The organism is Pseudotenacibaculum sp. MALMAid0570, from assembly GCF_040151415.1.
Lineage (GTDB): Bacteria > Bacteroidota > Bacteroidia > Flavobacteriales > Flavobacteriaceae > Polaribacter.
The window spans coordinates 230,685-288,355 of record NZ_JBDKWF010000046.1; the positions used below are offsets into that span (position 1 = coordinate 230,685).

A 57,671-nucleotide genomic window follows, 5' to 3' on the forward strand; every position below is an offset into this window, starting at 1 on the left:
TATGATACAAGAGCAAATTTCTATCGAGAACTTCTTATTTTCGCTATTGTGAATATCTACCAAGAGATTTTAGTTGCAAAAGAATCTGGTCAAAAATTACTAGCCGTTTTGATTGACCCAGAAAAAATTCAAATAGATCAGATTTATTCTTTTGTAAAATTGGTAAACGAATCTATAGCCACTCACATATTTGTTGGAGGAAGCACAGATAGAGATCATAAAATAGAATCTGTTGTTAGAGAAATTAAAAATTATACAACACTTCCAATCATTCTTTTTCCTGGAAATGCGGATCAAATTACATCTGAGGCTGATGGAATTTTATTCTTAAGCTTAATCTCAGGAAGAAACCCTGAGTATTTAATAGACCAGCAAATTGATGCAGCTTTAGAAATACAAAAATCAGGTTTAGAAGTAATTCCTACGGGATATATCTTAATTGATGGTGGAAAAGAAACCTCTGTTCAACGAGTTAGTAAGACCAATCCTATTCCTCAAACAGAGTATGAATTGATTTTAAAAACTGCCTTAGCCGGAGAATTTTCTGGGAAGCAATTGATTTATTTAGAAGCAGGATCTGGAGCTAAAAATCCTGTAGGGGCTGTAGTTGTTAATTGTGTGAAAAGTAAATTAAAAATTCCTTTAGTTGTAGGAGGAGGAATTCACTCTATCAATCAGTTAAATAATGCCTATAATTCTGGAGCAGATATGGTGGTAATTGGAACTGCTTTTGAAAATGATTTAACCTTTTTTAATCAAATTAAGAAGGGTGAAAATCAACCCATTATAAAATCAGAATCCAATCGTTATGAATGATATCATTGATTTCTTCATTGACCCATATAGAGATGCAACATTATTTAATATCTTATTAGAAATTGTAGCAGTTATTTCAGGAGTTTTAAGTGTTTGGTATGCCAAAAAAGAAAGTATTTGGGTCTATCCAACCGGAATTATAAGCACTACTATTTATGTTTACATTTGCTATCAATTTACCTTATATGGGGATTTAATTATTAACATATATTACACTTTGATGAGCATTTATGGCTGGTATATGTGGGCAAAACTAATTGATGATCATCATATAGAAATTACTAGAACGAATAAATCAGATAAGTTAAAAGCTATCGGAATTTTTGTGTTTACAGCTGCATTTGTTGTTGCTGTTTATTTATACTTTAATCGATTTGATAGAATTACAGATTATTTCGACACATTGACTACCGGAGTCTTTTTTGCTGCAATGTGGTTGATGGCAAACAAAAAAATTGAACATTGGACATTATGGATTATTGGAAATATTATTTCTGTTCCTTTATACTTTATAAAAGGGTTAGGTTTTTCAGGAATTCAATTTACTATTTTCCTTGTTTTGGCTTATTTAGGATATAAATCATGGAGAAAAACCTTAGACAAGAAGACATCAACATTGTAAAAATAGTTTTGTTTGGTCCAGAAAGCACAGGAAAAACAACACTCTCTATTCAATTAGCCAAACATTATAATACAGTTTGGGCTGAAGAATATGCGCGTCCTTATTTGCAAAAAGTATGGAATCAAGAGCGAAGAACTTGTGAACCTCAAGATATTCTTCCCATTGCTTATGGACAAATAGCTTTAGAGAACAGGTTAGCCAAAAGAGCTGATAAAATATTGATTTGCGATACCGATCTTTTAGAAACTAAAGTCTATTCTGAAGAATATTATGGTGGCTTTGTAGATCCTTTGTTAGAAAAAGCCGCAACAGAAAATACTTATGACTTGTATTTCCTTACCTATATTGACACTCCTTGGGTTGAAGATGATTTAAGAGATAGACCCGAACAGCGATTGGAGATGTTTAATGCTTTTAAAAATGCATTAGACACATACAATAGACCTTACATTTTATTAAAAGGAGATAAGGATACTCGTTTTAAAACTGCTGTTGAAGCTATTGACGCTATTATGAAAAATAGAAGTAACCTTTACTCCTATTCAGATTCTTTAAAAGATGAATAAAGAATCTATTTATAATGAATTACAATTCAAAGCTGTTCGTAGCTCTGGAGCTGGAGGTCAGCATGTAAATAAAGTATCTTCTAAAGTAGAGCTCTCTTTTGACCTTATCAATTCTATTTCCTTTTCTGATGGAGAAAAAGAAATTTTACAAAAAAACTTATCTTCTCGTTTAACCAAAAGTGGGGTATTACAATTGGCTTCTGGAGAAAGCAGGAGTCAACATTCAAATAAAGAAAAGGTCATCAAACGTTTTTTTGAAATTATTGAGAAAGGTTTGATTGTTCCGAAGAAAAGAAAAACCACAAAGATTAGTAAAGTTCAAAAGCAAAAACGATTAGAAAGTAAACAGAAACAGTCAGCAAAAAAGAGCCTAAGGAAAAAGCCAGATGTTGAATAAAAAGGAAAGAGAGTTGCTTAACACAACTCTCCTTTATAATTACTCCCCCAGTAAAAGGAATCAAAATTTTGATTCTCCCCCACAGTAATTATCTCTTACTCTGAAATGTTCAGAGATTTCCTTTTTACAGTCCTTTATTCGCATAAAGAACTTGACATCAAACCTACAAATACTTAACAATCAATAAAATAGCTATTCGCTATAAATAATAGCAAAAGCAACTAACCTAAAATGGTTAGTCGAAAAAGCTATAAATATCCCAGAAAACCATGAAACTACTTGCTTTGGCTTTTTGCTAATTTTGTGCCGTATCCCCCATAGTAAAATCTAAGAATTGCATTTAAAACCTCGAGTCGATGAGCACTACACAGCAGATAGTAGAAGAAATCCGAGAAAGAATAAAAAGAATTAGATTAGAAAAGGGATATTCACAAGACTATATGGCGGATATGCTTAATATTAGTCAAAATGCATATCATAAACTTGAAAGAGGTCATAGTAGAATTAATCTTCAAAAATTTATAGACATCGCTAGAATTTTAGAGATTGAAACTGCTGAATTAATTAATGGCCCTGAATATGTCTATATCTTTTCTAAATATTATCAAAAAAGACTTTTAAGGAATTTAGAATAATTGACTTTACTTTAATTTTTTCTCATCATATACATACTTTCTTCACTTAGTTTCTTACTTTCTTTTTGAAACTCTAAGTGTGTAAGCTTTTTTCCCTTGGTAGGCTTTACTATTTTGATTTTATCATCAACATTAAAGTCAATTGAAACAAATTCGTATTTTACATTTTTATTGTAGCTCTCTATAATGAATCCAGGCAAGCTTCCTCCGTAAACCGAGGGTCCATAAGCATGAGGTATTTCTTTAGTATACCAAACCACAATTTCTTTTTCAAACCAACCTTTTCTCCCATGAAATTTTCTTTTCCCAACAGCTTTATAGCAAGTATATCCTTTTATTTTTTTTGTTTCCTTAGTAATTTCCCAATCTATAGCATCAGATTTTATCAAAAACAACATCGAAAAAGCTTCCTTTTCATTTAAAATGGTTTTGTTTTTTAAACTGGTGTAATATTTTCCTTTATCGCCCATGATAGAAAGCATTCCTTTAGCATCTATAGAGTTTTTTGATCGATAAAAAAGAGAAACCGTATCATTAAAAAGCAATGTGTAAGAAAGCTCTCTGGTCTTATACATTCTTTCCATATTTCTCATAAATTTTTCGTCCATAAATTCTGCTTTCATTTTCTCCTTCATCAAACTCAGTCGAGCTTCTATATCTACAAAAGTTAATTTATAAACAGCTTTTCCTTTTACAGGGTTTTGTGCATAAAATGTAAAACTTAAAAATAAAATGAAGGGAACTATAAAGAGAGTTTTCGTTTTCATAGGAACATTTTGTACTCTATAAATATATACAAATATTGTTTTATAATTTAAAAATCAATAATACCTTTGCCGCGTTCTCATAAAGGGGTGCCTTTATTGAATGATGAATAATCAAATATGAATTTTAAAGTTTCATAACTCATAATTAACAATTCGTGATTCACAATTAAAATCAGGCTGAGATCATACCCATAGAACCTAGAACAGGTAATGCTGTTTAGGAACTTATGACAGAGTTATTACAAGTAAGTTTTTGTAATAACATTAATTATTCAATTATTAATTACAAGAATAATTACCTCTTTTTATTCGTTTTAAATTTTCTTTAAAATGAAAAAAATTACATTTTTTTTATTCTTGTTTGTAAGCATTCTTACAAACGCCCAGAATTATACACTCTCAGGAAAAGTGTATGATGAAAACAAAAAGCCTTTAGAAGGAGCAACAGTTTATGTTGTTGAATTAAAAAAAGGAACTACTACAAATGTTAAGGGAAGTTACACGTTAAAACTACCTAAAGGAAGCTATGGCATAGAAGTAAAATACTTAGGATATCAGAGTGCTCTTCAAGTAGTGGAAGTTTTTGAAAACTCTGAAGGACTCGACTTTTATATATATCCAAACACTGATGTTTTAGATGAAGTTTTGGTAAAAGCCGTAAGAGCAACTTCTAATATTCCGGTTACCTATTCTAATTTGAATAAGAAGGAAATTGCCAAGAGAAACTTAGGGCAAGACATTCCTATTCTTTTGAACTATCTTCCTTCGGTAATTTCTTCTTCAGATGCTGGAGCTGGTGTAGGATACACCTATTTAAATGTAAGAGGATCTAACAGTGAGCGAATCAATGTAACGATTAACGGAATTCCATATAATGATGCTGAAAGTCACGGTACTTTTTGGGTAAACTTAGGGGATTTTGCTTCTTCTACTCAAAACTTACAATTGCAACGCGGTGTAGGAACTTCAACCAATGGTTCGGGAGCATTTGGTGCTAGTTTGAATATCTTAACGGATGCTATTTCCGAAAAAGCCTATGGTGAAATCTCTAATTCTTTTGGTTCATTTGGAACTAGAAAACACACTGTAAAGTTTAGCACAGGAAAAATCAATGACCACTTTGAAGTTTCTGGACGTTTGTCAAATGTTTATTCTGATGGTTATGTAGACAGAGCTTTTACACGGTTGAAATCCTATTTTTTACAAGGAGCTTACTCTGATGACAACACCTTAATCAAAGCCATTGCTTTTGGAGGAACTGAAGTTACTTATCAAGCTTGGTTTGGATTAACAGCCGCTCAATTGGAGCAAGACAGAAGGCAAAATCCATATACCTATGATAATGAAGTAGATGATTATGGACAAAACCATTATCAGTTTCATTGGAATGAGCAATTGAATGAGAACTGGTCTACAAACGTAGGTTTGAATTATACTCAAGGTGCTGGTTTCTTTGAACAGTTTAAAGACAATGAAGATGCTGCTGATTTTAACAACTTAATTGTTGACGGTAGTGATGTAATCGTTCGTAGATGGTTGGATAATAATTTTTATGTGGTAAACTTCAATACCAACTATCAAAAAGAAGATGTGAATATCATCTCTGGAATTTCGTATAGCAACTATACCAATGATCATTTTGGAGAAGTGATTTGGGGAAGCGATTTAGCTCCGAACACCAATATTAGAGATCGCTATTACTTTAGTGATTCTAAGAAAACAGATTTTAGTGTTTTCTCAAAAGCAACTTTTGACTTGAGTGAAAAGGTTTCTGCATATATCGATTTACAAGGTCGTTTTGTGAACTATCAAACAGCCGGATTAACATCAGATAGAGATCCTATTGATGTAGATGCTAGTTTTAGTTTCTTCAATCCGAAAGCTGGATTTATCTACAGAATTGCAGATGAAAACAGTTTGTATCTCTCTTATGCTAGAGCCAATAGAGAACCGAATAGAAATGATTTTGAAGGTGGAGTGACTACACACGAAACTTTGGATGATATTGAGTTTGGATGGCGTTATAAAACCGATAAAGTTCGCCTAAATACCAACTTGTATTTTATGAACTATAAAAATCAATTGGTGTTAACAGGAGCTATTGACGGAGTTGGAGCTCCTATTCGCGCCACTAGCGGAAAGAGTTACCGTTTCGGGTTAGAGATTGATGCTGATATTCAACTGAATGAACAATTTGCCATTCGTTCTAATGCTGCATTGAGTTCTAATAAGAATAGAGACTTTTATGCTTCTATTGATGGAACTTTGCAGAACTTAGGAAACACTCCTTTATCATTCTCTCCGAATGTGATTGTTGGAAATGCGTTTGTCTACCAACCTTCTAGCAATTTCCAAATTTCGTTCTTATCCAAATTTGTAGGTGAGCAGTTTATGAGCAATTTAAACAGCAACGTTTCTCGCTTGGATGTTTTGGATAGCTATTTTACCAACGACCTAAACTTTGTGTATGAAATTGACACCGAGAAAATCTTTGATTCGATTGTGATTACAGGTTTGATTAATAATATATTTAATGCTGAGTATGTAGACAGAGGTTACTATTACACTTTTGATGATACTTGGACCAATCCTGGCACAACCACAACAGTTGACGGAGCAGGATACTACCCACAGGCTACCGCTAATTTCTTACTAGGATTGACTTTGAAGTTTTAATCAAAAATTCTATTAAATAAAAAAACCGAGGCACTAGCTTCGGTTTTTTTATGTTAAAGCCCTACCTTTAAGACAATTATCAACCTAAATCATTGTCATGAAGAAATTTCCACTCATTATTTTTCTATTCTTTGTATTGTCTAATTGTAGTCCTCAAAAGGATAAAAAAGTGCTTCAAGAAATCAGCACTATAGAAAATAGTTTGACCAAGAACATCCAAATCAAAGGAGATTCTGTTGAAAAGATGAACATCTATAAAAGAATGGAACATTATAAAGTTCCTGGTGTTAGTATAGCTGTTGTTGAAAATGGAAAAATTAAATGGGCAAAAGGATACGGATACGCGAACACAAAAGACAGTACAAAGGTAAATACCGAAACCTTATTTCAAGCTGGCTCTATTAGTAAACCTGTAGCTGCTTTATCGGTTTTAAAACTAGTTGAAGAGGGAAGTGTAGATCTTGACAAGGATGTGAATCAATATTTAAAAGGCTGGCAAATTCCCGAAAACGAATTTACTCAGAATGAAAAAGTTACCCTTAAAAGATTGCTGACGCATACAGCTGGAATGACGGTTCATGGTTTTCCTGGATATCAACAAAAAGATAGTTTTCCTACAATCATTGATGTTTTAGATGGAAAAGGAAATACTCCAAAAATCTTCGTAAATACTACTCCTGGCAGTATTTGGAGATATTCTGGCGGCGGGTATACAGTGATGGAAAAAGTGGTTGAAGATGTAAGTGGCATGCCTCTAGAAGAGTATATGGCGAAGAATATTTTATCACCTATTGGGATGAAAAACAGCACTTACCAACAACCAATTTCTCAAAGTTTTCAAAATAATATTAGTGCTGCTTATTATGGAAATGGTTCGTTGATTAAAGGTTTGTGGCACAATTATCCTGAGCAAGCTGCCGCTGGGTTATGGACAACACCTTCTGATTTGGCTTTGTATTGTATGGAAATTCAAGAGATATTAAAAGGGAAATCTGACGGAATTTTATCTAAAGAAACTGTTGAAAAAATGCTTACTAAGCATAAAAACAACTGGGGTTTAGGCCCTTCTCTTTATCATGAAAAAGATTCTCTTGTTTTTGGACATGGGGGCAAAAATGCAGGTTTTACCAATAATATGGTTGCCTATGCACATCTTGGTAATGCAGTTATTGTGATGACTAATGCTGACAATGGCGGGCAATTGGCTAGAGAAATAGAAAATTCCATTTTTGCTTATTACAATTGGCCTATTAGAAAACCAAGAGTGATAGAAGTGATTTATCTAACTGATGAAGAGCTAAAGAAATACACTGGGAAATACGAGTTAAAAGAACAGGGATTGATTGTTGAAATGAAATTGGTAGATGGGAAACTGGTTAGTCAAACTCCTTTAGGGAATTTGTCTTTACAACCTATGAGTTCAACTAAATTTATTGATATTGAAACTGTTACTATGATTGATTTTCTAGGTGAAGAAAAAGTAACAGGCTTTCTAGTGAATAACCGATTTAAACTACTGAAGATAGAGTAATACTTGTTTTTTATGAGAATAATAACCCAAACACAATGTGTTTGGGTTATTTTAGAATCTATTCTCGATATTTACGCGGACTACAAGCCTGTCAGATGCAGGCTGGCAAGCGCTATTGGGATGTTCGCACGGAAAACAATCCTGTCTAACGACAGGTAGATCCGCGCTATCGAGGCTCTAACAAACTTTTTAATATTTCAGTGAACATAAGATACCGTCCTTTTCAGAACGGTATCTTTATTTAACTTATTGATTTTCAACTATAATCATCACTCTTTTTTAATAAGTGCTAATTTGAGACATTACCTAATTTGGGACATTACCCTTTAATGAGTCTTTTACAAATATTTCCTTTTCAAAATACGTTTTATTCTCTTTTCTCATTTGCCCGCCTTCACTAGACTCGTCGTTTTGAAAATAGTATTCTACAATTATTCCCCGAACAACTTTTTTCCCTGGAGTAAGATAATATTTCCCGAAAATTACTACATGTTTAGGATTGAAGCCTTCAAGCAATTTCTGATTTTCAACAACATCCTTTGATAAATTATGGAATGTATCTAGTCTAACATTTTTTTCATTCGAAAAATCTTTATTAAAGTTTTCTTCATCTCTAATTGGTAAATAAACTAAAATTTCAGATTCTCGATTCTTGAATAAGCTTGCTGGCATATATATTACAGCTTTTAAAAGTTCATTCACTTCAAGTGTATCCTTATTAAGGATCAAATCATAAAATTTACTCTTCTCATAAATTGTATCTCCCTTTTGATTAAACATCCATTGTTGATTTAAAATTGAATTATTTTTAACTATCTTATAATCTTCAATGCTTTTAACAAAACCTTTACTATCATAGTATGTCCATCTGCCTTTTTTCAATGAATCCTTATAAAATAAGCCTTTAGACTTTATGACTCCGTCTCGATAATATTCAATAAATTCAACAGGTTCAATATTATTCTTGCCCTCGCATGAAAAAAAGAGAACGATAAAAATGGTAATTATTAGTCTGCTCATTATTTCAGTTTTTTTGGCACTCTCAACACACTATCTAAATAAGGTCTTAAATTTACACTATCTATATGTTTAATAACCATAAATCGATAGTTTTTTCTTTCAGAAGCTGAATCTTTTTTTGCGCCAGTTAGAGTATTCACACGAGAATAACTAATAGTTCCTGAAGGAAAAGTTGTTATAACAATAAACTTTTTAACTTCTTCTGAAACATTCTTTGCCTCTTCATCTACTTTATTCTCCATAGTAGACTCATTGGAATCTATATCTGCATTTTCTCCAATTTTATACCATCTACCCCATTTACCTACTCCTGATTTTAATATTTGTTCTACTGTAGAATTTGTTTTTGTAGTTCCTCCTGTAGGAACATTCTCTATCCCAAATTCAAATCTTGGCCCATGCTTTTCTCCTCCAGATTCACTTCCATAACCCCAACTGACAACTCCTCCACAGGTCCATTTATTACAAACATGTTTTTTAGACTTTTTTCTAGCTTTTCCTTTAACTACAACTTCATCTAAAGTTTGATCTGATTGATGTGGTTTCCCATTTTCATCCCAATAAGTTCCTGTATAAGGATCAATATAAAATTGTCCAATATAAGTCCCCCCGTTTGGTACATCCTTGGGACCGCGTACATTTGGATCATATATTATATTTCCATTTCCGTCATCATAATAGTCAGTAAACCCTTGAGAGCCACTTGGCAACATTCCTGTGGGATCAGTAAAGAAAATAGGATTATTAAATGCATAATTATATGGAGAATGAGTCATTAGAAGTTCAGCAAGTGGATCTAAATTCATCCACCTACCTAGACTAGCATCATAGTTTCTTGCACCAAAATCCATCCACTCTAAACCTAGTTCTTCATTTAATTCTTTTCCTCCAAAACCAAACTTCTGCGCAGTTGAATTCCCATTGGAAGAAACCACGTTATTATACCCTTTATGTTTTAAGCCAAATGGATAGTAATTGGATTCTTCTATGATTTCCGCCTGCGCGGAGATGACACCGTCGTCATCAGAATCTGCATAGGTTATACGCACGTTTCCTAGATGATCTTTGTATTGATATACATAAGATATCTCGACTGCGCTCGATATGACATCTATTTTTGCGTAACCTTCAGCATGAGAAAAGAACTGTAAATCTCCATTTTCGTAGATGTAATTTCCAGCGTAATCTGTTGTGATTCCTTGAACCGTTTTACGTTGTTTGACACCTGTGGCATCATATACATAGTCTATATTTTGACTTCCAATGCTTACTTGTGTAGGTAAGTTTAAATGATTGTAACTAATGGCTGTAATCCCTTTATTATCGTCACGAGTCATATTCCCATTGACATCGTAGGTATATTCAGAGCTTGAATTTACTCCGTCTTTAAATCCATGGATTCCATCACCTAGGTCATTCACTGCCAACAGTTTGTTTCCAGCATCATAGGCATAGGTCAAATCATCCATCAAACCAGAAATTACAGTCGTTCCATCATGCCCCTTTCTTTGTAAGTTGCTTATATTTCCATTCTTATCATAACTTACCCAAGCCAGATTGTAATTACTTGTATTATCAATCCCTTTGATAATTCTGTTCAACGCATCGTAATGATAGGTATAAGTCTTAGTACTATTATCTATGTTGGTAGTATTCCAAGTAGCTTGACTAATATTTCCATTGAACAAGGCAACTCCATTTCCTGTTGGGTTGTTATAGTACAAAGAGAAATTAAACAGATCATTGTCACTATTTGCATCATTATTGATACTGGTTAACCAACCTCGTACATTGTATTTGTAATCTACTGTTTGCAAACGAGTAGAACTTGAAACTACATTTCCAACACCTTTATTCACGAGTTGTCCTAACTCGTCATAGGAATTGCTGGCAATCAACTCTGCTACTTGGGAATTGGCTTGCTGAGTTTGCTCTAACAATCTTCCTGCATGGTCATAGGTAAATTTGTCAATTGTTACGATATCATCTTTGCCTGTTTTTTGATGAGTTGCTTTGGCTTCAAGTACCTTCCCAACAAAATCTAATTGGCTTTCAACGATGTCTGTAGTTTGTAAATAATCATTTTCGCTATAGACGTATATAGGTCTTGCTTTATCATCGTAATAAGTAACCGTCGTAATCCAATCATTGGTTTCCAATACGCGTACTTTATTTACGGTTGCTAAACCTTGGGTATTTGTCGTCACACTTTCACCGTACACTTCTGTAGGAGCCACAAAACCTGTTGGAAGATCAGCATAGGAATCATAATAATTTACTGTAAAAAGCTTGAGCGTTGACACATTTGGAAAGGCTGCATTGGTATAATATACCTGAGCTCCGTCTTGCATGGTAACCGCATTGTTTTGCTGAGATTCGTTTACCGTAGCATGACTATCTAACGTAGTTTGCAATGCAACTCTACTATTAGCTGAGGTGTACATTCCTGTATAGGCAACTCTTCCAAACTCATCGTATTTGGTAAATAACCATTCATTCTGAACGGCCATCAAAGCATCCTGCGTCAATACAGGCCTGTCTAATTTATCATAAACAATAGCTTCCCATCCTTTTCCTGGTATTTTCTTTTCCACCAAACGGTTACGAACATCATAGACATATTGGTAGCATAGCTCTGAAAGCTCTGTTCCTGATATTCCATCGGTGGTATCTACCTTTGGAGGCAATACATAACTTAGATTTCCAAAATCGTCATACACATAGTAGGTATCATGCTCTACTTGCGATTCTCCTGCATCGTTAAAGTCTCCGTCAGAATTCAGATCCACATCTGCATAGGTTCTTTTTAAAACTACCTGTCCTTCACCATTGGTAAACTCTTCTGTGGTGTGGTTTAATCCATCTGCAGGTGTCCAGTTTTCATCCTTAGTCACCATTTTGGTCAATTCACCTACTAGATAGAAATTGGTTCCTCCTTGTAATACAGGTGTATAGGTATTATTAGCAAAAGAGGTGGTTACATTATAAATCCGCACATTATCAGTGGCATTATTGGATTCATAATCAAACTTAATAGTATGTCCATCAGAATAGCCTCTTCCTGTAATATTTGTTCCTGTTTTCTTCCACGCATCACCTGGTGCTGCCTGCTCAAATACTCTATTTAGAGGAGAATTCTCAAAAGTTTTCTCAGAATATGGATTTGGATTTGCAATATCCATATCTGAAGCATAATGCGTATTGTAATAATTCTCTGTAGGTGTTAACGGATCAGCAACAATTGCCCCAGTATTCTGAGTAGATCCATAGGGTAAATATTCTTTTACCTGTCTACCTAATCCATCATAGGTCATAAATGATATGATGTCTTTTTGCAAAGGACTTTGTTTGATCGCAATACTCTGTATGGCCCTTCCTAGTCCATCCAAATAGGTGATGTTTTCAATCACATCTTTGTTTTCATCTACCGTTGTTGAGGTAGTTTCTATTTGAAACAATCGTGTTAAGACATAATTCTCATTACTTAAGTTCAATGGAATGTATGGATCCTTAATGATCTTAGCACGAAATGTACTTCCTGCTTGTATCCAAGTATTAGGTTTTAAGGTAATACTTTGGGTTGCAAATATATTTTCGGTTCCAGTAACCGTATAGGTATTTTCTTTGACAACATTGTCGGGTATTGTTTGGGCACCTAGTGCCATGGATAGCATCAGCATTGCAAGAGCTATCATCTTTTGTATCTTCTGTATCATAGCTTCTTAATTTTTATAATGGTACTGATTTTCGCTAACTAGATTTCCATCTTTGTCTTTGACAAATTTCAAACGGTTGAATTCATCATACTCATAGGAAATACTATTCCCTCTTGGATCAGTCATACTCGTCACTCCAACCATTGGGTTGTACCTGACGACAGTAATCATTGCATTTGGCAAAGATGCTCGTAAACTAGTCTCTTGTGCAGTACTTAAATTCTCATCAAGAGTAAAGTTGGTTCCTAAAACACTTTCTATTGCACTATAGGTAACATTCTCTAGTTTGGCTACTGGCATCGACTTGTTAAATCCGTAGATGTAACTGATGGTTGTTCCGTTAGTTTTCTTTACTTCTATAGGATTACCATAGGTGTCGTAATTCACAAATTCTATTCGAGTCTGAGGTGTACTACTTCCTTTTCCAACACGAACTTCTTTGGGAAGTAATAGGCTTGAGAAATCATCATAGATTGTATGTGTCTCACTAATTTTATTTCCGTTTTTAAAGGATTGTGTTTCTAAGACTTCGTTTACCTTATTTGTCGCTATCAACGCATTGATCATAGTGGTAGAATTGCTCTGCAAATTTGTTCCTTGAGGATAGTAATATTTGGTTTGCAAGTGTTCTTCAGCACCATTAATCTTGTAATATGAATCTTGTTGTTTTACTTGATAGTTGTAACCATCATATGCAAAAACTTGCCTATTTTCCTTAATGCTTTGTATACCGTTTACATCATAGAAATACTCTTTGCTTTGGACGCTATCTAGTTTTGCCCAAGTTGATTTTATGTTATTAGAAATAAAATTAAAAGGTACTTCGTTTGTTCCAACATTGCTAGTCGAGTAAAAACCGATACAATCGTTATCACATGGTAGTGAGGTAGAATTTACAACCACGCTATAATTAACACCGAGGAAATAACGTTTTGTTCTTACTTTAGAGAATACACTATCTTTTTTTATAATAGGTAGCCCTGTAGTGCTTCCTTGGTAACACTGTTTCATAGGATTGTCTGCAACGCCAGAGTTATAGCTAGCATTCTTATAGGTATTGTAATAAGAATAATACTGTTTCCATGGACTGTCCATTGCATAGTGTTTATACATAGGAGCTATTGTGTCTTCTTCAAAATCATAGCTATTGGTAGTCTCTTTTAAAACTCTGTTTGTATTATCAAAGACTTCCTGTTTTGTTAGCAACCCTCTTTTATAATCGATATCCTTAGCAGGTGCATATGGATATACAAAAGTGGCTGCTGGACTAAAATGATCTTGTGCAGAGGTAAATGTAGATCGTGTATATCCATTCCCATATTCTGAAACATCTACAGTTTTATAACCTACATAGCTTCCTTGTGTCAATTCCACATTCAACCCATCTATAGTGACTTCAAAATCAAAACTTAAAAGACTTGTTGGGTTTAGTGCACATTCATTAGGAATAAAATGTCTTGTTACAGTCTCTGTATGGGTTCTTCGAAGACCTGTTAATAGTCCGTCGATCGACCCAGAAGATCGATTTTGTCCTCCAGCGTCGTTGTAGGTAAAACTAATTTCTCTTTCGGGTTTGATTGCATTTACATCGTTGTTAAAACGAATGTTCTTAATACGAACGCCTCCTCCATAGACAAAACGCTCTACGGTAGATTTAAAATTCTTATAGCCAATACACCCTGTAAAATTATAGTTGGTTCCAATGGTTAGAGTATAAAATCGCACTTCATACGTTCCTGCTTCTAAAAAGAAAGAAATCTCATCTTCATCTAGACGAAATACATCTCTAAAATTGTTAGGTCCCGTAATCTCTATATAAGCATTGAATTGTTCTTCTTCGGTAGCCGTGGTACTGTTTTTTTTATACCTTAATGTTTGTGCTTGCGAAATCGTAAAAGTCTCTGGTGTTACACCAGGTACTGCACTGTTTTCAGTTGCGCTATCAAAATCTAAGCTTAAACTTGTTGGCAACCAATTATCTGGATTCAAATCTCTGTATTGATCATCAGTCAATTGTGTATTCCCTTGATAGGTAATGGTGTTGCGTTCAAATACAAATTCCTTTACTCCTCCCGTAGGATAAGCGATATCTGTTAACAAACCATTTAATATGGCCGTGGCATCTGGTGTTGATAATCCACAATTTGCATTTGGCGTTAAAGACTCTGTATGATATCCCCATCCATCATGAGGGCTATCAAAAGCTGGTAATTTGTTTTTACTGTGATAGTTTAAGGTATACTTTTGTGTATTCCCTCCAGCTACTTCATCGATTTCATCTAAAAATAAACGGTTTGCTGTTGATGTACTATAGGTAAATTGATAATGCTTGTTTTCAACATCATTCTTATCTAGAATTCGTAAGTACCCCAATTGATCACCATTAGTTTCTGGGTGATTTGTCCCGTTAAAATCAAACTTCACATAGGTACTATCTCTAGTGAATGTAATTCGAGAGAGTTTTTTCGTATTAGATGTCGTTGATAAATATGCATGAGACTTCCTTGGTTTTACAATAGAAGCATTGTAGGAAACAGCCATTAAATCATTCCACGTAGATGCCGTGTAATTGATAGGTCTACTTTCTGTTCTTGTCACCGATGTAGTATACGATTCATTACTGATTTGATAGTCAAATGTTGCCAAGACTAAAGGGCTTCCTGAGGTAGAATTTGGCATTTCAATCTTTGATAAGTACCAAGCATTAGTGCTAACATACTGTTGCCCTTGTCCACTAAGATTTTGCTCTTGATCAAACGTTTCTACAGCCACAAGAGGCTCAGATTGTACAACTTCTTGTATGTCAAACGTATAGATATACCCTTTTGTGTCTGTGATCGTAAAAGAGTTTAAAGCTAAGTAATCATTACTAGATGTATTGGTATTGTAATCTACTTCTACACGAATGTTTTGGTTTTTAGATAATAATTTTGGAACGACCAATCCGTTTTCCTTCACCAATACGAAACGACCAGAAATTCCTAAAACGCTAAATTGGAAAAGGTCCGGTTGATAATCATATTTATCAAGTGGTGTTCCATTTGCTCTCCATAAAAACTCTTGTTTAGAGTCTCCTGTTAGAGTATTATAATTCCAAAAATCATCGTTATGTAGGATTCCTTCTCCAATGTTATTTCCTGTATTTCTTTTTCGCTCATCAGGTACTCCTCTAACTGTTCTGGAAATAACACCTCCAGCTTGTAAAGACCAACCAGTGCCTGTCCAACCTGAACGGTTGTTGACTTTGATTCCTTGCGTGTTGTAACTCAATCCAATATTGATTCCTAGATCTGCATTGATTGCTTTGGAATACAATGGAATTGATATATTAGGTTGCCCTGTATATTGACTTACAGGCACTTCTTCGAATTGCATTAAGTTGGCAACTGTAGGTGTTGGAGGAATTACCTCAGGTAATTCTTGGGCCATGGCAAGCCCTGTCGCACCTATCAATGCAACTACTGCTAAAATTAATTTTTTCATGCCTTTTATTCTTTTTCATTTAACAATTTTTTCATTTGCTCTTCTAGCAACTCAATACGTTTGTTTTGCTTCTCTAAGGCTTTGATTTTTTTCTCTTGTTCTATAGTATATAGTGTTAACTCTTCTACTTTTTCCAATAGTTTTTTATTCATTTCGCCTAGTAACACTCCACCTTCTTTTTTTACTTCTTTTGCAGATGGCATGTTAGGTAAGTGTCCATTTTTTTTGATGAAAGCTTCAACTTCTTCTACAGATAATAATTTATAATCGCTTGCAAATACATAATCTGGCCATGCTGATTGCAACTGTACTTTTAATTCTTCTGCAATAACTTTTCCTGCCACAGAAAGTTTGTATCCTGCAACTGGAGAAGTTGTACCGATTCCTATATTTCCTCCTGATTCTAAGTATAGCGCAGTTGTATTATTTGTTTTTAAACTTATACTGTGATCGCTTTTTGGAAAAATTCCAGTATTATTAGAAGCTGAATTTGCAAAACCAAAGTTATCTGTAGTCCATACACTTCCTGTTGTTAAATAAGTTGTACCTCCAATATTGGCAGTAAATCCATTGTAATTTGTCCCAACACTTAACTTCCCCGAATGATGAACATTTCCTGATACATTTAACTTAAAACTTCCAGGAGCTGTAGTGCCAATCCCTACATTCCCATCAGAATCTATTCTCATTCTTTCTGTATAAGAAGACCCATTCACAAAAATTAAATTCCCCCCAGCAGATTTTCCAAGGAGTAAATCGTTATTTGCATCTAATTCTAGAATGGTTCTTTGTGTACCACTAGCATCTTTCCATCTTAACTCTGTATTATTTTCGAAAAGCATGTTTCCGTTTAGGTGAAGTTTTTGTAATGGTGAAGATGTTCCAATTCCTATACTTCCTTCAACTGCTAAACCATTGGTTGGCACAGATGAAGGTCTATAAGTTTCTCCAATACTTGTTCCTCCATGTATGTGTAATTTTTTGTTGGCTACATTAGAGCCTCCACCTCCAATTGAAAATGTTTTATGATGGCCGCGATACCAAACATATTCACTCCCATTTACATCTTTAAATTCAATCCCAGACCAGCTGTCTGTTCCTTCTAATGTTATTTGAGAATCTATATTAGTCTTAAAACGCCCTCTACCATTAACATCTAATTTATGTTCAGGTGATGTAATTCCAATACCTACGTTACCATTCGCTGAAATTCTCATTCTTTCATTATTTCCAGAAGCAAAAGCAATGTTTCCTGCACTAGCACCACTAGACTGAAGTGTTACTGTCTGATTTTCAACACTAGCTGGCCAAGAACCCTCTAGTTTTTTGTTCATCAAAAAGTTAATTTCTAAATTACTATCTCTAATTGCCAACTTAGAATTGGGATTTGCAACTCCTATTCCTACGTTACCACCTCCTTCAAATAAGTAGTTTCCAGTACTAATTACTTTTAAATCTCCAAAAACAGTAGAACTTCCTACTTGTATGTGATCTGCTGTAGTTAATTTAATAACATCTTTATAATTTCCTCCACTATCTTTGATAATTAATCCTTTATTATTCCCTAAACCTATTTCTCCAGTAAATTGTGCATCTCCTACAACGTCTAGTGCTTCTGTTGGCGAGGTTATTCCAATTCCAACATTTCCTTCTACAGCTAAGCCATTTGCAGGCACATATTGACCAACATATGCAACTCCAATACTAGTTCCTCCATGTATATGTAATTTTTTTCCAGCAACATTAGAGCCTCCCCCTCCAATAGCAAATGTTTTATGTTGTCCTCTAAACCATAAATAATCTTTATCATGAACATCTTTAAATTCGATACCAGCCCAAGTATCTGTTCCTTCTAATGTTATTTGAGAATCCGAAGTGTTTTGAAAATACCCTCTACCATTAGCTCGAATATTTCCATCTATATCTAATTTATGTGTAGGTAATGTGATTCCAATTCCAACATTGCCATTACTCTTCACTACAAACCTCTCTAAGGTTCCTGTGAATACTTTAAAGTCTGCGTTTGGGTCATAGCTGTATATCATAAAGTTATTTGAATTAGCTCCTTGTGAACCCAAGGACCAACTTCCTAAACTTGATTGAAAATAAAGTTTTGTTTGGTTTAAGTAGCTACTTCCTCCAAGAGTAAAATCTCCTAATAATTGTAATTTACTACTTGGACTTGTTGTTCCAATTCCTACATTCCCTGTAGTCGGAAATGTATTTTGTGCAAATGCACTAAAAGCTGTTACGCTTAATAAAGCGAAAAATAATTTTTTCATAGTGAATAATTTAAAATGTGAGTGTTTGGTTGTGTAGATAGCTCTATTTTGAGTATCATAAATTACTAATGATTCATACCAAATAAGCTTACCTCCTTTGTATAGAGAAGGGTTTCATAGCACTTATTATTTTGTTGAACAAACGAATCTAAGTTTGCTCTAAGTCATTTTCATAGCATACATAAAACAATTTGTATGTTGAAATAAAGGCTCTTAAAATTGCCTAAGGCTTCTAAATAAAGAAGTCTTTACTACTTGTAAATTTTTTGAAATGTTCGCAATTTTTTACTTTCTATAGCACAGTAAAAGTAACAATTGTTTTTAAAAAACAAAAAAACCTCTTACTTTTTTTATTCACAAAGTCGAAAACTTAGGTCTAGTGAGGGGTTACTTCTCTAACCTTCCCACTGCACAACTCACAAAAGATTTTGCTTTGTGTAAGACGGTGTTTTTATCTCCAGCTTCAGGATATCCTAGCTTGGATAGTTTTTCTTTGATGTGAGTGACAACATCTTTAGTATGGGATACTTTTACTTCAGAAGTTTCTACATCAACTTCTACATTATCTACAGAATCAATGCTTAGAATTCCTTTTCTAATTGTTGCAGCACAGCCACCACATTTTAGGTTTTCTATGTGAATTGTTGTTGTCATTTTTTTAGGTTTTTAGTCCATTTAGAATAACCTCCATCTAGATCATAGACTTTTTGAAATCCGTTTTGAAGCAATAATAACGATGCTTTGTTACTTCTTCCTCCTCTTGCGCAATACACATAAACAGGTTTCTTTTTGTCAAAGGTTTCCGACATTCTTTTGACAAAATCGTCTTTGTAAAAATCAATCAACACAGCTCCTTTGATAAACCCTTTGTCATATTCTCCTTGAGTTCTCACATCAGCGAGTTGAATTTCTCCTTTTTCAAGTAGTATTGCTAATTCATCGGGTTGAATTAACTTTTTAACACTTGATTCTTGAGCACAACTGCATAGACTCAAAAAAAGAATACTGTAAACAAAAAGTTTTTTCATAATCATTTAGTTTGATGAAGAACATGAAATAACATCTGTTCTTTTAATTCCTGTTTTTTTAATCGCTCCGTAACCACCAGCAACATCAATTACTTTATGAAAACCTCTGGCTTTTAAAATTGACGCTGCAATCACAGAACGGTAACCTCCAGCACAATGCAAGTAAAAATCTTGATCTGTTGGGAATTCTGATATATGATTGTTTAAAAAATCTAAAGGAGTACTAGGTACGTTTTCTATATGTTCTGCGGTATATTCTCCTGGTTTTCTTACATCAAAAACCAAAGCTCCTTCATTTATTTTTTCTTCAAGAACATCAGCAGAAACCGATTCTAAAGTATCTACTTCTTTCCCTGAATTTCCCCATGATTCAAATCCTCCTTCTAAGTATCCTAATACATTATCAAATCCAACACGAGATAAACGAGTAATCGTTTCTTCTGCTTTTCCTTCTGGCACAACCAATAAGATAGATTGTTCTATGTCTTTAATTAAAGCTCCTACCCAAGGTGCAAAAGTCCCTCCTAATCCAATAAAAATAGATTGGGGAATAAATCCTTTGATAAACTCAAATTGATGGCGAACATCTAAGATTAATGCATCTGTTTCATTAGCTACCAATTCAAAATCATTTACGGATAAGGCTTTGGCTCCTGTTTCAATAACTGAATCAATCGATTTATATCCTTCTTTGTTCAGTTTTACGTTTAATGGAAAATACGCAGGCGGAGGCATTAAACCATCAGTAACTTCTTTGATGAACTCTTCTTTGGTCATATCTACTCTTAAAGCATAATTAGTTTTCTTTTGACCTCCAATAGTTCCTACAGTCTCTTTACTCAAGTTTTTACCACAGGCTGATCCTGCTCCGTGCGCAGGGTATACAATTACATCATCTGCTAATGGCATAATCTTAGTACGAAGACTTTCATATAATGTTCCAGCTAAATCTTCTTGCGTCATATTTGCTGCCTTCTGAGCTAGATCTGGTCTTCCTACATCACCTAAAAACAAAGTATCTCCGCTAAAAATAGCATGATCTTTACCGTTTTCATCTTTTAATAAATAGGTTGTGCTTTCCATAGTATGACCAGGAGTATGCAAGACAGTAATAGTGATATCTCCTATTTGGAAAACTTCTCCATCTTTGGCTGAATAAGAATCGAATTTCGTTTCTGCGTTAGGTCCAAAAACAATTTTTGCTCCTGTTTTTTCTGCCAAGGTAACATGTCCGCTAACAAAATCTGCGTGAAAATGTGTCTCGAAAATGTACGTAATCTTGGCATTATTCTTCGCTGCTCTATCTATATATCCTTGTACTTCTCGTAATGGATCTATAATAGCAACTTCTCCATTGCTCTCTATATAATAAGCTCCTTGAGCTAAACAACCTGTATAAATCTGTTCTATATTCATATCTAAATTGAATAATTATTCATATGCTTGATGAATGTAATTCGCATATTTCTTTTGATGTTCTCGATCTCCTGTTTTATAAAAGTTAACAGCTCCGTTAACTCGCATAAAAAAGTGATTGATTTCTATAATTTCTAATATTTTTCCTCTAAATAGCGTGTCTCTTACAGGGCCTTTCACTCCTGCGAAATAAAATAACACTCCTCTTTTTCGATAGTATCGTATTCTTTCTTTCAACATTTCTACTCCAGTACTATCAATTCTGTTGATACTTTCAGCATCTAAGACAATCAACTTCAATTGTTCTCCTTTTGCTTCAGCCATTTCGTCTAAGTTATCTCTGAAGTAATTAGAATTTGCGTAAAACAATTGGGCGTCAAAACGAAAAACCAACACTTCTTCTTCTATAATTACATCAGAAAAACGATCTTTATTTCTATAAAAATTTGAATTGGGCACTTTTCCTAATTCAACAATATAAGGTCTTGATGTTCTAAAAATTAATATCACTAGCGAAAGTCCCACACCAATAAAGATTCCATATTCTGTTCCTAAAAAGAGAGTAGCAAAAAATGTTGCCATTAGTAACCAAAAATCTAAATTGTTAGCTCTCCATAAAAAGATAGCCTCTTTTATATTTACCAATCCAAAAACGGCTACAATAATAATTGCTGCTAATACTGTTTTGGGAAGGTGGTAAAACAACGGAGTTAAAAACAATAAGGTAAGTAATACTATAGCGGCAGATATCAATGAAGACATTCCTGTTGTTCCTCCAGATTCTTGATTGATTGCCGATCTTGAAAAGCTTGAAGTAGATGGATAAGCTTTAAACAATGACCCAATCATATTACTCAACCCTAAGGCAACTAATTCTTGATTGGCTCGTATTCTATATTCATCTTGCTTAGACTCTAATGACTTTCCAATAGAAATGGTTTCTAAATATCCTACCATGACAAGAACTAATGCGATTGGCAACAATTCTCTAATCAAATCGAAATCTAATTCTGGGAATGAAAACGAAGGTAAACCAGACGGAATTTCTTTGATGATATCAACATCATTAAATTCACTTCCGAAATAACGCATCGCAAAGATTCCAAACATCACTACAATTAATGCATTAGGGATTCTTTTATTAATCTTCTTAAAAACAAGAATTGCAATTACAGAGATTACACCAATAATTGCTGTGTGAGTATTAAAGTCTAAAATATTAATCCATATATCTTCTAAAACATATTGAATTTGGTCGCTTTGGATAAAGTCTACTCCTAGTAAATTTCTAAATTGATTGATTCCTATGGTTAATGCAACTGCGGAGATAAAACCTGTAATTACGGGCTTGGATAAAAAGTTAACAATAAAACCTAATCTAAAAACCCCCATCAAAAACTGTATGGCTCCCACAATTAAGGCCAGAAGTATAGCAATTGATATGTAATAATCAGAACCTGTTAATGCAATGGTAGAAACTCCTGTAGCAACAATTAAGGAATCCATGGCTACTGGCCCAATAGCTACTTGTCTCGAAGATCCAAAAATTGCATAAATTACTTGAGGAACTAATGCACAATATAACCCATAAATTGGAGGCAACCCAGCAATTAAAGCATAAGCGATTCCTTGAGGAATTAAAATGATTGCTACGGTAATACCTGCAATAAAATCTCCACGAAATCTCGATACATTGTAGTTGGGCAACCACTCTAAAATTGGTATGAGTCTTTTTAAGGTTTTCATTTAAAACAATTCTCCTTGACTAGTTCCTTTTGTTCTTCCTAGGTGTTTGTATGCTAATTCTGTAACTTCTCTTCCTCGAGGTGTTCTCATGATAAATCCTTCTTGGATTAAAAAAGGTTCATATACTTCTTCTATGGTTTCGCCATTTTCACCAACGGCTGTAGCCAAAGTACTAATCCCTACCGGTCCTCCTTTGAATTTATCTATAATAGTGGTGAGTATTTTATTATCCATTTCATCTAGCCCATGCGCATCCACATTTAATGCTTTTAGAGCATATTTTGCAATTTCAATGGTAATACTACCATCACCTTTTATTTGTGCAAAATCACGTACTCTACGCAATAAGGCATTTGCTATTCTTGGTGTTCCTCTACTTCTTCCTGCGATTTCTATAGCAGCTTCCATTGAAATAGGGACTTTAAGTATCTGAGCACTCCTTTGTATGATGGTTGTGAGCAAATCAGTCTTGTAGTAATGCAATCTGCTGCTAATTCCAAAACGAGCCCTCATAGGAGCAGTTAACAATCCTGAACGAGTTGTAGCTCCAATTAATGTAAAAGGTTCTAGATTGATTTGAACCGTTCTTGCATTGGGCCCCGATTCTATCATGATATCTATCTTGTAGTCTTCCATAGCAGAATATAAATATTCTTCTACTATAGGGCTTAAACGATGAATCTCATCAATAAACAAGACATCTCTTTCGTCTAAGTTTGTAAGCAATCCTGCCAAATCTCCAGGCTTATCTAATACAGGTCCTGAAGTTACTTTGATACTAACATCTAATTCGTTGGCAAGAATATGGGCTAACGTTGTTTTTCCTAATCCTGGAGGACCGTGAAAAAGTGTATGGTCTAATGCTTCATCTCTCTGATTGGCAGCTTCAACAAAAATCTTAAGATTTTCTATGGCTTGTTCTTGTCCTGTAAAATCATCAAAAGAAAGTGGTCTCAACTTTTTTTCAATGTCTAACTCCTCGTGAGAATAATTTGTGTTATCAGGATTTAGATGCTCATTCATCTTACAAATATAATGCAATTTTAAGATAGTTACTCTAGCTACTTACTAGGCATTTCTACTTAAAATGAATCCTTTAAAAAGTAAAAAACCTTTCCATATTGGAAAGGTTTTTCTTGTAATTTCTTTTTGTTTAAGATGGCTCTTCGCCTTCTAATAACGGAGTGGTTTGTGATACCCAATCTTTTCCGTGCAAGTAGTCGCTATTATCATCTTCAGGATCTACTTTCTTACTATAATCGTAAGCCCATCTGTGAACTTCAGGAATTTTTCCTGGCCAGTTTCCATGTAAATGTTCAACAGGTGTCGTCCATTCAATTGTATTTGAATTCCATGGGTTTTGCGTTGCTTTTTTACCTCTATAGATAGAAATAAAGAAGTTCGCTAAGAAAATCAACTGAGCAATTCCTCCAATCAATGCAAATATTGTAATCACAACATTAGTATCTGCTACATCATCAAACATTGGGAATTCTGTATTTGTATAGTATCTACGTGGTAATCCTGCCAATCCGATAAAGTGCATTGGGAAGAATACTCCGTAAGCCGAAATCATAGTAATCCAGAAATGCCAGTATCCCATCGATTTATTCATCATACGACCATACATTTTTGGGAACCAGTGATAGATTCCTGCGTACATTCCGAAGATTGCTGATACTCCCATTACTAAGTGGAAGTGGGCCACAACGAAATAGGTGTCATGAATATTAATATCTAAGGCAGAATCTCCTAATACCAGTCCTGTTAATCCTCCTGTTACGAATGTAGAAACCAATCCGATGGAGAATAGCATGGCGGGGTTGAGCTGGAGATTTCCTTTCCAGAGTGTTGTTATATAGTTGAATGCTTTTACTGCTGAAGGAATCGCGATTAGTAAGGTTGTAAATGTAAATACAGATCCTAAGAATGGATTCATCCCAGAGATAAACATATGGTGACCCCAAACGATTGTTGATAGGAATGCGATTGCCATAATAGATCCTACCATGGCACGGTATCCAAAGATCGGTTTTCGTGAATGAGTCGATATAATTTCTGAGGTGATTCCTAGTGCTGGAAGTAATACAATGTATACTTCTGGGTGACCTAAGAACCAGAATAAGTGTTCGAATAATACTGGAGATCCTCCTTGATAATGCAAGACTTCTCCACTGATAAATATATCGGAGAGATAAAAGGACGTTCCAAAACTTCTATCAAAGATTAATAATAATGCAGCTGATAATAATACTGGGAATGAAACCACACCAATAATAGCTGTGATAAAGAATGCCCACATTGTTAATGGCAATCTAGTCATCTTCATTCCTTTGGTACGTAGGTTTAAGATTGTAACGATGTAGTTCAAAGATCCAATTAAAGAAGATGCAATGAAAATAGCCATCGATACTAACCATAAAGTCATCCCTGCTCCAGATCCTGGAATTGCTTGTGGTAATGCACTTAATGGAGGATAGATTGTCCAACCTGCTGATGCTGGTCCAGCTTCAACAAATAAAGAGATTACCATGATGATAGATGATATAAAGAACAACCAATATGAAATCATGTTTAGGAAACCTGATGCCATATCACGTGCTCCAATCTGTAATGGAATTAATAAGTTAGAGAATGTACCACTTAAACCAGCTGTTAATACAAAGAATACCATAATGGTTCCGTGTATTGTAACCAATGCTAAGTACATATCAGGACTCATTACACCATCTGTTTGGTGTGGTCCTAAGAAGGCTTCAATAATACTGAATGATTTTTCTGGCCAAGCCAATTGTAAACGGAATAACATTGACATAAAAACTCCAATGACACCCATGATCATCCCTGTAATTAAGAACTGCTTAGAGATCATTTTATGATCTTGACTAAAGATGTACTTAGTTACAAATGTTTCTTTGTGATGATGCTCTGACATAATCTATATCTTTTAAAAATCTTCTTTCTAGTTATTACTTAATTGTTCTGCTAATGTAGGTTGTTTTGACAACCAATCATTATATTCTGCTTCTTCTACAACTACAATCTTCATTTGCATGTTATAGTGAGATGCTCCACAAATCTTATTACATAATAAAATGTAATCGAACTCATACATCTCTTCTTCTCCATTCCTTGTGCGAATCTTATTGATTCCTGCAACTTTTTCAATCACTTCTTCATTTTGTCTCATCTCTTCAGTAGTAAACTTTGGAGTAAAAGCAAATTGAGTTACCATACCTGGAACACAGTTCATTTGTGCTCTAAAGTGAGGCATGTAAGCTGAGTGTAATACGTCTTGTGAACGAAACTTAAACAATACTTTTTTCCCTTTAGGTAAGTATAGTGTTCCTCCTACTTGAATATGTTTATCGTCTTGAGAATTTTTATCAGACATGTCTACTCCTATTGTATTAGTGCCTTCGATAAAGTTTACATTCCCTAAACCTAACGTATTGTCTTGACCTGCATAACGTGCTTCCCAACTAAATTGCTTAGCATAAACTTCAATAACAATTGGGTTTTCATCTTCGCCAACATACATAATGTTATTCCATTGCCATAAACCGTATCCAATTAACCCAACTAATACAACTGCTGGTGTTACGGTCCATATTAATTCTAGCTTGTGGCTATCGGCATAGAACTTAGCTTTATTTCCTTCTTTTCCTCTGTATTTGTATGGAAAATAAAAGATTAAAAATTGTACGATGAACTGAACGATTCCGATTAACCAAAATGAAATATTAAATAAGGTATCGTCATTTTCTCCTTCAATAGAAGCTGATTCTGGAAGCATAACTACATTCATCCAAATCAAGCAATAAATCATCATTGCATACAAAAAGGCTGCAAATCCTAAGAACATTTTCCCTTGGAAATCGTTGTCCTTATCAGTAGCAATAACACTTCTAAAGTTCATGATTCTGGTAATCTGCCAGAAACTTACTCCGATTGCAACACCTATGAATATATAAAATAGAGCTAGCATATTCTTTCGTCTTAATTAATTTTGATTAATGATGATTATCTTCTCCTGAGTGATGTTCAATATTATAATAGTGGAAATGTTCACTCTCTTTCAAGAATGGGTTTCCTTTTGGTACAGGATCTGCTTTTGCAAATGCGCTAAATACAGTGTAAATGAATACTCCTAAGAAGAACAATGTTGCTCCTAACTCAGGGATTCCAAAGCTCCAGCTTCCTCCAACAGTTCCTGGCATGATCATGATAAATAAATCTACATAATGACCTGCTAAAATTACCAATCCTCCAATAATTACAAACCAAGGTCTACTCTTGAAGTCGCTGTTTACCAATAACAAGATTGGGAATGCGAAGTTCATGACTAACATTGATAAAAATAATGTCTTGTATTCGTTAAATCTTAAAGCAAAATAGGTTGTTTCTTCAGGCATATCTGCATACCAGATTAACATGAATTGTGCAAACCATAAGTACGTCCAGAATACAGAGAAACCAAACATGAATTTTGCTAAATCATGAATATGACTATCATTTACTTTTGGTAAATATCCTTTAGATCGTAAGTAGATTGTTACAAATGCAATTACTGTTACAGCACTTACCAATAAAGATGCTAATACATACCATCCGAATAAAGTAGAGAACCAGTGTGGGTCTAATCCCATAATCCAATCCCAAGATGCCATAGATTCAGTTAACATGAATAGTAATAAGAACACTACAGAAACATTGTAATTTTTCTTATATACTTTAATTGTAGTTGCAGTATCTTCTGCAATTGAGTTTCTTCTAATAAACCATCTGTAAGCATTCCAGATAACTAAGTAAAGGATTCCACGAATCATCCAACCTGGAGTGTTTAACCAAAGTGCTTTACCTGCAACAATAGGATCAAAATTCTCGTGCCCTTTTGTAAATGTTCCTTCAGCCATCCATGCAAACAAGTGATTGTAATGCATTCCTGTTAATACGATTAATACTAACATAATAATTGAGGTAGGAACCAAGTTCGCTGTGATTGCTTCCATCACTCTAAATAGAACGATAGACCAACCTGCTTGCGCTACTCTTTGTGCTGCATAAAAAGCCAAGACTAATAATGAGATTCCTAAGAAGAACAATAAGGCTACATAGACTGCAGACCAAGGTCTGTTTTGTAGTTGATGTAAAACATGTTCATCATGAGCAGCATTATGATCAGTACTAGCATGTGCATCTGTTTTGTGATCGTCTTTTTTAGCATCATGGTCTCCACCTTCTTTGTGAGTTGTTTCGGTTTTGTGATCGTCTTTCTTTACATCGTGAGCATCACCATGTCCGTCTCCATGACCACCTTTTTTAGCCATAATTTCTTTAGCCTCTTCTACGGTAGAAGGTGCTGTAAAAAAGCTATATCCGATACTCAATGCTCCAATCAAGATCAAAGCAAGTGAGAATATTTTTAATTTACCTGAGAATTGATACATATCTTTCGTATTCTTCTTTTTGTAATTATTTTGCTAAATCGTTTTTAAGTTTTTCAACGTATTGAACAACTTGCCAACGTTCTTTCATTGTCAATTGTGATGAATGAGATCCCATTAAATTTTTACCATACATAATTACGTGGTAAATACTTCCTTCAGTAATGTTCCTTGCTGGATCATCATATCTTGGAATTCCATTAAACTTATCTCTTTGAGCTAATACTCCTTGTCCGTCTCCTTTTTTTCCATGGCAAGTAGCACAGTAAATTGTGTACATTGCTTTTCCATTTTCAAGATTTACTTCATTCTTCTCTAATGGAGATTTTAATTCTGCTTTCGCTCTATCATAATCTGCTGTAGTGTCTTCGTACTCATAAGGAACATTCCCTCTAGCAATAGTACCAGTAACTGGCTTATTGTTTACCATTCCTTCTTTGTAGATTCCATCAGCTCCGTTAGGGTTGTAAGGAACAGACACATACATATCTGGCATGTATTGTACTTCTCTTTCTTTTTTGTTTGCACAAGCAACTACACTTGCCAAAGCTAAAAATGCGATACTAAATTTTAAATACTTTCTCATTCGTTATGATTTAGTGCGAATCTGCTTCTACTACATTAATTTCTACAGCTCCAGTTTCTTTTAACAAAGCTTTTAATTCTGCTTCGTCTCCGTGAACAGGAATTTCCATTAAGAAATGGTCATCTGTTGTTCTTGGATCTGGGTTTTCAGCTTTTTTAAATGGCCATATTCTACTTCTCATATAAAAAGTAATTACCATCAAGTGAGCAGCAAAAAACACTGTTAATTCAAACATAATTGGCACGAAAGCCGGCATGTTTTCAGCCCAACTAAAACTTGGTTTACCACCTATATCTTGAGGCCAGTTGTCAATCATAGTATACCATGTTAACCAGATAGCTATAGAAAGCCCAGTGATTCCATACATAAAGGATGCTATGGCAATTCTTGTAGGTGCCAAGCCCATGGCTTTGTCCAATCCGTGAACTGGAAACGGACAAAATACTTCTTCTATATGATGATTGGCTGCTTTTACTTTCTTAACAGCTTCTAGCACCACCTCATCATCGTTGTATAATGCGTGAATTACTTTACTACTACTCATGATTACCGTCTCTTAATTTTTTATAATTCTCTCCTGAAGATTTCAAAATTGTTTTTACCTCTGCTTGTGCAATTACAGGGAACGTTCTTGCATACAATAAGAATAAAACAAAGAAGAAACCAATAGTACCGATAAATATTCCTACATCAACAAATGTTGGCTCAAAACGCCACCAAGTTGATGGTAAGTGACCTTTACTTAGTACAATTGCGATGATATCAAAACGCTCAAACCACATTCCGATGTTAATAGCAATCGAGATTAAGAAAGACCAAATAAAACTTCTTCTGATTTTACGAATCCATAATAATTGTGGAATCGCAATATTGAATAAGATTAGTGACCAGAATGCCCATCCGTAAGGACCTGTTGCAGCTCCTAAAGACATATAGGTATAATCCTCATAAGGAGAACCTGTATACCAAGCGATGAAGAATTCTGATGCATATGCTACGGCTACAATACCACCTGTTAAGATGATTACCACGTTCATATACTCGATATGTAAACGTGTAATGTACGCCTCTAAATTTGTTACTTTACGCATTACTCCTAATAGCGTTTGTACCATTGCAAATCCTGAGAAGATTGCTCCGGCAACGAAGTAAGGAGGGAAGATAGTTGAGTGCCATCCTGGATTGATTGACGTTGCGAAGTCCATCGATACAATGGTGTGTACAGAAAGTACTAATGGAGTTGCCAAACCAGCTAACACCAACGATACTTCTTCAAAACGTTGCCAATCTTTTGCTCTACCTGACCATCCGAAAGACAATAAAGAATAAATCTTCTTTTGGAAAGGTTTTACAGCTCTATCACGAATCATTGCGAAATCTGGTAACAATCCTGTCCACCAGAATACCAACGATACAGATAAATATGTTGAAATTGCAAATACATCCCACAATAACGGCGAGTTAAAGTTTACCCATAACGATCCGAATTGGTTTGGAATAGGTAATACCCAATATCCGTTCCATGGACGTCCCATGTGAATTATTGGGAACAATCCTGCTTGGAATACCGCAAAGATTGTCATTGCTTCAGCAGAACGGTTGATTGCCATTCTCCATTTTTGACGGAATAATAATAGTACTGCAGAAATTAAGGTTCCGGCGTGACCAATACCTACCCACCATACAAAGTTGGTGATATCCCAGGCCCAACCAATATTTTTACTTAATCCCCAAACTCCAATACCAGTTCCTATGGTATAGAAGATACATCCAAATCCCCAAAGCATTGCTGCTAAAGAAATATAAAACGCCATGTACCAGTTCTTGTTTGCTTTCCCTTCTATAGGTTTTGCAATATCCTCTGTAATGTCGTGGTAACTCTTTTCACCTAATACTAAGGGTTCTCTTATGGGTGCTTCGTAATGAGACATATGCTTATATCTTAATTTTTAATTACGCTTCGTTTGTATTTCTAACTTTCACTTGATAAATTACATTCGGTTTTGTTTGAATATAATCTACCACTTCGAATGCTCTCTTATCTTTTACCAATTCAGTTACTTCTTCTTCTGGATTGTTAATGTCTCCAAAAACTAAAGCTCCTGTAGCACAAGCTTGAGAACAAGCTGTAGCGAACTCTCCTGTTTCTACTTTTCTTCCTTCTTTCTTCGCTTTCAAAATTGTTGCTTGTGTCATTTGAATACACATAGAACATTTTTCCATTACTCCTCTAGAACGAACAACAACGTCAGGGTTTAATACCATCTTACCGTATTCGTTATTCATATTGAAGTCAAACTCGTTGTTATCAGCATAGTTGAACCAGTTGAAACGACGAACTCTATAAGGACAGTTGTTTGCACAATATCTTGTACCTACACATCTGTTGTATGTCATTTGGTTTTGACCTTGACGACCGTGTGTTGTAGCAGCAACTGGACAAACTGTCTCACATGGAGCATGGTTACAGTGCTGACACATCATTGGTTGGAAAGAAACTTTTGGATTTTCAGCAGATTTCTCCAATACTTCAAACAATTTACCTCCTCTAATTCCTTGATCTAAGGCTTCTTCTCTTGTTTCAACTTCTGAAGAGTAGTAACGGTCAATACGTAACCAGTGCATATCTCTACCTACACGTACTTCGTGCTTACCAACAACTGGTACATTGTTCTCTGCATGACATGCAATCACACAAGATCCACAACCCGTACAAGAGGTTAAATCGATTGATAAGTTAAAGTGATGTCCAATTTCTCTGTTGTGAGCATCCCAAAGATCAATTGTTTTTGCTTCTACTTCTTGGTGGTCATAAGAAACCATTGCTGGTTTGTTCCAAGTGTGTTTTGGGTCAATAGAATGATCGTTATAATCTTTTAAAGAAACTTCTTTTAAAATATCATGACGTCCTGCAATTGTTTTTTGTACTTGAGTACATGCAAACTTATGAACAGGGCCAGAAGTCTTCTCAATGGTTACTCCATATTGAACATTGTTTCCGTTCGCATATAATGGATAAGCATTGACACCAACTTGCATGGCCTCTTTTAGGTTGGTTTTTCTACCATATCCTAAAGCTAATCCAACTGTTCCTGGAGCTTGACCTGGCTGTTTAATTACTGGAACATTCTCAATTGTTACTCCGTTTACAGTAACTTTTGCATAGTTACCATTAATCGCACCATTGTCTTGCACAGGATTCTCAAAACCTAATGCTTCACAGTCTTTAATAGAAACAGTCAAATAATTATCCCAAGCAGCTCTTGTAATTGGATCAGGGAATTCTTGTAACCAAGGGTTGTTAGCCTGACTACCATCACCTAATGCAATAGAAGAATATAAGTTTAATTCAAAACCAGAAACTTTAGTTGCATTTAAAGCGCTTGCAGCAGCATTTAAATCTACTGAGGCTTTTGCAACATTTGTAGCTCCTTCTTTCTTGAAGAAACCATCGTGCAATGCTTGGTTCCAAGATTGACCTCCTAATACATTAGCAGACCAGAATCCTTTTAAATAATCGTAATACGAAGTTGTATTTCCTGACCATTTTAATAGAACATCTTGAAGTTGTTCTGTTTTGAATAATTTTTGAATGGTTGGTTGCATTAATCCATAATGACCTTCAGACATCATTACATCTCCCCAAGACTCTAAGTAGTGAGACATTGGTAATGCATATTGAGTAGCATTGGCAGTATCATCATTTTCAACTGACATTGCTACTGATAATTTTAAGTTTTTAATTGCTGCTGCTAAATCTGCACCTGCTGAAGTATTGTAAACTGGATCTACATTATAAGTAATCAATCCGCTTACTTTTCCTGCTTTCATATCAGCAATTGCTTGTGCTAAATCAGCATCATTTCCTTGTCTTATATATAAAGGAGTAGCAGCATCAAATACTTCACTTTGTAATGCATCATTAATAGCAAATGCGATTAATTGTGCGTTTTTATCGTTTGATCCAGAAACCACAACTGCTTTTGACCCTGCTTTTTTCAAAGCAGCTGCTGCAGCTTTTACTTCTGCGTCAACTGGAGTTGATTTAGATGGTAAACTTGATCCTGTAATCTCGTTGTATAAGTTTATTAAAGCAAAAATCTGATCTGAAGATTTTGTAACCACACGGTTGTCTGCATTGGCTCCTGTTAAAGACATGTTTGCCTCAAACTGAACATGGTAAGACATGTGTCCAGAATCTGGATTTCTACTTATTGAATATCCTTTTTCAAAACCTCCGTGCCAGTCTGCTAAGAAATCGGCTCCGAAAGAAACAATTGCCTGTGCTTTATCGAAATGATAATTTGGCAATGCTCTTGTTCCAAACATTGCTTCAAAAGCATCTGCTGCACCACTTTCAGAAATGGCATCGTAAGCAACATGTTTTACATTTGGATAGGCTGTTATAAATTCAGAAATAATTTGCTGTGTAGAAGGACTTGCCAATGTTCCTGTTAATAAAACAACAGGTTCGTTTGCATCTTTAAACTGCGCTAATTTAGCTCCTATTTCTTTATGAGCAGCTTCCCAAGTAATTGCTTGCTCACCTTTTCTAGGTTCTTTTAAACGAAGTTGCTCATCATATAATGATAAAACAGATGCTTGAACTCTTGCGTTGGTTACTCCGTTTGCCTCTTTATTAGGCATCACTAAAATAGGACGACCTTCTCTTGTTTTTACCAAAAGATTAGCAAAATCCTGACCATTAGCGATAGAAGTAGCATACCAATCTGCAACCCCTGTAATAGTATCATCAGGTTTTACAACAAAAGGAATTGATTTTCTAACGGGTCCTTCACAAGCTGCTAATGTTGCAGCTGCAGTAGTGAATCCAACATATTTTAAGAAATCTCTTCTTGAGGTTGATGAATTTTCTAGCGTTTCTTTATCTCCTAAAAATTCATCTGTAGGAATTTCTTCTACAAACTCATTCTTGCTTAACGTCTCAACGATAGAAGGGTTTTCTATCTCTACAACGCTTTGCCAGTATTTTTTGTTTGAAGCCATTTATATTCGAATTTATCTTCTTTCTATTGATTAATAATGACACTTACCACATTCTAGTCCTCCTAATTGTGCAATTGTAACTTGCTCAACTCCATACTTCTCAGCTAATTGCTTGTGGACTTTTTGGTAGTAATCATTTCCTTTTAAGTTTACATTTGTCTCTCTATGACAGTCGATACACCATCCCATTGTTAATGGAGAAAACTGATATAATTCTTCCATTTCTTCAACTGGTCCGTGACATTTTTGACATTTTAATCCAGCCACTGTTACGTGTTGTGAGTGGTTGAAATATGCAAAATCAGGTAAGTTGTGTACGCGAATCCATTTGACAGGCATTGTTTTTCCTGTATACTCTAACGTTTCAGAATCCCATCCGGCCGCATTGTAAATCTTTTGAATTTCTTTATCTAAATCTTCTTTGTTGTAGATTCTATCTTCAGTAATAACTTTAGTATCTTCTGCAACTTCAGAGATGTTTTTATGACAGTTCATACAAACGTTTACTGAAGGAATTCCAGAAGTTTTACTGTGTTTTGCTGATGAGTGACAGTATTGACAATCTATCTTGTTATCTCCAGCGTGAATCTTATGCGAGAACATGATTGGTTGCATTGGTTGATATCCTTGATCTACACCTACTTTAAATAGGCTTCCAAACAAGACATATGCAATTACCAATAACATGAAAATTGTAAAGGAAACATGTAAGAACGTGTTTTTCTTAATTCCTTCCCATACTTCTTTTAGTGTTCCTAACGCTCCTGGTGTTTTTGGTGCTCCTTTTAGCTCACTGATTGTTTTTAACAACGCAGCAATGATCATAAATGCAGCAACAATAATACCTGCTAAGATGTACCACAACCACTTTGGAATTTCCGACTGAACTACTGGAGGATTATTCGAGTCTTTTGACCCGTTGTCAATTTCTCCAACAGTTGTGTAATATAAGATATCATCTATTTGTTGATCAGATAGTTGTGGAAAAGCAGTCATTACAGAACCTTTATACTCATTGAAAATATCAATGGCATCCTGATCTCCAGAAGCTCTTAATGCTGCATTATCTTTAATCCATGCTTTTAACCATTCATTATCTCTTCTATCTTCTACGCCTCCTAAGGCAGGTCCGATGAATTTTTTATCCAACTTATGGCAAGAAGCACATAAAGACTTGAATAATTTTCTACCTTCTTTTTGGCGCGCTTCATCAACAGCATCTTGTGCTATTGCATTGAAACTGAAAGAAAATAATAATAGAAATGTAAAACTCTTAAGAAGTACTTTGGCTAGTCGATTGTGTAGATCTACACTTTTCATATTTACAAACTATAGTTTAGTGTCTTGTTGCTTAAAATCCTAACTAAATAGAGGTACAATTACCCCACCTAATTAGTTGCACAAAAGTACTACATATAACTAAATTTTGAAATGCAAAAGGAATGTTAAATTCTAATTTATAATAGTTCTAAATAAAGTTTTTTTTCAATTTATTTCTACTCAAGTCGTTACTTTTGTACACAACATTTTTTTTATGAGAAAATCGATTCTAATTTTTTCTTTTTTGACTGTTAGTTTTTTGTCTTTTCAAAGCGTTTACAGTCAAGATCAAAAAACTGACAATGAGCTTATTAGCGATCTTATTTCTAAAAAGAAAGACTTCAATAAAAAGTTTGGTTATGGTTTTAGAATTCAACTCTACAATGGTTTTGAAGTAGAAGCCAAAAAAATGGAGGCTAAGTTTAGAATTGAATTTCCGGAAATCAAAACATATCTTTCTTACAGACAACCAGAGTGGATTATTCAGATTGGATTGTACAAAACACAATTAGAAGCCGATAGAGCTTTGAATGATTTAGAACTTAAAAGAAAGTTTGGAGCTGGGGTAATTGTTGTTCCTTTAGGGAAATAAAAAAACCGCAAAATCTTTCGATTTGCGGCTTCTATTCAACAGTTTAATGTTGTTATTTTAATTTTTTCTTCACTGCTACTTCTTGATAAGCTTCAATAGTATCACCTTCTTTGATATCGTTGTAGTTCTTTATTTGAAGACCACAATCGTACCCTTTGGCAACTTCTTTAACATCATCTTTAAATCGTTTCAAGGAAGCTAATTCACCTGTATGAACTACAATTCCGTCTCTAATAATTCTAATTAAAGAGTTTCTGAAGATCTTACCTGTCATTACCATACATCCAGCTATGTTTCCAATTTTAGAAATCTTGTAGACTTCTCTAATTTCTACATTTCCTGTAACTTCTTCTTTCATTTCTGGCGATAGTAATCCTTCCATTGCATCTTTCAGATCATTAATCGCATCATAGATAATTGAATAGGTTCTAATATCTACTTCTTCTTTATCTGCTACATTTCTCGCGTTTCCTTGAGGTCTTACATTAAATCCAACGATAATAGCGTCTGAAGCTGATGCTAATAACACATCAGATTCTGTAATTGCTCCTACTCCTTTGTGTAAGATATTTACTTGAATTTCTTCTGTAGATAATTTTTGGAACGAGTCTGTTAAAGCTTCAACTGAACCATCAACATCTCCTTTTAAGATAATATTCAACTCTTTGAAGTCTCCTAACGCAATACGTCTTCCAATCTCATCAAGTGTTAATGTTTTCTGAGTTCTTACAGATTGCTCACGTTGCAATTGAGAACGCTTGGTAGCAATTTGTTTTGCTTCACGTTCGTCTTCAAACACATTAAATTTATCACCAGCCTGAGGAGCTCCGTCTAAACCAAGTATGGATACTGGTGTTGAAGGACCTGCTTCTTTTAAATTATTTCCTTTATCATCAAACATAGCTCTTACTTTTCCACTATGTTTACCTGCTAAAATATAATCTCCAATTTTTAGAGTTCCCGCTTGCACCATTATTGTAGACACATAACCTCTTCCTTTATCTAAAAGAGCTTCTACTACTGTTCCAACAGCATTTTTATTTGGATTTGCTTTTAGCTCTAAAACTTCAGCTTCCAACAATACTTTTTCTAATAACTCATCAATTCCTTGACCAGTTTTTGCTGAAATGTCTTGTGATTGGATGTTTCCTCCCCATTCTTCGATTAATAAATTCATCGAAGACAATTGTGTTTTTACATTATCTGGGTTAGCATTTGGTTTATCAATCTTATTAATCGCAAAAATAATAGGCACTCCTGCAGCTTGAGCGTGTGAAATTGCTTCTTTGGTTTGAGGCATCACGTCATCATCAGCTGCCGCCACAATAATTACTAAATCTGTAACTTGAGCTCCACGAGCACGCATTGCTGTAAAGGCCTCGTGACCAGGTGTATCTAAAAAGGCTATTTTTTCATCTCCAACATTTACAGCATAAGCTCCAATGTGTTGGGTAATTCCTCCTGACTCTCCATCAATTACATTTGCTTTTCTGATATAATCTAGTAACGATGTTTTACCATGATCTACGTGACCCATTACTGTAATAATTGGTGCACGTTTTACTAAATCTTCTTCTTTATCTTCTACTTCTGAAATTGACTCTTCTACTTCAGTACCTACGAATTCTACAGTATAGTTAAATTCTTCTGCAACAATAGAAAGTGTTTCTGCATCTAATCGTTGGTTCATGGTTACCATCATACCTAACGACATACATGCAGAGATGATATCTGTTACGGGAACATCCATCATAGTTGCAACCTCACTAACAGTTACAAACTCAGTAGCCTTTAAGACTTTGCTTTCTGCTTCTGCTGCTTGTAATTCTGCTTCTGTTTGTTGACGGTGAGCATCTCTTTTCTCTCTTCTATATTTTGCTCCTTTACCTTTTGAAGACTTCCCTTGAAGTTTTTCAAGAGTTTCTCTTACTTGTTTTTGGATTTCTGCTTCTGACAGTTCTTCTTTTTGAACTACAGGCCTTCTTTGTCCTCTTCTGTTATTTCCTCCTCTATTCTGACCTTGCCCTCTATTCTGTCCTTGTCCTCTATTTTGATTGTTTTGGTTTGGCGCTCCTGGTTTGCTAATTCTTTTTCTCTTTCTCTTAGAAGCATCATTATTCTGATTGGAATTAGCCTTTTCTTCTGGCTTTTTCTTTGCCTTTTCAAATTGTTTAAGGTCAATCTTTTTACCTGTTAATTTAGGTCCATCTAATTTCTTATACTGAGTTTTGATGGTTTCTGAAGGTGTATCTCCTGAAGCCTCTTCTTTAGGAGACTCTACTTCTTTAACTGGTTCAACTTTTGGTTCTTCTTTCTTCTCTTCTTGAACCTCTTCTTTCTTCTCTTCTACTTTAGGTTCTTCTTTAACAACCTCTTTTTCTGTAGTTGCTTCTTTCACCTCTTCTACAGGTTCTTGTTTCACTGGAGCTGGTGTTGTAGGTTCAATTTCAATTTTACCTACAGTTTTCAACTCTAGCTTTTCAGCTTTAGCTTTAAGAACTTCTTCTTTTTTCTCTTCTTCTTCTCTCTTTTTTTCAAGTTTGGCTTCTAGTTCAAGTCGAATCGCTTCTTTTTCTTTTCTCTTTTCTTCGCCAACTTCTTTTGATGCAGCTTTTTTATTTGCATCTGTCTCGAAACCATCTAAAAGTACTTGATATACTTCACCTGATATTTTAGTAGTGGGTCTTGCTTCAATTTGGTGTCCATTTTTAGCAAGATATTCCACTGCTCTATCAAGAGAAATATTCAATTCTCTAAGCACTTTATTTAGTCTCATTGTTTTGCTTTCCGCCATAAACTCTATTAACCTTTGTTTGTAAAAGTATTATTTTTTTATTGATCGCTTATTCTTCGAATTCTTCTTTTAAAATTCTTTGAACATCTACAATAGTTTCTTCTTCTAAATCGGTTCTTTTAATCAATTCTTCAACTGATGTTTCAAGAACGCTTTTCGCAGTATCTAAACCAATGTTTTTAAACTCTTGGATTACCCAACCTTCGATTTCATCTACAAATTCTGTTAACTCTACATCTTCTTCTTCGATTCCTTCTCTTTGAACATCGATTTCATATTTTGTTAACTCACTTGCCAAACGAATATTTACTCCTCCTTTTCCAATTGCTTTGGATACTTCTTCAGGTTTTAAGAACACATTTACACGTCCTTTTTTACCATTTTTCTCTTCTTCATAAGCTTCAATATCCATAGAAACAATCTTCGCAGGACTTAATGCTCTAGCTATGAATAATTGTTCATTCTTAGTATAGTTGATTACATCTATGTTTTCATTTCCAAGCTCACGCACAATTCCGTGAATTCTAGATCCTTTCATACCAACACAAGCTCCAACTGGATCGATTCTATCATCATAAGAATCTACTGCAACTTTAGCTTTCTCTCCTGGGATTCTAGCAACTCCTTCTACAGTAATTAAACCATCAAAAACTTCAGGGATTTCTTGCTCAAATAATTTTACCAAGAAATCTGGAGACGTTCTTGAAAGAATAATTGCAGGTTTATTTCCTCTTAACTCTACAGTTTTGATAACCCCTCTTACAGAATCTCCTTTTCTAAAGAAATCAGATCTAATTTGCTCGCTTTTAGGTAATACAATTTCATTTCCTTCATCATCTAACAAGATAATTGCATTATGACGAATGTGATGAACTTCTGCGCTGTATAAATCTCCTTCTAAATCTTTGAACTGTTTGAATACATTAGTGCTATCATGTTCATGGATTTTAGAAATCAAATTTTGACGCAATGCCAAAATAGCTCTTCTTCCTAAATCTATTAGTTTTACTTCTTCAGAAACATCTTCTCCGATTTCAAAATCAGGCTCAATTTTCTGTGCAGCAGATAATTCGATTTCTTCATTTTCGTCTTCAACCTCTCCGTCGGCTACTACGATTCTATTTCTCCAAATCTCTAAATCTCCTTTATCTGGATTGATGATAATATCGAAGTTTTCATCAGACCCGAACTTACGCTTTAAAGCCGCTCTAAATACTTCTTCTAAGATAGACATCAATGTTACTCTGTCTATACTTTTAATATCTTTAAACTCTGAAAACGAATCTATTAACGCTATATTTTCCATTGCATATTCTACTTAAAATGTAATCTTCACTTTTGCTTCTTTTATATTCTCGTATGCTATTGTAGCATGTTTCTCTACTGTTACTTTTCCTTTTCCTATAGGTTTTGGCTCTCTTGTTTTCCACTGCAAAGAGATTCCTTTATCATCAACATTTACTAGAGTTCCTTCAACTTCTCCTTCAACTGTTTTCACTTTTAAAACCCTGTTGATGTTTTTCTTGTATTGACGTTCTACAGTTAACGGTTGTGTAATATCTGGTGATGTTACCTCTAACGCGAAGTCATCTTCTTCTCTATCTAAATTATGCTCTACATGTCTACTAATTCGAACACATTCTTTTAGAGAAATTCCTTCATCTCCATCAACAATCACTTTTATCTTATTACTTGGTAAAAAACTTAAGTCTATAAGAAATAACGAATCGTTTTCTTCAACTGCTTCTTTCACCAATCTCCTCACTAACTCTTGATCCATAATTAAGGTATAAAAAGAGGGGACTTTACGTCCCCTTCTTCCTCGTTTTTCGTGATTTTCGCTGCAAATATACTAACTACTTATTTAATAACCAAATGCCTCTAATTCAATTATTTTTTGTAAATTTAAGCTGGTACTGATAATTTCAATTAACCTTCCCTCTATACAACTATTAAATATATGTTCGTTATGAGTAAAATATTGGTTCCAGTGGATTTTTCTGAAAAATCCGAACATGCTGTGAAGCTTGCAGCTAAAATGGGGAAGAAAACTAACAGTGAAGTTTATTTATTACACATGGTTGAACTACCTTCTGGAGTAGTTGACATGGGTGCTGGGAGTAATTTTAGCATTCCTGAAAGCATGATGTATCTTAGAAAGGTTAAGGAAAAAATCTTGGCTCTAAAAGAGGAGTATTTTTCTAAAAAATGCACTGTGAAGCACGCCATACGCTTTCAACATCCTTATGAAGGTATTAGAGATTATTCCAAAAAAATTAACGCAGACATTATCATTATGGGGTCTCAGGGCGTTTCTGACTTTGAAGAAATGATTATTGGTTCTAACACAGAAAAAATAGTGAGAACCTCTGAAGTTCCTGTAATTGTTGTAAAGTCTGACACAACCAAATTCAAATTCAAAGATCTTGTGTTTGCATCCAACTTTAAGAATGAAAGCAAAGCTGCTTTTCAAAAGTTTCTAGGTTTCGCTAACTTGTTTAAAAGCAAAATTCATTTATTGAAAATAAACACCATTGGTAAATTTGAGAGCTCTTCAATAAGCAAAGAAAGAATAAGAGAATTCATTCAAGGTTTTGATTTACCCAAAAGCACAATCAATGTGTATAATGACAAATCTGTTGCGAAAGGAATTACAAATTTTTCTAAAGAAATAGATGCAGATTTAATTGCTTTGAGCACTCATGGTAGAAGTGGACTTTCAAACTTATTTAATGGAAGCATCACAAAGAATGTTTCAAAAAGTGTGTTACGACCTGTAATCACATTTAAATTATAGATAAAAGCAAAAAAAAATCCCGATTCTAAAGAATCGGGATTTTGTTGGCCCACAAGGACTCGAACCTTGAATAACGGCACCAAAAACCGGTGTGTTACCATTACACCATGGGCCAATGCAATAATGCGGGTGCAAATTTAAATCAAAGTTTTAATACTGCAAAAATTTTATTGAGTTTTTTGATTTTAACAAACTTTTAGTACCTAGTTCATCTTAATAGAAGCTTTGGAAACGTTTTTTCTACGATAAATTAGTAAATTCGCCACCATATACTAGTATGACTATGACATCAGAAAACTTCAAAAAATGGAATCTCATCTTAGGCTGGGGTTCTTTTATTGTAGCTCTTATTACTTATACACTTACATTAGAGCCAACCGTTAGTGCATGGGATTGTGGGGAATATATCTCTACATCTGTAAAGCTTGAGGTAGGTCACCCTCCAGGCGCACCTTTATTTCAAATGCTAGGAGCATTCTTTGCAATGTTTACAAGTGACGTAACAAACATTGCCATGATGGTGAACTTCATGTCTGCTTTGGCTAGTGCATTTACCATTTTATTTATGTTTTGGACCATCACTAATTTGGCTAAAAAGTTAGCAACCAAATCCGGTGAAATTTCTGAAAGCTCACACATTGCGATTCTTGGTAGTGCCTTAGTGGGTTCTTTAGCTTATACTTTTTCTGATAGTTTTTGGTTTAGTGCTGTTGAAGGAGAGGTATATGCAATGTCATCTTTCTTGATGGCTATTCTCTTTTGGCTTGGTTTAAAATGGGAAAGCGAAATAAATACTCCTAGAGGAAATAAATGGCTCGTTTTAATAAGTTTTGTTGTAGGGCTTTCTTTTGGAGTACACATCTTATCTCTTTTGGTGATTCCATCAATTGTCTTACTATATTTCTTTAAAACATACCACACCATCAACTTCAAGACAACTGCCATTGCTACTGTTGTTTCAGTCTTAGTACTAGCATTTGTTTTTAAATTTCTATTTCCATTTACTTTAAAATTCTTTAGCGCTTCAGAATTATTTTTCATCAATTCTATAGGGCTTCCATATAATTCAGGTTCAATTATTGCTGGAATTATCCTAGTTGCAGTTTTTTATTTTGGATTGAACTTCACAAGAAAAAAACAAAAAGTAATTGCCAATACACTAATTCTTTCGGTACTATTTATAATGATTGGGTTTTCTTCTTGGCTGATGTTGCCCATAAGAGCAAACGCTAATACAACCATTAATGAAAACGATCCTTCTAGTGCAAGAGAATTGTTGGCTTACTACAATAGAGAACAATATGGTGATGCAAATGTTTTTTATGACACCTATTATTCGAATGTATACAGAAGAGAACAAGATTCTAAAAATCCAACTAGGGACGACAAACCTAAATACGAAAAGAAGAATGGAAAATATGTGATTGTAAATAAATACAAAGATGTTTTACCAAATTATTCTGACAGACACAAAGGTTTCATTCCAAGAATGACCAGCACTAATGACCAGTCTATAAACATCTATAAAGCTATTACTGGCATCCCAAAAAATAGTACGCGAAGACCTACTTTTGGCGAGAACTTAAAGTTCATGTTGGATTATCAGTTTGGTTATATGTACGGCCGTTATTTTATGTGGAATTTTGTGGGTCGTCAAAACGACATACAAGGACAATTAGATAAATTTAATGGAAACTGGTTAAGTGGCGTTCCTTTTGTAGATAATGCTAGACTTGGGCCGCAAGAAAACCTTCCTTCCGATGTTTTAGAAAATAAAGGAAGAAACAAATATTATTTCTTACCTCTAATCTTAGGGCTTATTGGATTACTCTATCAAATTAGATGGGATAAACAGAATTTTTATACACTACTCATCTTCTTTATGTTTACTGGATTTGCAATTATATTTTACACTAATCCTAAACCTTTTGAACCTAGAGAAAGAGATTATGCGGTAGTTGGGTCTTTTTATATTTTCGCCATATGGATTGGTTTTGGAGTTTATGCTTTATACAATAGCTTTAAAAAATACGCGAATCAAAAAACCGTAGCATCTGCCGTAACCTTTGTTACTTTATTAGCAGTTCCTACTTTAATGGCATTTCAAAATTGGGATGATCATGACCGTTCAAATAGATATACTACGCATTTGAATGCTCAAGCATATTTAGAATCCTGTGATCAGAATGCAATTATGTTTACCATTGGTGATAATGACACATTCCCGTTATGGTATATGCAAGAAGTAGAAGGTGTGCGTACAGATGTTAAATTGATAAACACTAGTCTTTTTGCAACTGATTGGTATATCGATCAAATGAAAAGAGCTACGTATGATGCTCCTCCTATTCCTTCCCAATTAGAACACGATCAGTATCGATATGGGACTTTGGATGTTGCCTATTATTTTGAGGAATTATTCCCTCAATACAAAGATTCGGTGATGAATATCAAGACTTTCATGGAATGGATTGAGAGTGATAATAAGCGAACTTTTTTCGACTTAGACGATGATGGAAATCCTGAAAAAGTATTACTTACAAGTAATATTAGAATTCCTGTTAACAAAGAAAACGCTCTTAAATATGGAATTGTTGCACAGAAAGATGCGGATAAAATGGTTGACTACATCGACATTAAAATTGGTAGAGGACTTACTAAAAATAGAATCTTAATGTTAGATATCTTGGCTAATTTTGATTGGAAACAATCTATCTATTTTACTGGCGGATCTAATGATGATGAAGAGTATATCTGGCTAAGAGATTATTTACAATTGGATGGTATGTCATACAAACTGGTGCCAATCAAAACCAAAGATGAAGGAATGTTTGAAATGGGTAGAATTGATAGTGAAAAAATGTATGCAAACATTCAAAAGCTCAATTGGCGAAATATTAATGACGGAAAAATCTACTTAGACGAACAAACAAAAAGGAATGCTATTTCTTTGCGAAATAATCTTATGAGATTAGCTCAACAGTTTGCTATAGAAGGTGATACATTGAGAGCTGAAGAAGTTTTAGATCTCTCTTTAGAGAAAATGCCTATTAAAGATTTTGGTCATTATAGCCTTTCATTAGGATATCCAGAAATCTATTACTTATTAGGGAAAAAAGAGAAGGCTAGAAAAAATGCTGAAGTCTTATTTCAAATTTTTAAAGAGCAATTAAACTGGCATGCAGAATTCTCTGGCAGTCAGGCAGAATGGGTTCAAAAAGAAGTTGAAAACAATCTTTATATGCTTGGTAATGTTATGAGGCAAGTAAGGACATTTGAAAACGATAGCGATTTCTTTAAAAAATTAGACCTTGAATTTAGAGATACCTTAAATCTACTAGGGATCAAACTTCCTTCAGAAGAGGATCAGTAAAATTCATGAAATTTTATACTGTAAAAACACCACGTATTATTCAGAGATTGTTCTCTAACTATACGTGGTGTTTTTCTTCTGCCTCCAAAGAAATCTATTTAACTTTTGATGACGGTCCAACTCCTGAAGTTACAGAGTTTGTTTTGAATCAACTTGAAAACTTCAATGCAAAGGCTACCTTTTTTTGTATTGGAAAAAATGTAAAGTGCCATCATCACCTCTATGAGAGAATTCTTGAACAAGGACATTCAGTAGGGAATCATACTTTCAATCACTTGAAAGGGTTAAAAACAAAAAACAGCGTTTATATAGAAAACATAAAACACGCTGCTGCTCATATTCATTCTAACTTATTCAGGCCTCCATACGGAAAACTAAAATCATCTCAAGGACGCATCTTAAAAAAAGAAGGATATCAAATAATTATGTGGGATGTTCTAAGCGGAGATTTTGACACTTCTATTGGTCCTGAAAAGTGCTTACAAAATGTACTAAAGTACACGGGTAATGGAAGTATCGTTGTAATGCATGATAGTGCAAAAGCTAAAGAAAAGATTTTCTATGCTCTTCCAAAAATACTGGATTACTTTTCTAAAAAAGGTTTTGAATTTAAAGCAATTACTTAGAAGTATTGTTGCACTAAACCAATTAAAGTATTGGCATCTTGCTCTCCTGTTTGGCGCCATTTCATTTCTCCATTCTTATAGATCATGAACGTAGGGTTGCCTTTTACACGAAGTGCTTCAGCTAGTGTTTCATTTTTCTTGATGTCAATCTTTATCACCTTAGCTTTATCACCTAAGGCAGCTGCAACATCTCTTAAAGTATCCAAATTATTTTCAGCATCATCCCAGTCAAAATAGAAATCTATTAAGACCGGTTTTTCAACGCTTATTAATTCGCCAAACTTTGTCATCTCTAATTGTTTTTTTAGGGGGAAAAACCTACTTTATATACGGTTTCTTGTTTACAAATATAACATTTCTACACAATTGACCTGATTATCAAGCTTTTTTCAGCTCTATGACTGTAATTTCTGGCCAAATTCCAACCCTTCCTGGAAAGGCGTGATACCCAAATCCACGGTTAACATTCACATATCTTCCAAACTCTTCATAAAGTCCAGCCCATTGTTTATAGACATATTTTGAGGGACTCCATTTAATCCATCCAGGAATTTCAATTCCCATTTGTAAACCGTGTGTATGACCACATAAGGTTAAATGATAATGAAAATCATCATTTTTCACTTGAACATCCCAATGAGAAGGATCATGAGACATCAATACTTTAAAATCTTTTTCTTGAATACCTTCTGATGCCTTTTTTAAGTCTCCTTTCTTTTGAAAACCTCCTTTTCCCCAGTTTTCTACGCCAATTAAGGCAATTTTCTCGCCCTCTTTTTCTATATATCTATTCTCATTACAAAGTAATTCAAATCCCATTTTAGGATAAATCTCTTTAACCGCTTGAAAATTCGCTTTTTTAGCTTCTTGAGATGGCCAACTTGTATAATCTCCATAATCATGATTTCCTAAAACAGAATATTTACCATAAGGTGCATTTAACTCGCTAAACATAGCAATCCAATTATCCATTTCATTAGCTTTGTTGTTTACAATATCTCCTGTAAACAAAATCATATCAGAGTTCTGTTCATTGATCATGTTAACCCCATATTGGATTTTTTCTTGATTGGTAAAACTTCCAGAATGAATATCAGATATTTGAGTAATTGTAAATCCATCAAATGCCTCAGGCAAATCTTTAAAAGAGAGCTGATATTTTAAAACCTTATAATTGTATCTTCCTTGAATGATTCCATATAAAAATGACGCAAAAGGAATTGCAGCAACCGCTAAGGCTAATTGCGAAATAAATTTACGCCTTCCTACTATGGGTTTGGTAGGCTCATTACCTATCCAAGAAATTAATTTTTGAGTCCAACGCACTACATCTTCTCCAAATAAAATCAGCAATAATAATATCTTAGGAACCAATGCTGTTAACATCATTCCAGCTGCTAACTGAAATTGTTTGGTCTGACCGGCCGATCTTGGAGTAGTGAAAATGACAATCAAAAAATACGCATACACACTAATTCCTAATACTAACCATATCCATCTTATGATTTTACTTTTGGTTACAGTTTTAATAGCTTGGAATGCATAATATTCTAAGATAAAAACTACTACAGAAAAGATAATGAGAGGAATAATCCAACGAGGCATAAATCAATTTGATTTTAATAAAACAAAGATACTTGTAAAATAAGGTTTCAATTTTAACATGATGTTAAAGTTTTGTAGTTTTAGCATTCCAATACTTACACTTCATGTCTGATAAAAAACGACTTTTCCTTCTAGACGCATATGCATTGATCTTTAGAGGGTATTATGCATTCATAAAAAACCCTAGAATCAATTCAAAAGGAATGGATACTTCAGCTATTTTAGGCTTTACAAATTCATTGCTAGATGTGATTAAACGAGAAAGACCAGATCATCTGGCAGTTTGTTTTGACAAAGGTGGAAGTGTTGCTAGAACTGAAGTTTTTCCAGAATACAAAGCCAATAGGCAAGAAACACCGGAAGCAATTAAAATTGCTGTACCTTATATAGAAAAGATTCTGAAAGCTATGAACATTCCTGCTATTGTAAAAGAAGGGTATGAAGCTGATGATATTATTGGAACTTTGGCTAAAAAAGCTGAAAAAGAAGGATATCAAACCTATATGGTAACTCCTGATAAGGATTTTGCTCAATTGGTCTCTGAAAATATTTTTATGTACAGACCTCGCTTTGGAGGAGGATATGAAACTTGGGGAATTCCTGAAGTACAAGAAAAATTTGGTGTAGAACGACCCGAACAAGTCATCGATTTTTTAGGAATGATGGGAGATTCTGTAGACAATATTCCTGGATTACCTGGTGTGGGTGAAAAAACTGCAAAGAAATTTTTAGCCGCTTACGGATCTATGGAAGGGCTGTTTGCCAACATTCATGAGCTGAAAGGAAAAATGAAAGAGAAAGTAGAAGCCAGTCAAGATCTAGGTTTACTTTCTAAAGACCTAGCCACAATTATGTTGGATGTTCCTGTTGATTTTCACGAAGAAGATTTTGAGATGTGCTTGCCAAACATTGATGAAACAAAAACTATTTTTAACGAATTAGAGTTTCGTCGACTTACTGAAAACTTCTTAAAAACTTTTGCTACTTCTACTGAAACTACAAGTCAAGATACACCAACAGAACCTAGTCCTAAAAAGAAAAGCTCTTCACCTCCAAACGGGCAGTTTGATCTTTTTGCTACTCCTGGTTCTGGAAATGTTTCTGAAGAAGAAAGCATTCAAGGTTTCAAAACCATTAAAAACACTAACCATCTTTACCAACACGTTAACACATCATTGTCTAGAAAATTATTACTTCAAAAGCTAATGCAACAATCTTCTGTTTGTTTTGATACCGAAACAACTGGACTAAAAGCTTTGGAAGTAGAATTAATTGGAATTGCCTTTTCTTGGGAAATAGGTAAAGGATATTATGTTTCTTTCCCTGAAGATCAGGGTGAAACATCTGCAATTTTAGAAGAGTTTCGTCCTTTCTTTGAAAGTGATTCAATAGAAAAGATTGGTCATAATTTGAAATATGATATCAAGGTATTATCAAATTACAACATGCCAGTTAGCGGAAAACTATTTGACACGATGATTGCGCATTACCTCATCAACCCAGACATGCGTCATAATATGGATGTACTTGCAGAAACCTATTTAAATTATCAACCTGTTTCGATTACAGAACTAATAGGTAAAAAAGGGAAGAATCAATTATCAATGCGAGTAGTTCCTGTTGTTGATCAAACAGAATATGCTGTAGAAGATGCAGATATCACATTACAACTAAAAGAACATTTTACCAAAGAGCTGGAAAGCGGAAATGTAACCAAACTCTTTAATGATGTTGAATTGCCTCTGGTTTCTGTTTTAACTGCTATGGAAATTGAAGGAATTAATTTGAATATCGATTTCTTAAAAGAATTGTCTGTAGATTTAACCAGCGACATACAACGCTTAGAACAAAATATATACAAACAAGCTGGCGAAGAGTTCAATATTGCATCACCTAAACAATTAGGACCTATTTTGTTTGACAAACTCAAGCTAGTTGACAAACCTAAGAAGACCAAAACAGGACAATATTCTACAGCTGAAGACGTATTGTCTTATTTGGCAAAAGATCATCAAATAGTTTCCGATATTTTAGAATATCGTCAATACAAAAAATTACAGAGTACTTATGTAGATGCCTTGCCCGAAGAGATCAATCCAAAAACAGGAAGGGTACACACTGTGTATGCTCAGGCTGTTGCTGCCACAGGAAGATTGAGCTCTAATAATCCGAATTTACAGAACATTCCTATTCGAACAGAACGCGGACGTCAAGTTCGAAAAGCTTTTGTTCCTAGAGATGAAAATCATGTTTTGTTAGCGGCAGATTATTCACAAATAGAATTGAGAATTATTGCCGCATTAAGTGAAGAAGAAACCATGATTGAGGCTTTTAAAAACGGAGAAGATATTCATGCTTCTACTGCCGCCAAGGTGTTTAATGTCTCTATAGATGAAGTAACACGCGAGCAACGTAGCAATGCAAAAACAGTTAACTTTGGAATTATCTATGGTGTCTCTGCTTTTGGATTGAGTAATCAAACCAATTTAACTCGTAAGGAATCTAAAGAACTCATTGATTTGTATTACCAAACCTATCCAAAACTTAGGAGTTACATGGCTGAACAAGTAGATTTTGCCAGAGACAATGGATATGTTGAAACAGTATTACAAAGACGTCGTTATTTGAAAGACATCAATTCTAGAAATGCTATTGTGCGTGGTGCGGCAGAACGAAATGCTGTGAATGCTCCAATACAAGGATCAGCAGCAGATATTATCAAATTAGCAATGATTAACATTCACAACCGATTTGAAAAAGAGCAATTCAAGTCTAAAATGTTGTTACAAGTTCATGATGAATTGGTTTTTGATGCGCATAAAGATGAACTGGAAACTATCAAGCCTATCATCAAGCATGAAATGGAGAACGCTTTTAAAATGGCAGTTCCTTTAGATGTAGAAATGGGAATTGGTGAGAATTGGTTGGAGGCGCATTAAGAAAGTAGAATATTGAAAACAAATCATCTTATTAGTAAATCTCACTAATATCAATCTTCCATATCTTGAATTTTCTGAGCAACTGTTCCTCGTTCTCCTAACCTAATAATTTTAAAAATAGTGCTAGCAATAAATCCAGGATGGGTGATGAGTTTCCCTATCTTCGCAACGCTATCGTCTCTTGTTTGAATTAAAGCAGTTTGCTCATTTGTTGGGGTCTGCGAAAACTCTACTGCAAACTTCCAAGCACCGTCTCTAGCAAGTTTCATGCTAAAATCTACTAGGAAATCATCTACCTTTCCTGTCCATTTTAATATCTTTTTAAGTGTTGGCCATATACTCGCTAGGTCATTTTCAACTTTGAGAACCAAGGAAGAAAGAATCTCATTAATCTTATCAAAATCTCCTTTAAGATTCTGAATATCTTTTCCTTTCATTACTTCAGCAGCGGCAATTCCTAAGTCTAAATTAATATGAGCATTCATTCCTATTAACAAATGTTGCAAAACAATTGGCCAGTATTTTTTTGACAGCTCAAAAGCTATTTTCCAAGATGCTGTAACTGGTTTATTTTTCTCATACCCATAATAAGCGTCAATATATCTGCTAGCAAAAATAACATCCAACTTTTCCATTCTAGATCCATTGTCAAAAAAGTCATCTTCAATTCCTTCCTTCACTTTTACAGTAACTTGTTTGTACAAAGCAGCAAAGTAACCTAAAGGATCATTGTTCACTTTTGATGTTTCAATGATTTTATCTAGAGCTTCAATTACCTCATCTATGGTATGAATGGATTTCATTGTTTTGCAAATAAAGTATTTGATTAAAATTACTACCTTTTTTCAAATTAATAGAAAGTAGAAATACGTGTTTTAAATCGACAAAAAATCCTGATTATTTTTAATATGTTTGCAACAAGTTTAATCATTTAAAAACAATCAATTATGATTTTAGGAGTATCCGAATGGTTAGGTGCAAAAATTGGAATGCAAACTCAGCATGTAAGAATTGCTTTTCTTCTGCTATTAATTCTTGCTGGAACAGGAGTTTTGCTATATCTAGTTTTGTGGTTGGTAAAAACACTGTCGAAATAAACAGTAACCAACAGCCTAAATTTCCCCCGTTTTATACTCCTGTTGTTCTTTATGAATAGACAAAATCTTCTCATTTCTTAAACTAATGTGACTAATCTATAAAACGAGTGTCTAATTACTAAAACACAAATTTATATTTTATGAAAAAATTAGTTTTAGTAGCGATAGCCTTGATAGGATTAGCTGCATCTTCAAATGCTCAACAAATTTCTAAAAATGCTTTAGGTTTAAGGTTAGGTGATAGTGATGGCTTAGGTGCTGAGGTATCTTATCAAAGAGCATTGGGTGAAAACAATCGTCTAGAGATAGATCTTGGATGGAGAAATGGGAACAATTTTGATGGTTTTAAAGCTACAGGTTTGTATCAATGGGTATGGAACATAGATAACGGATTCAATTGGTTTGCTGGATTTGGTGGCGGATTAGGTTCTTATAGTTTTGACGATACTACTCTTGACAATGAAACATTTTTGTTTGCAGCTGGTAGTATTGGTGTTGAATATAATTTTGATATACCTTTATTAATCTCTTTAGATGTTAGACCAGAATTTGGATTTGGTGATTTTAATGACGATTTAGATTTTGATATTGCCTTAGGAATTAGGTATCAATTTTAAATTATACTCCTTGAAAATAAAAAAGCCACTTAAAAGTGGCTTTTTTATTTATTTCACAAATCGATATGTAACCTTGACTAAAAAGGTATTCTCTTTTTTCTGATCAATGATTTGATTTCGTAATGCTTCGCCTAAACTATTTCTTGGATCATCTAAACCTGTTACCCCCTGAGACCAAACTAAAAAGATTTCAGAACCCGGAATATACTCCCAACGAGCTACTAAGTTTGATCGGAATTGAACAAAAGAAAAGTCTGGATTTCCAAAATTATAATCGACATTTCCATCTGTATTTTCATCAACCTCATACAATCCGTTGTTCAAGGTTATTTGATTTGCGTTATATACAGCAACACGATCACTTAAGTCTTCTGCTACAGCATTATTCACATAGTTAAAGTCTGAATAACGTCCTCTTGAAATAAAAGGCTGTCCGTAATATTGAATTGATAGGTTTGGGTTGATACTATAATTCAATCTCAATGTAGTTGTCCAAGTTCTCTGTTCAATATCACCCAAAATATAACGGGTAGTATTTCCAAATCCTCGTTGGGTAACATACTGTGTTTTGTTATCGTTGATATTAAATTCTGTGCTTAAAGATAAATTCAGTGCATTTAGTGGTTGATAATTCATACGTACAACATATCTTCTAAACAAGAAGGCGTTTTGTTGCACTTTGTTTCCAACATGCCCTAAAGTAAAGTTGAACTTCTTTTGTTGATCAGATCCAAAAAACAAAAAGTAAAAGTTTTCATCACTATATCTCCATCTTGGCCCTCCTCGTAAGAATGTATTGATAAATATTCTTGGTTTGTGACCGAAACCAGCTTCAGTCCACCAATTATTATCCCAGTTAATATCGCCGTTAATCTCATAATTGGTTCGATTATGATTTCCTTCAAAGTCATAGGTAGTAGATTGGGAAAGTCGTAATTGTGCTCTTCGATATACCTTCGTAGGTGTTTGCCATAAGTACCGAATGTTTGAAAACTGACGAATTTCATCTGCTTGTCTTAAAAACCCAATATCATTCAATTCCAATTCTGGTGATCTCCAAAAAACACCAGCACCATATCTCCAATTTCCTCCACCAGCTTTTCCAAATTCCATTCTTCCTCCTGTTCCTGTTAAACTAGTTCTTGTTGGATCAACTTCTACATGACTTGCATCTACACGTTGAAATAAATGCGTAATTGAATTCTGTGTAGCAGTAATTGCTTCTGGGCTTCCCGTTACGTGAGATGATACAATGTTTCCTCTAACAAAATAGTCGCGGTTCTTCCAATTGTGCATAAAGTCAATTCCTCCAGTATAAGCAGCTTTATGAAGGTAATTGAAATTCCCATCAAGGTTTCGATTTGTAGCAGTAAATATCCCTCCAATAAAGCTATTTCTGTCATTAAAATCTTTTTGCGCCCTAGCCACAAAGTAGTTGGTTAGCGGTTCAACAATTTCTTTTCTTCTCGATCCATTGCTATCTACCTCAGCATATTCATTTGCTGTTACACTTTCTAAGATTCCTATTGACCATCCATTTTTTGTTTTTCCTGAAAATTTAGCAGCTCCTAAAATGGTAGTATTCACAGGTACATCGGCAAATTCACCTGAAGATAAAGAAGGGAATCCATGTGGGCTTCTCCCAACTCTTCGGCTGTAAAAAAGATTATCTTGTCCGTTAGCAAAACGAAAATCAAAAATATTCTTATTCTCTACGAAAAAGGGTCTTTGTTCTCTAAAAAAGATTTGAAATCCATCTAATGCTATAGCACCGGGGTCAGCTTCTACTTGTCCAAAATCTGGATTTACAGTCAAATCCAAAGTAAGGTCATTAGTAATTCCAATTTTAGCATCTAATCCTGCATTTACAGTATAATCGCTACCATCTCTAAAAGGATTGTTGGGTACCTTTTGATAAGCATCAAACTGATTGACTAAAAAAGGCTGAATCTCTAATTGTTTTTGTGATTCTAAATTTAGCAATCCATGTAATTCACCAATATCACTAATAAATCCCGCAGAAGTATTTGGAATTCTTTGCCAAAGCGAACGTTCATTCTCTCTAAAAAAATTTCTATTGACATTCAGCCCCCAAATCTGTTCTTTCGATTTTCCAAAACGCAGCTGACTGAAAGGAATTTTCATTTCTGCAGTCCAACCTTTGTCATCACTCGCAGCTTTAGTATACCAAATTGGATTCCAACTGTCGTCCCAATTGTTTCCATTATCTGTAGCTATTTCATCCCCTTTTACTCCAGCTGCAGTAATTGTAAATACAAAGGCTGTTCTTTTATCATGGTAGCTATCAATAATCACATTTACTCTATCTCCAGCAAATCCATCTCTTCTTGATAATCGCTTCTCTATCAAGTCAGGTTCATCATCAAACGCTCTAATGGCAACATATAAGTATTTTGCATCATAGGTAATTTTAAATCTTGTTTGATACGTTGGAGGTGTTCCTTCATCAGGGTCTTTTTCTACAAAATCGGTTCCCCATTCCACTGCATTCCAACTTTCATCATCTAAAATCCCATCAATTTTAGGAGGGTTGCTAATTGGTTTGGTTGTATATATTTTTTTTGGAACTATAATATCTTGACTCAATACACTTTGAGTAAAAACAAATACAACAAAAAATGCTATTGTTAGTTTGAGTTGGTTGGCTTTCATTATTCCACTTAAAATGATTGCAAAACTAATGGTATTGCTACTGTTAACGAATAAAATTATCTTAAAAACTTCCTAATTATTTCCCTTAAGATTTTACAGAGGTATTCAAATCTAAAACACTTCTTTCTTAAGGTTCTGTTAATTCGCTATTTTTTAACTTTTTGAGTTAATGAAATAATCCAAGCTGAGTGTTTGTCAATCAAATAATTAGTGGTACATTTGCACTCCTTTTTAAAGGAAAAAATTAATTATTAATCAGAACAAAAACTAAAAGTGTAATTATGAGCACATTAAGTTACAAAACAGTATCGGCTAACAAAGCTACCGTAAACAAGGAGTGGGTTTTAGTTGATGCGGACGGGCAAACGTTGGGTCGTCTAGCTTCTAAAGTAGCAAAGCTAATTAGAGGTAAATACAAACCAAACTTTACTCCTCACGTAGATTGTGGAGATAACGTGGTTATTATCAACGCAGACAAAATTAACTTATCAGGAAAGAAATGGACTGATAAATCGTACATCCGTCACACTGGATATCCAGGTGGTCAGAGATCGTTAACTGCAACAGAAATGTTTGAAAAAGATCCTACTAGATTAGTAGAGAAAGCAGTAAAAGGGATGTTACCAAAAAACAAATTAGGTAGCGCTTTATTTAGAAACTTATATGTATATGCTGGCGGAGAGCACAAGCAAGAGGCTCAAGCTCCAAAAGCTATTAACTTAAACGATCTTAAATAATGGAAACAGTACACAAAATAGGTAGAAGAAAAACGGCTGTGGCTCGTGTTTATGTTTCTAAAGGAAAAGGAAACATTACTATCAATAAAAGAGAGTTAGCAAACTATTTTACAACTCCAACTTTACAATACAAGGTTCAACAACCTTTAATGTTAACAGAGAACTTAAGCTCTTACGACATTAAAGTAAATGTATATGGTGGAGGTGTAACTGGCCAGGCTGAAGCAATTCGCCTTGGAATTACCAGAGCTCTTGTAGCAATTAACGAAGAAAACAAAGCGGTATTAAAACCAGAAGGATTATTAACTCGTGACCCAAGAATGGTTGAGCGTAAGAAATTTGGTCAGAAAAAAGCCCGTAAGAAATTCCAGTTCTCGAAACGTTAATATGCTGAACTCGTTTCAGTATTTACTGGAACTGAGTCGGTGTTATTTTCAGAGAACTGTTATCAATTTTTATATAACAGTTTAGCATCTAAATATGTGAGACTCGGAAGACTACTTACATATTGCTAGTAACAGAAAGTAAACAAATTTAAAATGGCAAACGTAGACATTAAAGAATTATTAGAAAATGGAGTACACTTTGGTCACTTGACAAGAAAGTGGAACCCAAACATGGCTCCATACATTTATACAGAGCGTAACGGTGTTCACATCATCGATTTGTATAAAACAGCAGCAAAAATAGAAGACGCTTCTAAAGCTTTGCAAAAGATTGCAAACTCTGGAAGAAAGATTTTATTTGTAGCTACTAAAAAACAAGCAAAAGATATTGTTGCAGAAAAAGCAAGTTCTGTAAACATGCCTTACATCACAGAAAGATGGCCAGGTGGTATGTTAACAAACTTTGTAACTATCAGAAAAGCTGTAAAGAAAATGGCTTCTATTGATAGAATGAAACAAGATGGTTCTTTTGACGCTTTATCTAAAAGAGAAAAATTACAAATCAATCGTCAGAGAGAAAAATTAGACAAGAACTTAGGTTCTATTGCTGATATGACTCGTTTACCTGGTGCAATTTTTATTGTTGATATCAAAAAAGAGCACATTGCTATTGCTGAAGCTCAAAAATTGAATATTCCAATCTTTGCAATGGTAGATACAAATTCAGATCCAAGACCAGTTGATTTTGTAATTCCAGCTAATGATGATGCTTCAAAATCTATCGATAAAGTATTAAGCTACATCACTGATGCTATTGCAGAAGGTTTAGCAGATAGAAAAGCAGACAAAGAAAAAGCAAAAGTTGAAGCTGAAAAGGAAGTAACGAAAGAAGCTCCAAAAGCTGAAGTAGCTAAGGAAGAAGCTGTTGAAGAAAAATAAAATTTAAAATGTGTAATCGTTGATTCGTTTAACTGTTTAAATTATTCGATTTAACAATTAGGCAAATCAACAAATAAACAATAAGAAAAATGGTTAAAATAACCGCTGCAGAAGTAAACAAACTAAGAAAGGCAACTGGTGCTGGAATGATGGATTGTAAAAAAGCATTAGTTGAAGCAGAAGGAGATTTTGATAAAGCAATCGAGATCTTACGTAAGAAAGGTCAGAAAGTAGCTGCTAAAAGAGCAGATAGAGAATCTACTGAAGGTGCTGCAATTGCAAAAGTAAATGCAGACAATACGAAAGGAATTTCTATCGTGTTAGGTTGCGAAACTGATTTTGTTGGTAAAAACGAAAGTTTTGTAAGCTTAGCTCATGAATTAGCTGAAGTTGCTTTAAATCATGCTTCTAAAGAAGAATTTTTAGCTGCTGATTTTGATGGAATGACTGTTAGTGAGAAGTTAATTGAACAAACAGGAGTAATTGGTGAAAAATTAGATATCAATGCTTTTGAAGTTGTTGAAGCTCCATTTGTAGGATCATACATTCACGCTGGTAACAAAATTGCTACTATTGTTGGCTTATCTTCTAATGTAGAAGGTTCTGCTGTTGTAGCTAAAGATGTTGCTATGCAAGCAGCTGCAATGAACCCAATTGCTTTAAACGAAGAAGGAGTTGACGCTACAGTAATTGAAAAAGAAATTGAGATTGCTAAAGATCAATTAAGAGCTGAAGGAAAACCTGAAGCAATGTTAGACAATATTGCAAAAGGAAAAATCAAGCGTTTCTTTAAAGATAATACTTTAGTAAATCAAGCATTCATTAAAGACAGCAAACAAAGCGTTGCACAATACGTAAAAACTATTGGTGATGTGTCTGTTACAGACTTTAAACGTGTTGCTTTAGGATAAGCTAATTATAGTTTTAAATATAAAAACCTCGCTTCCAACGATTCGGAATGCGAGGTTTTTTCATTTACGGCTCTCAGTCTTAAAAGAAAAAAAATGCTTAGTTTTGCTCAACTTTTCAAAACTATGCAATACAAAAGAATCCTTTTAAAATTAAGTGGAGAAGCCTTAATGGGCGAAAGACAATACGGAATTGATCCACAACGCCTGAAAGAATACGCCAAAGAAATCAAAGAAGTTGTTGATAAAGGAATTGAACTTGCCATTGTTATTGGCGGGGGAAATATCTTTAGAGGAGTAGCTGGTGCTAGTAATGGTATGGACCGCGTTCAAGGAGATCATATGGGAATGTTAGCTACTTGTATTAATGGATTAGCTTTACAAAGTGCTCTAGAGGACGAAGGAATTTACACTCGTTTACAAACTGCTATCGAGATTAAAGAAATGGCAGAACCTTACATCAAAAGAAGAGCCAATCGTCATTTAGAAAAAGGAAGAGTTGTTATTTTTGGAGCAGGTACTGGAAA

General features: G+C 34.5%; 44 protein-coding genes and 1 tRNA gene (1 of these 45 only partly in view). 19 read left to right on the forward strand and 26 right to left on the reverse strand.

Translation table 11 applies throughout. The features are described from left to right. Window positions 1-48 precede the first annotated feature (48 nt). From AAON49_RS05765 to AAON49_RS05785, 5 genes are all read left to right on the forward strand, one after another. A complete protein-coding gene (locus AAON49_RS05765) occupies window positions 49-816 on the forward strand; it encodes a phosphoglycerol geranylgeranyltransferase (RefSeq protein ID WP_349553287.1) in 768 nt (255 codons plus the stop codon). Continuing rightward, on the forward strand, window positions 809-1,438 hold the full coding sequence (gene pnuC, locus AAON49_RS05770) for a nicotinamide riboside transporter PnuC (RefSeq protein WP_349553289.1): 630 nt from the start codon (window positions 809-811) through the stop codon (window positions 1,436-1,438). The genes AAON49_RS05765 and pnuC overlap by 8 nt, the downstream gene beginning before the upstream one ends. Further along, entirely contained in the window at window positions 1,399-2,004 is a 606-nt protein-coding gene (locus AAON49_RS05775) for an AAA family ATPase (RefSeq protein ID WP_349553290.1), read from the forward strand. Before pnuC ends, AAON49_RS05775 begins: the two co-directional genes overlap by 40 nt. Then, window positions 1,997-2,401 (forward strand): alternative ribosome rescue aminoacyl-tRNA hydrolase ArfB, encoded by a 405-nt coding sequence (arfB, locus tag AAON49_RS05780; protein ID WP_349553291.1) that lies wholly within the window; start codon window positions 1,997-1,999, stop codon window positions 2,399-2,401. Before AAON49_RS05775 ends, arfB begins: the two co-directional genes overlap by 8 nt. A 356-nt stretch (window positions 2,402-2,757) precedes the next feature. Continuing rightward, entirely contained in the window at window positions 2,758-3,036 is a 279-nt protein-coding gene (locus tag AAON49_RS05785; protein WP_349553292.1) for a helix-turn-helix domain-containing protein, read from the forward strand. A gap of 11 nt (window positions 3,037-3,047) precedes the next feature. On the opposite strand, the gene AAON49_RS05790 is transcribed toward AAON49_RS05785, so the two are convergent. After that, window positions 3,048-3,803 (reverse strand): GLPGLI family protein, encoded by a 756-nt coding sequence (locus AAON49_RS05790; RefSeq protein WP_349553293.1) that lies wholly within the window; start codon window positions 3,801-3,803, stop codon window positions 3,048-3,050. A 330-nt stretch (window positions 3,804-4,133) separates the two neighbouring features. Between AAON49_RS05790 and AAON49_RS05795 the strand changes: the two genes are divergently transcribed. Both AAON49_RS05795 and AAON49_RS05800 read left to right on the forward strand, forming a co-directional pair. Beyond that, window positions 4,134-6,479 carry a TonB-dependent receptor gene (locus tag AAON49_RS05795; protein WP_349553295.1) on the forward strand — a complete coding sequence of 782 codons (2,346 nt, stop codon included), beginning with the start codon at window positions 4,134-4,136 and terminating at the stop codon, window positions 6,477-6,479. A gap of 97 nt (window positions 6,480-6,576) precedes the next feature. Next, window positions 6,577-8,010: a serine hydrolase domain-containing protein gene (locus AAON49_RS05800; protein WP_349553296.1), complete on the forward strand. Its 1,434-nt coding sequence runs from the start codon at window positions 6,577-6,579 to the stop codon at window positions 8,008-8,010. Window positions 8,011-8,316: 306 nt separating this feature from the next. On the opposite strand, the gene AAON49_RS05805 is transcribed toward AAON49_RS05800, so the two are convergent. From AAON49_RS05805 to AAON49_RS05885, 17 genes are all read right to left on the reverse strand, one after another. Then, window positions 8,317-9,030 (reverse strand): hypothetical protein, encoded by a 714-nt coding sequence (locus AAON49_RS05805; protein ID WP_349553298.1) that lies wholly within the window; start codon window positions 9,028-9,030, stop codon window positions 8,317-8,319. Further along, window positions 9,030-12,746: a DUF6443 domain-containing protein gene (locus AAON49_RS05810; RefSeq protein ID WP_349553300.1), complete on the reverse strand. Its 3,717-nt coding sequence runs from the start codon at window positions 12,744-12,746 to the stop codon at window positions 9,030-9,032. The genes AAON49_RS05805 and AAON49_RS05810 overlap by 1 nt, the downstream gene beginning before the upstream one ends. Before the next feature lie 6 nt (window positions 12,747-12,752). Continuing rightward, a complete protein-coding gene (locus AAON49_RS05815; protein ID WP_349553301.1) occupies window positions 12,753-16,229 on the reverse strand; it encodes an RHS repeat domain-containing protein in 3,477 nt (1,158 codons plus the stop codon). Between the two features lie 5 nt (window positions 16,230-16,234). Beyond that, window positions 16,235-18,511 (reverse strand): hypothetical protein, encoded by a 2,277-nt coding sequence (locus AAON49_RS05820; RefSeq protein ID WP_349553302.1) that lies wholly within the window; start codon window positions 18,509-18,511, stop codon window positions 16,235-16,237. Between the two features lie 387 nt (window positions 18,512-18,898). Beyond that, window positions 18,899-19,165 carry a heavy-metal-associated domain-containing protein gene (locus AAON49_RS05825; protein WP_349553304.1) on the reverse strand — a complete coding sequence of 89 codons (267 nt, stop codon included), beginning with the start codon at window positions 19,163-19,165 and terminating at the stop codon, window positions 18,899-18,901. After that, window positions 19,162-19,539 (reverse strand): rhodanese-like domain-containing protein, encoded by a 378-nt coding sequence (locus AAON49_RS05830; RefSeq protein ID WP_349553305.1) that lies wholly within the window; start codon window positions 19,537-19,539, stop codon window positions 19,162-19,164. Before AAON49_RS05830 ends, AAON49_RS05825 begins: the two co-directional genes overlap by 4 nt. Window positions 19,540-19,545: 6 nt before the next feature. Continuing rightward, on the reverse strand, window positions 19,546-20,955 hold the full coding sequence (locus AAON49_RS05835; RefSeq protein WP_349553307.1) for an MBL fold metallo-hydrolase: 1,410 nt from the start codon (window positions 20,953-20,955) through the stop codon (window positions 19,546-19,548). Between the two features lie 15 nt (window positions 20,956-20,970). Further along, the gene (locus tag AAON49_RS05840; protein WP_349553309.1) at window positions 20,971-22,701 is read right to left on the reverse strand and encodes a SulP family inorganic anion transporter; all 1,731 of its coding nucleotides are present in this window, start codon (window positions 22,699-22,701) and stop codon (window positions 20,971-20,973) included. After that, a complete protein-coding gene (gene ruvB, locus AAON49_RS05845; protein WP_349553311.1) occupies window positions 22,702-23,724 on the reverse strand; it encodes a Holliday junction branch migration DNA helicase RuvB in 1,023 nt (340 codons plus the stop codon). A gap of 130 nt (window positions 23,725-23,854) precedes the next feature. Continuing rightward, window positions 23,855-25,636, reverse strand: coding sequence for a cytochrome c oxidase subunit I (locus AAON49_RS05850; RefSeq protein WP_349553313.1), 1,782 nt, complete (start codon window positions 25,634-25,636; stop codon window positions 23,855-23,857). Window positions 25,637-25,663: 27 nt separating this feature from the next. After that, entirely contained in the window at window positions 25,664-26,689 is a 1,026-nt protein-coding gene (locus AAON49_RS05855; RefSeq protein ID WP_349553314.1) for a cytochrome c oxidase subunit II, read from the reverse strand. 25 nt (window positions 26,690-26,714) lie between these two features. Beyond that, entirely contained in the window at window positions 26,715-28,151 is a 1,437-nt protein-coding gene (locus AAON49_RS05860) for a quinol:cytochrome C oxidoreductase (RefSeq protein WP_349553316.1), read from the reverse strand. Window positions 28,152-28,176: 25 nt separating this feature from the next. Continuing rightward, entirely contained in the window at window positions 28,177-28,734 is a 558-nt protein-coding gene (locus AAON49_RS05865) for a c-type cytochrome (RefSeq protein WP_349553318.1), read from the reverse strand. Between the two features lie 10 nt (window positions 28,735-28,744). Next, on the reverse strand, window positions 28,745-29,278 hold the full coding sequence (locus AAON49_RS05870) for a DUF3341 domain-containing protein (protein WP_349553320.1): 534 nt from the start codon (window positions 29,276-29,278) through the stop codon (window positions 28,745-28,747). Continuing rightward, window positions 29,271-30,665 (reverse strand): NrfD/PsrC family molybdoenzyme membrane anchor subunit, encoded by a 1,395-nt coding sequence (gene nrfD / locus AAON49_RS05875; protein ID WP_349553322.1) that lies wholly within the window; start codon window positions 30,663-30,665, stop codon window positions 29,271-29,273. Before nrfD ends, AAON49_RS05870 begins: the two co-directional genes overlap by 8 nt. Before the next feature lie 22 nt (window positions 30,666-30,687). Next, window positions 30,688-33,741, reverse strand: a complete 3,054-nt coding sequence (locus AAON49_RS05880; protein ID WP_349553323.1) for a TAT-variant-translocated molybdopterin oxidoreductase — start codon at window positions 33,739-33,741, stop codon at window positions 30,688-30,690. 30 nt (window positions 33,742-33,771) lie between these two features. Continuing rightward, window positions 33,772-35,061 carry a cytochrome c3 family protein gene (locus AAON49_RS05885; RefSeq protein ID WP_349553324.1) on the reverse strand — a complete coding sequence of 430 codons (1,290 nt, stop codon included), beginning with the start codon at window positions 35,059-35,061 and terminating at the stop codon, window positions 33,772-33,774. Between the two features lie 214 nt (window positions 35,062-35,275). On the opposite strand from AAON49_RS05885, the gene AAON49_RS05890 reads away from it, so the two are divergent. Beyond that, the gene (locus tag AAON49_RS05890; protein WP_349553325.1) at window positions 35,276-35,653 is read left to right on the forward strand and encodes an SPOR domain-containing protein; all 378 of its coding nucleotides are present in this window, start codon (window positions 35,276-35,278) and stop codon (window positions 35,651-35,653) included. A 52-nt stretch (window positions 35,654-35,705) separates the two neighbouring features. On the opposite strand, the gene infB is transcribed toward AAON49_RS05890, so the two are convergent. From infB to rimP, 3 genes are read right to left on the reverse strand one after another with little or no spacing between them, the layout of a single operon-like run. Then, the gene (infB, locus tag AAON49_RS05895) at window positions 35,706-38,447 is read right to left on the reverse strand and encodes a translation initiation factor IF-2 (RefSeq protein WP_349553326.1); all 2,742 of its coding nucleotides are present in this window, start codon (window positions 38,445-38,447) and stop codon (window positions 35,706-35,708) included. 49 nt (window positions 38,448-38,496) lie between these two features. Next, on the reverse strand, window positions 38,497-39,753 hold the full coding sequence (nusA, locus tag AAON49_RS05900) for a transcription termination factor NusA (RefSeq protein WP_349553328.1): 1,257 nt from the start codon (window positions 39,751-39,753) through the stop codon (window positions 38,497-38,499). Between the two features lie 12 nt (window positions 39,754-39,765). Next, a complete protein-coding gene (gene rimP / locus AAON49_RS05905) occupies window positions 39,766-40,227 on the reverse strand; it encodes a ribosome assembly cofactor RimP (RefSeq protein WP_349553330.1) in 462 nt (153 codons plus the stop codon). Window positions 40,228-40,416: 189 nt separating this feature from the next. On the opposite strand from rimP, the gene AAON49_RS05910 reads away from it, so the two are divergent. Continuing rightward, window positions 40,417-41,244, forward strand: coding sequence for a universal stress protein (locus AAON49_RS05910; protein ID WP_349553331.1), 828 nt, complete (start codon window positions 40,417-40,419; stop codon window positions 41,242-41,244). Between the two features lie 44 nt (window positions 41,245-41,288). On the opposite strand, the gene AAON49_RS05915 is transcribed toward AAON49_RS05910, so the two are convergent. Continuing rightward, window positions 41,289-41,359: transfer RNA gene (locus AAON49_RS05915), tRNA-Gln, on the reverse strand. A gap of 168 nt (window positions 41,360-41,527) precedes the next feature. Here AAON49_RS05915 and AAON49_RS05920 point away from each other — a divergent pair. Further along, complete coding sequence (locus tag AAON49_RS05920) at window positions 41,528-44,617, forward strand: glycosyltransferase family 117 protein (RefSeq protein ID WP_349553332.1); 3,090 nt, start codon at window positions 41,528-41,530, stop codon at window positions 44,615-44,617. Between the two features lie 5 nt (window positions 44,618-44,622). Continuing rightward, the gene (locus AAON49_RS05925) at window positions 44,623-45,243 is read left to right on the forward strand and encodes a polysaccharide deacetylase family protein (protein ID WP_349553334.1); all 621 of its coding nucleotides are present in this window, start codon (window positions 44,623-44,625) and stop codon (window positions 45,241-45,243) included. Here AAON49_RS05925 and AAON49_RS05930 read toward each other — a convergent pair. Together AAON49_RS05930 and AAON49_RS05935 are read right to left on the reverse strand one after the other, a co-directional pair. Next, the gene (locus tag AAON49_RS05930) at window positions 45,240-45,533 is read right to left on the reverse strand and encodes a thioredoxin family protein (protein WP_349553336.1); all 294 of its coding nucleotides are present in this window, start codon (window positions 45,531-45,533) and stop codon (window positions 45,240-45,242) included. The genes AAON49_RS05925 and AAON49_RS05930 overlap by 4 nt on opposite strands. Before the next feature lie 88 nt (window positions 45,534-45,621). Then, on the reverse strand, window positions 45,622-46,848 hold the full coding sequence (locus tag AAON49_RS05935) for a metallophosphoesterase (protein WP_349553338.1): 1,227 nt from the start codon (window positions 46,846-46,848) through the stop codon (window positions 45,622-45,624). 104 nt (window positions 46,849-46,952) lie between these two features. Between AAON49_RS05935 and polA the strand changes: the two genes are divergently transcribed. Next, complete coding sequence (gene polA / locus AAON49_RS05940) at window positions 46,953-49,787, forward strand: DNA polymerase I (protein ID WP_349553339.1); 2,835 nt, start codon at window positions 46,953-46,955, stop codon at window positions 49,785-49,787. 50 nt (window positions 49,788-49,837) lie between these two features. On the opposite strand, the gene AAON49_RS05945 is transcribed toward polA, so the two are convergent. Further along, window positions 49,838-50,590, reverse strand: a complete 753-nt coding sequence (locus AAON49_RS05945) for a DUF5995 family protein (protein WP_349553341.1) — start codon at window positions 50,588-50,590, stop codon at window positions 49,838-49,840. A 144-nt stretch (window positions 50,591-50,734) separates the two neighbouring features. On the opposite strand from AAON49_RS05945, the gene AAON49_RS05950 reads away from it, so the two are divergent. Both AAON49_RS05950 and AAON49_RS05955 read left to right on the forward strand, forming a co-directional pair. Next, on the forward strand, window positions 50,735-50,884 hold the full coding sequence (locus AAON49_RS05950) for a PspC domain-containing protein (protein ID WP_349553343.1): 150 nt from the start codon (window positions 50,735-50,737) through the stop codon (window positions 50,882-50,884). A gap of 140 nt (window positions 50,885-51,024) precedes the next feature. Beyond that, window positions 51,025-51,501: a porin family protein gene (locus AAON49_RS05955; protein WP_349553345.1), complete on the forward strand. Its 477-nt coding sequence runs from the start codon at window positions 51,025-51,027 to the stop codon at window positions 51,499-51,501. A gap of 48 nt (window positions 51,502-51,549) precedes the next feature. Here AAON49_RS05955 and AAON49_RS05960 read toward each other — a convergent pair whose 3' ends face one another. Next, window positions 51,550-54,174 carry a DUF5916 domain-containing protein gene (locus AAON49_RS05960; protein ID WP_349553347.1) on the reverse strand — a complete coding sequence of 875 codons (2,625 nt, stop codon included), beginning with the start codon at window positions 54,172-54,174 and terminating at the stop codon, window positions 51,550-51,552. Between the two features lie 281 nt (window positions 54,175-54,455). On the opposite strand from AAON49_RS05960, the gene rplM reads away from it, so the two are divergent. The 5 genes from rplM to pyrH form a co-directional block, all read left to right on the forward strand. Then, window positions 54,456-54,911: a 50S ribosomal protein L13 gene (rplM, locus tag AAON49_RS05965; RefSeq protein WP_349553349.1), complete on the forward strand. Its 456-nt coding sequence runs from the start codon at window positions 54,456-54,458 to the stop codon at window positions 54,909-54,911. Beyond that, window positions 54,911-55,297, forward strand: a complete 387-nt coding sequence (gene rpsI, locus AAON49_RS05970; protein WP_349553350.1) for a 30S ribosomal protein S9 — start codon at window positions 54,911-54,913, stop codon at window positions 55,295-55,297. Before rplM ends, rpsI begins: the two co-directional genes overlap by 1 nt. A gap of 153 nt (window positions 55,298-55,450) precedes the next feature. After that, window positions 55,451-56,236, forward strand: coding sequence for a 30S ribosomal protein S2 (gene rpsB / locus AAON49_RS05975; RefSeq protein ID WP_349553352.1), 786 nt, complete (start codon window positions 55,451-55,453; stop codon window positions 56,234-56,236). A gap of 89 nt (window positions 56,237-56,325) precedes the next feature. Further along, a complete protein-coding gene (gene tsf / locus AAON49_RS05980) occupies window positions 56,326-57,147 on the forward strand; it encodes a translation elongation factor Ts (RefSeq protein WP_349553354.1) in 822 nt (273 codons plus the stop codon). A 123-nt stretch (window positions 57,148-57,270) separates the two neighbouring features. After that, window positions 57,271-57,671 carry the 5' portion of a UMP kinase gene (gene pyrH / locus AAON49_RS05985; protein ID WP_349553355.1) on the forward strand. Its footprint extends 307 nt past the window's final position, so 401 of the gene's 708 nt are visible here — the first part of the coding sequence; it begins with the start codon at window positions 57,271-57,273; its stop codon lies off the right edge, out of view.

Excerpts from the sequence above, each read along its gene's own strand:
- pnuC (WP_349553289.1), top strand. The coding sequence starts at position 809 with ATGAATGATATCATTGATTTCTTCATTGACCCATATAGAGATGCAACA.
- AAON49_RS05775 (WP_349553290.1), top strand. The coding sequence starts at position 1,399 with ATGGAGAAAAACCTTAGACAAGAAGACATCAACATTGTAAAAATAGTT.
- arfB (WP_349553291.1), top strand. The coding sequence starts at position 1,997 with ATGAATAAAGAATCTATTTATAATGAATTACAATTCAAAGCTGTTCGT.
- AAON49_RS05785 (WP_349553292.1), top strand. The coding sequence starts at position 2,758 with ATGAGCACTACACAGCAGATAGTAGAAGAAATCCGAGAAAGAATAAAA.
- AAON49_RS05790 (WP_349553293.1), bottom strand. The coding sequence starts at position 3,803 with ATGAAAACGAAAACTCTCTTTATAGTTCCCTTCATTTTATTTTTAAGT.
- AAON49_RS05795 (WP_349553295.1), top strand. The coding sequence starts at position 4,134 with ATGAAAAAAATTACATTTTTTTTATTCTTGTTTGTAAGCATTCTTACA.
- AAON49_RS05800 (WP_349553296.1), top strand. The coding sequence starts at position 6,577 with ATGAAGAAATTTCCACTCATTATTTTTCTATTCTTTGTATTGTCTAAT.
- AAON49_RS05805 (WP_349553298.1), bottom strand. The coding sequence starts at position 9,030 with ATGAGCAGACTAATAATTACCATTTTTATCGTTCTCTTTTTTTCATGC.
- AAON49_RS05810 (WP_349553300.1), bottom strand. The coding sequence starts at position 12,746 with ATGATACAGAAGATACAAAAGATGATAGCTCTTGCAATGCTGATGCTA.
- AAON49_RS05815 (WP_349553301.1), bottom strand. The coding sequence starts at position 16,229 with ATGAAAAAATTAATTTTAGCAGTAGTTGCATTGATAGGTGCGACAGGG.
- AAON49_RS05820 (WP_349553302.1), bottom strand. The coding sequence starts at position 18,511 with ATGAAAAAATTATTTTTCGCTTTATTAAGCGTAACAGCTTTTAGTGCA.
- AAON49_RS05825 (WP_349553304.1), bottom strand. The coding sequence starts at position 19,165 with ATGACAACAACAATTCACATAGAAAACCTAAAATGTGGTGGCTGTGCT.
- AAON49_RS05830 (WP_349553305.1), bottom strand. The coding sequence starts at position 19,539 with ATGAAAAAACTTTTTGTTTACAGTATTCTTTTTTTGAGTCTATGCAGT.
- AAON49_RS05835 (WP_349553307.1), bottom strand. The coding sequence starts at position 20,955 with ATGAATATAGAACAGATTTATACAGGTTGTTTAGCTCAAGGAGCTTAT.
- AAON49_RS05840 (WP_349553309.1), bottom strand. The coding sequence starts at position 22,701 with ATGAAAACCTTAAAAAGACTCATACCAATTTTAGAGTGGTTGCCCAAC.
- ruvB (WP_349553311.1), bottom strand. The coding sequence starts at position 23,724 with ATGAATGAGCATCTAAATCCTGATAACACAAATTATTCTCACGAGGAG.
- AAON49_RS05850 (WP_349553313.1), bottom strand. The coding sequence starts at position 25,636 with ATGTCAGAGCATCATCACAAAGAAACATTTGTAACTAAGTACATCTTT.
- AAON49_RS05855 (WP_349553314.1), bottom strand. The coding sequence starts at position 26,689 with ATGCTAGCTCTATTTTATATATTCATAGGTGTTGCAATCGGAGTAAGT.
- AAON49_RS05860 (WP_349553316.1), bottom strand. The coding sequence starts at position 28,151 with ATGTATCAATTCTCAGGTAAATTAAAAATATTCTCACTTGCTTTGATC.
- AAON49_RS05865 (WP_349553318.1), bottom strand. The coding sequence starts at position 28,734 with ATGAGAAAGTATTTAAAATTTAGTATCGCATTTTTAGCTTTGGCAAGT.
- AAON49_RS05870 (WP_349553320.1), bottom strand. The coding sequence starts at position 29,278 with ATGAGTAGTAGTAAAGTAATTCACGCATTATACAACGATGATGAGGTG.
- nrfD (WP_349553322.1), bottom strand. The coding sequence starts at position 30,665 with ATGTCTCATTACGAAGCACCCATAAGAGAACCCTTAGTATTAGGTGAA.
- AAON49_RS05880 (WP_349553323.1), bottom strand. The coding sequence starts at position 33,741 with ATGGCTTCAAACAAAAAATACTGGCAAAGCGTTGTAGAGATAGAAAAC.
- AAON49_RS05885 (WP_349553324.1), bottom strand. The coding sequence starts at position 35,061 with ATGAAAAGTGTAGATCTACACAATCGACTAGCCAAAGTACTTCTTAAG.
- AAON49_RS05890 (WP_349553325.1), top strand. The coding sequence starts at position 35,276 with ATGAGAAAATCGATTCTAATTTTTTCTTTTTTGACTGTTAGTTTTTTG.
- infB (WP_349553326.1), bottom strand. The coding sequence starts at position 38,447 with ATGGCGGAAAGCAAAACAATGAGACTAAATAAAGTGCTTAGAGAATTG.
- nusA (WP_349553328.1), bottom strand. The coding sequence starts at position 39,753 with ATGGAAAATATAGCGTTAATAGATTCGTTTTCAGAGTTTAAAGATATT.
- rimP (WP_349553330.1), bottom strand. The coding sequence starts at position 40,227 with ATGGATCAAGAGTTAGTGAGGAGATTGGTGAAAGAAGCAGTTGAAGAA.
- AAON49_RS05910 (WP_349553331.1), top strand. The coding sequence starts at position 40,417 with ATGAGTAAAATATTGGTTCCAGTGGATTTTTCTGAAAAATCCGAACAT.
- AAON49_RS05920 (WP_349553332.1), top strand. The coding sequence starts at position 41,528 with ATGACATCAGAAAACTTCAAAAAATGGAATCTCATCTTAGGCTGGGGT.
- AAON49_RS05925 (WP_349553334.1), top strand. The coding sequence starts at position 44,623 with ATGAAATTTTATACTGTAAAAACACCACGTATTATTCAGAGATTGTTC.
- AAON49_RS05930 (WP_349553336.1), bottom strand. The coding sequence starts at position 45,533 with ATGACAAAGTTTGGCGAATTAATAAGCGTTGAAAAACCGGTCTTAATA.
- AAON49_RS05935 (WP_349553338.1), bottom strand. The coding sequence starts at position 46,848 with ATGCCTCGTTGGATTATTCCTCTCATTATCTTTTCTGTAGTAGTTTTT.
- polA (WP_349553339.1), top strand. The coding sequence starts at position 46,953 with ATGTCTGATAAAAAACGACTTTTCCTTCTAGACGCATATGCATTGATC.
- AAON49_RS05945 (WP_349553341.1), bottom strand. The coding sequence starts at position 50,590 with ATGAAATCCATTCATACCATAGATGAGGTAATTGAAGCTCTAGATAAA.
- AAON49_RS05950 (WP_349553343.1), top strand. The coding sequence starts at position 50,735 with ATGATTTTAGGAGTATCCGAATGGTTAGGTGCAAAAATTGGAATGCAA.
- AAON49_RS05955 (WP_349553345.1), top strand. The coding sequence starts at position 51,025 with ATGAAAAAATTAGTTTTAGTAGCGATAGCCTTGATAGGATTAGCTGCA.
- AAON49_RS05960 (WP_349553347.1), bottom strand. The coding sequence starts at position 54,174 with ATGAAAGCCAACCAACTCAAACTAACAATAGCATTTTTTGTTGTATTT.
- rplM (WP_349553349.1), top strand. The coding sequence starts at position 54,456 with ATGAGCACATTAAGTTACAAAACAGTATCGGCTAACAAAGCTACCGTA.
- rpsI (WP_349553350.1), top strand. The coding sequence starts at position 54,911 with ATGGAAACAGTACACAAAATAGGTAGAAGAAAAACGGCTGTGGCTCGT.
- rpsB (WP_349553352.1), top strand. The coding sequence starts at position 55,451 with ATGGCAAACGTAGACATTAAAGAATTATTAGAAAATGGAGTACACTTT.
- tsf (WP_349553354.1), top strand. The coding sequence starts at position 56,326 with ATGGTTAAAATAACCGCTGCAGAAGTAAACAAACTAAGAAAGGCAACT.